This window comes from Fructobacillus evanidus, from assembly GCF_963580165.1.
Taxonomy (GTDB): Bacteria; Bacillota; Bacilli; order Lactobacillales; family Lactobacillaceae; genus Fructobacillus; species Fructobacillus evanidus.
On record NZ_CAUZLM010000003.1, the window covers coordinates 115,343 to 173,013 of the forward strand.

The window sequence follows — 57,671 nt, forward strand, 5'->3', positions numbered from 1 at the left end:
CATCAATGATAGCAGAAACATTGGATTTTTCTTTCGATTTTTAAACAAGTAATTTTCTCCTTAATTTGTACTTCTCTTGAATCCAGGTACGATTTTAACACGATTGCTCAACAAAATGCAAAGTTAATCAAATAACAATTGTAATAGCACTAAATAAGAGGAAGGGTATGGAGACTTTGATATCAAGATGCCTTCAGTAGGTGGTTTAGCGGCAATCAATCTACCATGTTTTCATGAGGAATCGATGAAAGCACGATTACAGCTGTCAAAAAAAGAATTAAAAATTAATGTTGCTATTTTGACAAAGCGTTGTATAATTCAATTAAGGAAATGGCCGGCCGTTTCCTAAAGGAATAAATTCTTGGAGGTACTGTCTATGAAGAACAAGTTTTCTCTGAACACAAAGATGATGTTGGGCAAAAACTCAGCAATCGTAAACAATTCCTTGGCAAACGCCAAATCCTTGCAAGCGTTCTCCTTTATGAAACGCGAGGCTAACACGGTTAGTCCGGGTTAGGATGGAAGCGAAGTCACAAAAAATTCATCCTACAACAACAAGTTAAACTCTTGCAGTCGTATGGACTGTGCCCCGAAAGCTCTACGCTTTTGGGGTTTTTTAGTGCTTAAAAATCAGCTGGACCATGGTGATTTTTGATTAAAGGGGCGGCGGTCGAGTTGGATTGACGGTTAGATTTCGGGTCTAGGGGCATGATTGAACCTGATTTCTTTTAAAAGATGTTTTTTTGAGCAAAAGTACCAATTTCTTGGCAAATATGATAGCATGGTGATGTTTTATTAGTCTTGATGAAGAAAAAATGAGAAGGAGTCTTTGAGACGATGAAGAAAGATGGTCACACGCATACGCGGTTTTCCCACCACGGTAGTCAAGAGCCCCTTGACTTATATCTTGAGCGAGCAATCGAACTTGGTTTTACCGATTATGTGGTGACGGAGCATGCACCTTTACCAGATGCCTTTTTAGCTGCTTATACCGGGCCAAGAAGTCAGGATGATGACTCGGCCATGCTAGCCAGCGAATTGACTGCTTATAAAGCAGAAGTCGCTCGGGTGAAAGAGAAATATGGGAATCAAATTCGGATTCATCAGGGCTTTGAGGTTGATTATTTACCGGGCTATGAGGCTGAAACGAAAGCATTTTTGCAAGAAAATGCTAATTGGATCGATGAAATCGTCTTGTCAGTGCATTTTTTAAGAAATAGTAGTGGCTTGATTGGCCCGATTGATTACGACACTGACCAACTGAAGCAATTTTTTCCAGTGGAATTACAGAATCCACAGGTCCTATTTAACAAATACGTGACTGCGGTTCAGCAAAGTATTGAATTCGACACGGGTTTGTCAACACCGGTTCGGATTGGCCACATCACGCTGATTCGTAAATTTCAGAAATATTTTGGCTTTCCTGATTTTGACCAAGAGAATCAACGGAAGATTACAGCTATTTTGACAAGCATTCTAGCAAAGGGTTATGAATTAGACGTGAATGCCGCGGGATTGCGCAAGGAATTTTGTGGTGAAAGCTACCCTGATGCAAAGATTTTACGTCAGGCTGTCGAGTTACAGGTACCAATGACTTATGGATCGGATGCCCACGCGGTCGCGGATTTGGGCCTGGCCTATAATGAGCTGTCGACGATTATTAATGAAAAATAATGAGTATTTTATCTGATTAGATTAAAAAATAATGATAAAAAGTGTTGACAAAGAAAAATAAAGTTATAGAATGAGAATAACTTAATAGTAACACGCAGAAGTTAGACAAGTAGTTATTGGTCAACTGTACAGGGAGTGCTCAAGCTAACGCATTGAGATGAGCGCCAGCACCAAGATGAAAACACACTAACGAGCAGATTAGTCCAAAAACTAACCCGGTGGTTTCCGATATCAAACAGACCTTTGTTAGAAGGTTACTGAGCACTTTTTGCGTAAGCAAAAAGTGGAATGTAGGTGGGAACACGTGAAAACGTCCTTACAAACTCGATTCGAGTTTGTTTGGGCGTTTTTTTAGTTGGTTGAACAAATCAGAAAGGGTACAAACGATGAACAAAAAGATGTTAGCTGCTGGATCGCGCGATGAATATGGTGAAACGCTGAAAGAAAAGCAGGCGATTGAACAGACAATTATCAGTGTTTTGAACAATCAAGGCTACATCCCCGTCAGCACACCGCTGATTGAGCAGGAGAGTGTCTTTGACCAGTATCAGGAGAAAAAGGTTTTCCATCTGTTTGACCACATGGGTGAAAAATTAGTTCTACGGCCTGATTTGACCTTACCAATTGCCCGCTTTCTCGCGGCTAACCAAACAACGTCAACCGTGACCCGCTTGTACTACCTCGGCGATGTCTTCCACCAAATCGTTAATCTATCGGGTGATTACAACCAGGAAACACAGGCCGGGATCGAAATTATTGGTGAGCAAAGCTTCGAGGCAGAAATTGAAGCCTTAGAAACGATGTTAGCCTTTGCCCAGCGCTTTGGCATTCTGGATGTACAAGTTGTCCTCAGTGATGCCCGGTTGATTGACTTGATTTTAGAGCAATTTGATTTGGACGACCGAATCCGCAGCGAAATGAAGCAGGCGATTGAGGAAAAGAATATTTCTCAATTCGAGAAATTAAAGGCGCTGATTCCTGATTTTCCAGCCGAATTAGCCGACTGGCCACTGGCATTTGGCGAGAATGGTGAATCGGCCATGGAAAAGCTCCGACGAATTCCGGCTGTGAAAGAAATCATGGACGATTGGGTCCGGTTGGCGAATTACACACACCGCCACTATCCGGATGTGGCAGTGACGGTCGACCTGGCCGCCGTTTCACCGCAACCGTATTACACCGGCACCATTATTCGTGGTTTTGTCCCAAGTCTAGGTGACTATCTCTTTTCTGGGGGACGCTACGACCGATTGCTTTCAAAAGCCGACCAAGAAACGGTTCCGGCCATGGGCATGGCTCTGAAGGTTGAAACGGTCTTAGCAGATCGACAACGCGATTTGTCTTCCTTATCAGCTCAAGATCCGATTGTTGTCGTTTTGGCCAAGGGACGGGTTGAGCAGGATGTGCGCCCATTACTGAAAAAGGCCGGTGTTGATACGAGTCAATTGGACAATCCGGCGCGTAAATTAGTCTTCGACACAGTCGATAACCGTTACCGTTTTATCCTAGTAAAGGCGAACGACGTGGTGAAGTACTTGGACCAAGGGATTGGCGACGTCGGCATTGTTGGTTCGGACACGATTGCCGAACAGGGACAAAATCATTATGACGTGTTGGATTTGCAAACCGGGAAGGCAGAGTTCGTCTTGGCCGCCTGCGAGGATTTTGAACCAGAAAAAATCAGCCGGCTCCGCATCGCCACAAAATATCCCAAGTTAGCCAGTCAATACTTCCACGATCAAGGCGAGGATGTTGAATTAATCAAGCTCGAAGGGTCTGTTGAATTAGGACCGATTACCGGACTGGCTGATGCCATTATTGATATCACCCAAACCGGTCGAACATTGGTTGAGAACCACTTACAAATTTTTGATCGAGTTGGTCCGGTAGCGACTCACTTCTTGGTTCGTAAGGGCTCCTTACTTCAGTACCAAGATGAGTTGACGACCGTTATTAAACGCTTAGCAAACTTAGTTGCACCGAAAGAAGAGGTAAAAGAATGAAAATTATTGAAAAAATGACACCAGCAGCCTTAGCCGAATTGAGACAGCGGTCAGATACGAATCGACAGGATGAAGTTTTGACGCAGCAAGTTCAAGATATCATTGCCACGGTCCAAAAAAAGGGCGATCAAGCGTTAAAGGAGTATAGCCAAGCCTTTGACCGGGTTCAACTAAACGACCTCCGGGTGCCAGCGGCTGAGATTCAAGCCGCCTTTGATCAAGTTGACGAAAAGGTCGTCACGGCGTTGAAAGAAGCCGCCGAAAATATTCGGTCCTTTCATCAGTTGGAACGGGCTCGGTCCTTTGAAGACAAAAGTCGTCCGGGTGTGATTCGGGGTACCAAGGTGACACCACTAGCTGCCGTTGGAATTTATGTTCCAGGTGGGACGGCTGCCTATCCATCTTCTGTTTTGATGAATGCCATTCCAGCTAAGATTGCCGGCGTCAACCAAATTGTAATGGTGACGCCACCACAAGCGAAGGGAATTAATCCGGCGGTCCTCGTGGCTGCCTCGATTGCTGGTGTTGATGAAATTTACCAAATCGGTGGTGCCCAGGCCATTGCAGCGTTGGCATTTGGAACTGAAACGATTCCGCAAGTCGATAAAATTACGGGACCTGGTAATGCCTATGTCGCCGAGGCAAAACGCCAGGTCTATGGGACAGTGGCGATCGACATGATTGCTGGCCCTTCAGAAATCGGAATATTGGCCGATGAGACGGCGAATGCCAAGAATGTGGCCGCTGATTTATTATCACAGGCTGAGCACGATGTGCGGGCACAAGCCATGCTCGTGACCAATTCGGCCGACCTGGCACAAGGGGTGATGAAAGAGGTCGATGCACAATTGGCCAAACTACCTCGGCGCGAGATTGCCAGCCAATCAATTGCCAACAATGGTGTGATTTACCTGGTAGAAACGGTCCAAGAAATGCTGGATATGATGAATAAGCTGGCCCCTGAGCACTTGGAAATTCAATTGAAGAATCCAAGTTCGTATCTCGATCAAATTCAAAATGCTGGTTCCGTCTTTTTAGGACCTTTAGCCTCTGAACCGCTCGGAGATTACCTCGCTGGACCGAACCACATCTTGCCAACCGGAGGAACAGCTCGTTTTTCTTCGGCCTTAGGGGTTTGGGATTTTCAAAAGAAAATTCAATACTTAGAATACAGCCAAGAAGCACTGGTAAAAGATGCCCCATTTGTAACCGCCTTAGCACGGGAAGAGGGACTAGAAGGACACGCACGAGCAATTGAAAGTCGGGTGAATGCAGATGACTAAACGACAAGCAACGATTATTCGCAACACAAAGGAAACGCAAATTAGCCTGAAATTGGACCTGGACGACCAAAGACCGGCAAAAATTTCCAGTGGGATTGGCTACCTAGACCACATGCTTAACTTGTTTGCCAAGCATGGCCGCTTTGGTCTTGAAATTAAGGCCACGGGTGATCTGGAAGTCGATAGCCACCACACGACAGAAGATATCGGTATTGCTTTGGGCCAGGCCTTTGCAGAAGCGTTGGGGGACAAGGTTGGCATTGAACGTTATGGTGCCCAATTTGTGCCGATGGATGAAACGTTGACCCGAGCGGTGGTTGACTTATCTGGCCGTTCATACCTCGTCTTCCAAGCTGATTTAACAGCTCAACGACTTGGAACCTTTGAAACGGAAGTCGTGGAGGACTTTTGGCAGGGCTTTAGCGACCAGTTACGAGCCAATGTCCACATTGAAGTGCTATACGGTCGTAACACTCACCACAAAATTGAAAGCATGTTTAAAGCCATGGGGCGGGCGATGCGCCAAGCCGTGACGATTAATCCGGAAATCAAGGGTGTCAATTCGACCAAAGGGACGATTTGAGAAAGAAGAGGATCAGATGACGATTGTGATTGTTGATTATGGAGCTGGTAACGTGTTGAATGTGGCCAAGGCCATTGAATACACGGGTATGTCGGTCAAGATTTCAAAGGATCCGGCAGACATTGCCAACGCAGATGGCTTGGTGGTGCCGGGCGTGGGAGCTTTTGCCAAGGCAATGGACCAACTCAAAGCAGCTGGATTAGTAGAACCAATTAAGGACTATGCAAAATCAGGCCGCCCATTGTTGGGCATTTGCTTGGGCATGCAGCTTTTGTTTGATTCATCGACAGAGTTTGGTGAAACGGAAGGCTTGGGTTTGATTCCAGGTCAGGTGGTTGCCTTACCCCAGCAAAAAAATTATAAGGTGCCACAAATGGGCTGGAATAAAAACGAGGTTCGGTTGGAAAATCCGTTGGCAAAGACGATTGACGATAAGTATACGTATTTCGTGCACAGCTATTATGTGGTAACTGACAAAAAATATATTGCGGCAACGGTGCCTTACGGTCAGGTTGCAGTACCAAGCATTGTGGTGAATAAAAATGTGATTGGCGTCCAGTTCCACCCTGAAAAATCAGGATTGGATGGGCTGTCACTTTGGCAAAGTTTCCAAGAAATGGTGGTGGGCGTATGATTTTTCCAGCGATTGACCTGCTCGGCGGTGAATCAGTTCGTCTCTACCAAGGCGATTACCAAAAAAAGATGGTAGTAGAAAAGGACCCGCTTACCCAACTGCAGGCCATTGAAGCTGCAGGCCTGCGGCAGGTTCACTTGGTTGACTTGGATGGCGCCAAGAAGGGGTTGTCGGTTAACGCTGATTTGATTCGACGCTTACGAGAAAATAGCGATATTTTCCTTGAATTAGGTGGTGGGATTCGCACCCTGCAGCAAATTGATGATTACCTGCAATTAGGGATTAATCGGGTGATTCTCGGATCGATTGCGGTGACAAATCCTGAATTGGTGCAGGAAGCGGTCACTCGCTTTGGCCCGGAAAAAATTGTGGTCGGTGTTGATGGCCAAGACGGTCAGGTGAAGACGGCAGGCTGGATTGAGGCCAGTCAACAAAGTTTTGCGGAAGTTGTTTCAGCCATGACCAACTTGGGAGTGACAAACTTTATCGTGACCGATATTAGCCGTGACGGAACGCTTTCGGGTCCTAATGTGGCCTTACTAAAGCAATTACAGAAAGATTTTCCAGCAAGTCGTTTTGTTGTCAGTGGTGGTGTCAGCACGTTGGCTGATATTGCAACGCTACAGGAAAATGGGTTGGTCGATATGATTGTCGGTCGCGCGCTATATGACGGCGATTTGACGTTGGCTGATTTAAAGGAGGCAGAAGATGGGCTTAGCGAAACGAATTATTCCAGCCTTGGATATTAAAAACGGCCAAGTCGTCAAGGGGATTTCCTTTGATCAGATTCGTGCTGTTGGCGATCCCGTTGCGCTGGCCAAGCGTTACCAAGAAATGGGTGCCGATGAACTGGTCTTCTTAGATATCACGGCCACGATTGAAGGCCGGGCCACGATGAAATCAGTTGTCGATCAGGTTTCAAAAGAGATTTTTATTCCGTTGACGGTTGGCGGGGGAATTCGCTCAGTGGATGAGATGACGAGTTTGATTCAGGCGGGTGCCGACAAAATTTTTCTGAATTCGGCTGCCGTCAAGGATCCAGGTCTAGTGACGGCCGGGGCACAAGTCTTTGGTGCCCAAGCAATGGTCGGGGCGATCGATGCGAAGTGGGATTCCGCCAAGGGATTTTACCGAGTTTACGTCGCGGGTGGCACTAAGCCAACGGAACTCGACGCCATCAAATGGGCCCAAGAGTTGGTTCAGGCTGGTGCTGGGGAATTATTGGTGACAAGTATTGATGCTGATGGGCAAAAAAAGGGCTATGATTTGCGACTCTATCAGCAATTAGCCGCAGCTGTCGATGTTCCGATTATTGCCTCTGGCGGGGCTGGCACAACCAAGGATTTTGTCGATGTCTTTGCGGACGGTTCCGTTGACGCAGCCTTGGCTGCTTCGGTTTTTCACTATAACCAGATTGCCATTCCTGATTTGAAGCGAGATTTGAAAGAAAAGCAAGTGGAGGTTCGCCTATGACCCAGGTAACAGCTGATTTTAATAAGGCAAATCAGAACGGCTTAATTCCAGCAATTGTCGTTGATGCCAAGACCAAGGCCGTGCTGATGCTCGCCTATATGAACCAGGAAAGCTATGAAAAGACGATTGCGACGCGCCAAACCTGGTTTTGGTCGCGCGAATGGCAAGAACTTTGGCACAAGGGCGCAACTTCGGGCAATACCCAAAAAGTGATTTCGATGACCTTGGATTGTGATCAAGATACGGTTTTAATTGAAGTTGAACCGGCAGGGCCAGCCTGCCACACTAATGCTTATTCCTGTTTCTTCAATCCAGTCGAATCACTAGAAAATCAGTTTAGCCAAGGCACAGTTGGCAGTCAGTCGTGAAACTAGCTCGTCAAAGTCGTTTATCGCTACTCGTTTGAAAGGAAAACAAAATGGAACAAACAATACAAGAACTCTATGACCAAGTTTTGGAAAGAAAAGAAAATCCAGTAGAGGGGTCTTATACCGCTTACCTCTACGATAAAGGACTAGACAAAATTCTGAAGAAGGTTGGCGAAGAAAGCACCGAGGTGATTGTTGGTGCCAAAAACAGCCAAGCAGAACTAACGTATGAGACCGCTGACCTGTTTTTCCACTTGATGGTCCTATTGGTTGATCAGGGGATTAGCTTAGCAGACATTCAAGCAGAACTGGGCTCGCGGGTCGGCCAAAAATCCAAGTTACACGAACGATCAGATTGGCGGTGAACTTATGAAAAAATCAGTTGCAGCATTAAAAGCCTATCAGGCAGAACAACCCCTGGAAGCCATTAAAGACCAGTACCAATTGAAAACGTTGGCCCGCTTGTCGGCCAACGAATCGGTGTATGGCCCAACACCAAAAGTCAAAGAAGCGTTAGCGGCGGTCACCTTTGACCGGTTGAACTATTATCCAGATGGTTCCGCGCAAAAATTACGGCAAGCGGTGGCAAAATTAAACCAAGTCAATCCCGCAATGTTGGTTTTCGGTGTGGGTGCCGATGAATTGATTCAATTGTTAACTCGGCTAGCGCTAGAACCGGGACAAAACATCATTGTCCCTGCGCCCACCTTTGGTGAATATGCCATTCATGCCCAAATTGAGCAATCAGAAACAAAGTCGATTGCCATTGATGCCAGCACTGGTCATGTGGACTTTGAGGGTATTTTGGCGGCCGTTGATGACCAGACAGCGATGGTCTGGTTGGCGAATCCCAACAATCCGACAGGCGTTTTGGAATCCGTCACAGACATTCAAGGACTCTTGCAGCAGCTACCAGAGTCCGTCTATTTAGTCGTTGATGAGGCTTACATCGATTTTGCTGATACAAGCGACAATACCGTCGTGCCACTTCTGTCGGATTATCCCAATCTCATCATCTTACGCACCTTATCGAAGGCCTATGGCCTGGCCAACCTGCGGATTGGTTACGGCATGATGGACGCAGCATTAGCCCAAAAATTGAATGCTGTTCGTTTGCCCTATAACTTGTCTGATTTTCAAATTGAGGCCGGCACCGCTGGCGTTTTGGATCAGGATTACCTGCAAAAAACGGTTGCCAAGGTTCAGGATGAACGCAACAAGTTTGAAGCTTTTCTGCGAGAAAATCAGTTTGAATTTTATCCTTCACAAACAAACTTTTTATGGGTTCAAGTGGGTGATTCAAAGCTTTATGGACAGGCTTTCTTAAAAGAGGGATTGCAAATCAGTCAGCGCTTAAGCCCAAGTTGGGTCCGAATTACCCTGGGGCAGCCAGCCGATAATGAACGAATGCGACAATTGTTGGTTAAAATTAGAGAAGAAAATAAAGAAGAAAAGCCGGTTTAATATCGGTTTTTTTAGAACAAATATGAGAAAAATAGCGCTAAAGTGGTTCTAATCTGTGTCATGAAAGCTAACCAAATAACGAAAAATCAATTTTTAAAATCTAATATGTTAAATAACAATGAGACTATTATGAGATTGATGAGGAAAACAATGAACAATACAGACATTAATTCATTTGTTAGTTTGTTAATTGAGAACAATCTAACCCATCTTCACTTTAAAAATAAGGATTATGAAATTGAACTCAGCAAAGAACCAGGGCAACAGGTGACCGTTAGTCAGCCAACAAAGGGTGCCGAAACGACTGCATCAGCCGAGCAGTTTATTTCTTCTTCTCTTGTTGGGACTTTTTATTCAGCACCATCACCAGAATCAAACAAGTTTGTCCATGTTGGTGATCGGGTCACGCCAGAAACAGTCGTTGCCATTATCGAGAGCATGAAAATGATGACTGAAATCACAGCCGGGGTCAATGGTCGAATCGATGCGGTTCTTGTGGCTGACGGTGACGCCATTGAATATGGCCAAAATTTGTTTAGGATTGTACCGTGATGGAAAATCAAAAAAGAAAGAATAAAATCTTGATCGCCAATCGTGGTGAAATCGCTGTTCGCATTATTCGAGCAGCGCGATTACTGGGGATACAAACGGTGGCTGTTTATGCCGAACCTGATCATGATGCCTTACATGTCGCAATGGCCGATGAGGCCGTTAAAGTTGGCCCTGCCAGTCTTTCTCAAAGTTATTTGAACCAGGATGCCATCTTAGCAGCGGCTGAAATTACGGGTTGTACGGCCATTCACCCGGGATATGGTTTGTTATCAGAGAATGCTGATTTTGCGCAGCTTGTCGAAGAAAAAGGTTTTATTTTTATCGGACCAACCGCCAAAACGATTCGCATGATGGGGAATAAATCAGCTGCAAGACAGGAAATGACCAGGATTGGCGTCCCTATCGTGGCAGGGAGCCATCAATCATTTACCGAGGCACCCCGGGGTCTGAAGCAAGCAGAAGAAATTGGTTATCCGGTCATGCTCAAAGCGGTCGGTGGTGGCGGTGGCAAAGGTATGCGGGTTGTTGAGAATGAAGAAAGTTTTGCCAGTGAATTTCAACTGGCCCAGCAAGAGGTGCTGGCCGTCGCCAATGATAAACGCATGTATTTGGAAAAATTTGTTGACCGGCCTCGTCATATTGAGATTCAAGTTTTAGGTGATGGCAATGGTCACGGATTGGTGCTTGGTGATCGCGATTGTACCATTCAGCACCGTCATCAAAAGATGATTGAAGAAGCACCAAGCGTTTATTTGGATGAAAGCACGCGTCAAGAAATGTTTGCATTAGCATTAAAAGCCACAGAAAAAATGAACTACCGCGGTGCGGGGACTTTCGAGTTTCTTTATCAGGGCCCTGGTCGCTATTATTTTATGGAAATGAACACTCGAATCCAAGTGGAACATGCCGTGACCGAGGAAAGGGAAGGAATTGACCTGATTGGTGCACAACTAGCATTGGCTTTTGGGACGGACCTTCAAACTATTGCGCACCATGAACAGCCGGTAGTCGCAATCGAGGCCAGAGTGCTTGCTAAAAGCGCTGGAGAAATTACCGGCTTGCATCTACCAGCCGGTCTCGGTATTCGCATTGAAACGGCTATCTATCAGGGCTATCGAGTGCCATCGAATTATGATGCCATGATTTTAAAAATCATTGCTACTGATTTTTCAAGAGAAGGTGCGTTGAAGCGTTTACGAGTGGCCATTGATGAGACCGTTATCCTGGGTATTGAAACGAATTTGGATCTGTTAAGCAAAATCTTATATCATCCTGATTTTATTGCTGAGAATAGTCGAACGGATATCAATTGGCTTGACCGGCAGCTGGAAGGAGAAAAGTAAATGACACCAGCAGAATTTCGTCACTTGGTCCGCAATCAGGAATATGTCAATCCAACGGCTGGCATCTGTCCGGGCTTTTCGCAGGCAAATTTGATTATTTTACCAAAAGAAGATGCCTATGATTTCTTATTGTTAGCACAACGTAATCCAAAGCCGATTCCAATCTTGGAAGTGAGCGAATTGGGGCAACGTGGGTTAAAAAGGTTAGGCCATGACCTGGATATCGCAACAGATATCCCAAAGTATCGGGTTTACCAAGATGGCGTTTTAGTCGAGGAGCCCCTATCAATTGAAAAGTATTGGTCAGATGACTTTGTCAGTTTTTTGATTGGTTGCAGCTTTTCATTCGAAGACCTATTACTGGAAGCTGGGATTGAAATTCGGCATATTGAAGAAAAAGTGAATGTGCCAATGTATCAAACCAATATTCCATTAGAAGGTGCCGGTCAGTTTTCCGGCAACATGGTGGTCAGTATGCGGCCGATTCCTGCTAGCCAGGTAACCAAGGCGGTTCAGGTAACTAGCCGGGTTCCAAGCGTGCATGGGGCTCCGATTCAAATCGGCCATCCAGAAGAAATTGGGATTACTCACTTAGACAGTCCGGATTTTGGTGATACCGTCACGATTAAAGAGGGTGAAATCCCTGTCTTCTGGGCTTGTGGTGTGACTCCTCAAGCAGTGGTCATGAACACGAAACCACACCTGGCCATCACTCATGCTCCGGGTCACATGCTGGTCACTGATTTAGCAAACCGTGAATTAATCATTTAAGGAGAAAGCGATGCAAATTGATTTAAATTCGGACTTAGGCGAAAGTTTTGGAAAGTATAAGTTAGGCCTTGACGAAGAAGTACTAGAACAGGTTACGTCAGCCAATATCGCCTGTGGTTTCCATGCCGGTGACCCAACGGTGATGAAAACCACGGTAGCCTTGGCACTCAAAAATCAGACGGCCATTGGAGCTCATCCAGGTTTTCATGATTTGCAGGGATTTGGCCGCCGAAAAATTGAGATGGCACCAGCAGAAATCGAGGCGTTAGTTCAATATCAGGTTGGCGCTTTAGCTGCTTTTGTGCCAGGACACCGACTTCACCACGTCAAAGCGCATGGCGCACTCTATAATTTGGCCGCCAAGGACCGCCAAGTCGCGGATGCCGTTGTTGCTGGCATCAAAGCCGCTGATGAACAAACGGTTATTTATGGTTTAGCTAACAGCGAATTAATCAAATCAGCCAAAGCCGCTGGGATGAAATTTGCGCAAGAAGCCTTTGCCGACCGGAATTATGAAGCAGATGGGTCGCTCGTTTCGCGTAGCCAAGCAAATGCGGTGATTACTGATCCGGCTGTTGCTGCCAAACGGGCAGTCAAAATGATTCAAGACCAAGCAATTACCGCCGTGAACGGTGACGTCATCCCCACAGCCATCGATTCGATTTGCGTGCATGGCGATAACCAGGCGGCCATTTCCTTGGTCAAACAGATTCGAGAAGCATTAACCAAAGAGGGAATTTCGATTACTAGTCAACTATAAAGATAAAACGGAGCATTGATATGGAAAGTAAAGCGATTGTAAATGAAACAGCGCCACAAAAGCGCAGCGCCCGTTCAGTAGCAATGGGAGCGGCCTTCGTGATGGCCATGGCTGCTGTTGGGCCAGGATTTTTAACTCAAACAGCTACCTTTACTAGTAAGCTGGGACCAAATTTTGGTTTTGCGATTTTAGCAACGATTGTCATTGATGTTATCGTTCAATTGAATATTTGGCGAATTATCACTGTTTCTGGCAAACATGCCCAGCAAATTGCCAACGAGATTTTCCCAGGGCTTGGCTACTTTTTAACCTTTTTAATTGTTGTCGGTGGCTTTTTCTTTAATATCGGTAATGTTGCCGGAGCCGGATTAGGACTAAATGTACTGTTTGGCATTTCGCCCGAAAATGGGGCTGTGTTGGCCGCCATTTTTGCCATCGTTATTTTTTTGGTCCGCAACGCCCTTGTGGTGATGGACCACACGGTTCAAGTTTTAGCAGTCGTTAAAATTGCCATTTTGATTTACATTCTTTCGGTCACGACCGTGCCCGTTAGCAGTGCCTTAACGCACACTTTTGCACCAACGAGTATCGATTTTTATTCAATCGTGACAATTGTTGGTGGAACAGTTGGGGGCTACATTTCATTTTCTGGTGGTCACCGCTTATTAGAGGGTGGTGTTCGCGGAAAAGAAGGGTTGAAGTACGTCAATGAAGGCGCCTTGACGGGCATTGGTATCGCATCCGTTATCCGGATTATGCTCTTTCTCGCTGGCTTAGCAGTGGTGATGGCTGGCCATAAGTTGAACGCTCTGAACCCCGCAGCCGATATCTTTAAAATCGCTGCCGGTAATTTTGGTTTTAAGTTCTTTGGCTTATTGTTGTTTGCAGCCGGCATGACGTCAATTCTGGGGTCGACCTTTACTTCTGTTTCTTTCTTGAACTATTCAAATGATGCCGCTGGTAATCAAAAGTTTGAAAAGGCACGCCCAATCCTAGTGCTCACCTTTATTATTCTTTCAACGTTGTTCTTCTACTTGATTGGTAAGCCAGCCCAAATTCTCGTGATTGTGGGGGCTGTTAATGGGCTAATTTTGCCAGTCGCCTTAGGCATTCTTTTGATTGGTGCAAACAAAACGAAAATTATGGGTGCGGCATATAAGCATCCAGTTTTGCTCAGTGTTCTTGGTTGGATTGTCGTTGCTTTCATGACCTTTTCTGGTGTTGAAACGCTGATAACAACATTTTAAAGGGAGGCTGTATGGAACCCAAAATAAAAATGGCCGGCGATACCTGTATTAATCTGGAATTTCCTAATATCATGTCTGAAGAAGTAAGTGAACGTATCTTAAGCATTGCTAGAAGGATTGAAGCGCTGCATATTCCAGGTATTTTGGATATCGTACCGGCTTATCGTGAAGTCAGCTTTATGTTCGATCCCTTGGTTATCGACTTAGCTAATTTCAAAGAAATTTTAGCGCATGAACTGATATTAAAAACGCAAAATCAGTCGGTTCGCACGACAGCGGTGTTTGAAATTCCCGTGCTTTACAACGAAAAAGTTGGTCTTGATTTAAAGGAAGTGGCTGACATTCACGGCCTTTCAATGGATGAGGTGATTAGCCTGCATGCTAATCGTGAATATCGGATTTATATGCTTGGCTTCTTACCTGGATTTTCATTTTTGGGTGGCCTTGATCCTCGATTACACACGGCTCGTAAAGCAACACCCAGGTTAGAAATTCCTGCCGGATCGATTGCCATTGGCGGCGAACAGACTGGTTATTACCCGGTCACTTCACCGGGTGGCTGGCAAATCATTGGGCAAACGCCCTTAAAAATGTTCGATTCACAGCAGCCAACGGTTATCTTTCATGCAGGCGATGCCATTAAGTTTTTATCAATCGATGAGCAAAAATTTCGCCAACTAAAAAACGTGAGTGTAAACGATTATTTTTCAAAGGAGAAGACCGATGAATAAAATGATCATGGTTGATCCCGGTATCTTAGCAACTGTCCAAGATAAAGGGCGGATTGGTCACCAGGGTGAAGGTTTTTTAAACTCGGGTGCGATGGACGCCTATGCTTATGAATATGGGAATGCCCTTGTTGGCAACCATCCGAGTGAAAATAAGGCCAGTGTGGAGTTTGCGATAACTGGTGGCGTGGTTGAATTCACGGCCCCAACGGTAGTGGCAGTTACTGGTGCTCGAGTACAACTAACGCTAAATGGTGAGGAGATAATGCAAGACCGTCCTGTCTACGTTCAAAAAGGAGACGTTTTAAACTTTCGTCACTTATTGGAGGGGCGGTTTGTCTATCTAGCAGTCGCTGGTGGTGTTCAGGTACCAAGCATTTTAGGTTCACAATCGACAAGTATTTCCGTCAATTTAGGTGGTTTTCATGGTCGTCAGTTAGCCAAGGGTGACCGAATTTGTATTGCCGATTATGAACAAATCGATCAGGTTGATAGTCGGTTAACCAAAACAAAAATTGACATTCCCTCTAGTTTTCTTCAGCAAGACAGTATTGACGTTGTTCCTGGACCAGAGCAGGAGTGGTTTGATTCAAAAGAATGGCACAAGTTTGTGACGGCGCCCTATCAGCTTGGGCAGCATATTAATCGAATGGGCTACCGAATTGAGGGCCCAGAGCTCTCGTTTAAATCAGAAAATTTGCTTTCAGGAGCAAATTTGAACGGTGGTATCCAAGTTTCTAGAGATGGAAAATTAATTATTTTACTGGCGGACCGGGCAACCCACGGAGGCTATCCAGTGATTGCCAAGGTGATTGCTGCTGATTTAGGCGTGTTAGCCCAGTGGCCCGTTAAAAAAGCCTTGCAGTTTCGACAAGTTTCACTGGAGGCAGCTTGGGAACAATTGCGAATCCAGGCGAATGCTATCCAAGAAATCTATGACGCACACTTATGGCATTTAGTGACCCCAAGTCGAATGATGGCCGAAAGAATTAAGTTGCTATACCAGCAGCAGTAAGAAGGAGAAAAAATGTTAGCCAACCGTGTCAATGAAATTGCAGCGTCACCAAGATTAGCGATGGGAAAAACCGCTAAGGAAATGCTGGCAGCTGGAGAAGATGTCGTCAACCTTAGTCAGGGGGAGCCGGATTTCCAAACACCCGATAATATCAGTGAAGCAGCCATTCAAGCAATTAACAACCACCAAACTGATTTTTATACGGCCACTAGTGGCTTAAGCGAATTAAAACAAGCAATCGCAAAGCGAGCAAAAGCAGACTACGGTGTCACCGTTGATTCGGATCAAATTGCCGTGACAACGGGCGCAAAATTAGCACTATTTACTTTGATGCAAGTTTTAGTCAACCCTGGTGATTCCGTTGTGACTCCGGCACCGTTCTGGGTTAGTTATTCGGAGCAGGTAAAACTGGCCGGTGGCACTATGCAAGTGGTGCAAACAGAAGACTCTGATTTTAAAATTACAATCGAGCAATTAAATCAGTTGGAACAAACACCCAAGCTATTAATTTTAAATACACCAAATAATCCAAGTGGGGCGGTTTACACCGTTGATGAACTGCAGGCAATCGTTAATTGGACGAAAGAACATGACGTCTACCTGCTGGTGGATGAAATCTATGGGAAACTTGTTTATGGTCAAACACAATTTCATTCAGTTCTCGAACTAACAGAACTCAAAAATAGCCAAGTGATTGTGATTAACGGCGTTTCCAAGGCCTATGCTATGACCGGCTGGCGGATTGGTTGGGCCCTGGCAGATAGTCAGATTATTCAAGCGATGAATAAAATTTTGGGCCATCTGACCTCAAATCCGACTGCCGCTGCTCAGTATGCAGCCATCGAGGCCTTGAATGGTCCTCAAGATAGCGTCTCAAAGATGCAGGCGACATTTGAAAATCGCTTGAATTATATGTACACGGCGATGCAAAATATTCCAAATATCAGTATTCCCTTTAAACCTGAAGGCTCTTTTTATATCTTCTTTAAAATTGACCCTGATTTTATGAAAAAGCATGGTTACCAGAATACCAATGAGGTTTCTATGGCATTGTTGAAAGAGCAGCTCGTAGCCGTACCGTCCGGGGAAGGCTTTGGGATGCCCGGGTACTTGCGTTTGTCTTATGCCAAATCAGAAAAAGACCTGACAAAAGCAATTCAACGCTTCAAAAGCTTTTTTACTAACTAAAGATTAGACTCACGTAAATGTTGTGCAATCTAAAAAAGAGACTCACTTAATGATTGTTAAGGGAGCCTCTTTTTTAATAAGTAAACTTATAGTTTTTCATCTTTTTGTTGTTTACGGACCTCTGTTAGCTGGTTATTAATCGAAGCAAGCATCTCCATTTGCATTTTTTGGATCTGCATATTATTCGGTTGGTCTTGCTGGATAAGGTGGTCAATCTTTGAGTGGAGAATTCTGATTTCTTCTTCGGATTTTAAATTGACGTGGTAATCGTTTTTTGATTCCATTCGGTCATAGGTACTTGACCGGTTCTGGCTCATCATGATTAAGGGTGCCTGGATGGCAGCAATAATACTCAAGAAGAGGTTTAAAAGAATGAATGGGAATGGATCGAAGTGGAGGCCAAAGAGGTGAACGGAGTTAATGAAAATCCAGACAATGATGATGCCAATAAAGGTGATTACAAAGGGCCACGAACCACCAAAGCGGGCAACGGCATCGGCTACTTTTTGGCCAAATGTTAACGTGGTTTCCAATTGCTTTTCAACATCAATCACACGATAACTGTCTTTGGACATTAACCGCGTCATTCGTTCATTAATTTGCCGATTTTTGTGTGAATCCTCGTTAATCATTTTATCCATTTTTTGTAGCCGGTAACGCACGAGGTGCTCACTACAAATAAAGCTATTGTTAGCAGCCTTTGGGTAGTCTTTTTGAATCAGGCTTGCGATATATGGGTCCAGCTCATGGATAAAGTTACCATCAATCAAGTCGTATTCGCGATGATCGACCAGGCACCAGAGTGCATCATTTACCTGTACTTTTTCGTTTTTTTTCATGATTCAGCCTTTCTAATATGTATTAAGTCACTAAACGATGTCAGAACGTCGCTCTTTAATACGTGCTCATTGGTATTATTTTAACATAGTAACAATTTGACAGGCTGAACAAGCAGCTAATTTAAGAAAATTTAAACAACAGAATTTAAGCCCATGAGCAGTTGATTAGCAGAAAAATGCTATAATCTAGTTAAGAACTCCGCTTTCGGATGAGGCGAGAATTTGAGGAAAATTGATGTTTATTAAGCGTAGCTTTCAAATTGCTTTTTCTGCTTTTATTGTATTGTTACTGTTAAATCAGGCATTAAACCAACACCTTGAAAATCTGATTGCGATTTTGCTGTTGATTCCGGCTCTGATGGCCGGCTATTCGGCAATTACGCATCTTAATTTTGTAAAAAAACCAGCATTTTTGCTGGGTATTACGGTGCTTTGTACCGTCCTCAATCTTTTACTTTTACTCTACGTTGCCCTTCATTTTCAAATTAACGATGTTTCAGATCCACTGAACGTCCAAATTAAGGCAACCGAACTCCTGCATGGCAATCAGAATTGGCACAGCAATTTTGATGGAGGTCAGGAATACTTTTATGTGTATCCCAACCTCGTTTTCTTTACTGTTTTAATTAGTAAAGTGATGGCCTTTGCCCAGTCAGTTGGTCTCTCTATTCAACTGGCGTTGCGACTGATGAACTTTTTCTTGTTAGCTATGGTGACAATTTTCACCTTGCTGACGAGTTGGCGCTTAAGTAAAAATATCAAGGCGATTGCTTTGACGGCTGTCATCTTACTTTTTTACCCAGTGATGTACCTTTACCCCAATATGGTGACCTATACGGACACCTGGGCGATTTCTTGTACCACGGTTGTTTTTTATTTAGTGGCGATTGTCCTCACAAGTCAACGACGATTGGTAGTAGTGGGGGCAAATCTGGCCATGATTATCGTTTATGGTTTGCTGTACGCTATTAAGCCTAATATGGTGATTTTGCTGCCGGCGGTAGCAGTCCTGATTTTCATGACTTTTTTCTTGAAGATGTCTGAAAAGTGGCGGGTGGTGGCCATTGCCGGTTCCCTCGCTTTAGGAGTCATCACGGCAACAGTGACGACAAAGTCAATTGCTAGCTCAAATGGCTACAGCCAAAGTGCACAGAAAAAGATTGCCTTACCAGCAACTCATTGGATTAACATGGGGCTCAACCCACTTGGTTCGAGTGGCAAGGGGGCTTATGATTTCAATGATGAGAGCCTTGATATTGAGCGCAAGTTCGAAAATAAGACCTATTTAACTACAGATTCAATCAAGGATCGGCTAGAAATGCTTGGTCTTGGCGGCTGGTTCAAATTAGCATTAGACAAATCGCAGACTTTGCTCGGAACGCCGCTCTTTGGTTTTGGCCGCTATGCCAGTGGTTATGCTAAGGCACCAGGATTTTACCTTCACCATCAGATGATGCTGATTACCTTCTTTTCTATTGTTGCCACGACAACTGTTTTATTGGCGGGCAGCCAACTATTGATTAAAGTTTGGCAGCCTTATGGAGACCAGCCAATCACAACAGTTCAGACCGTCTTTTCTTATTTAGTTGGTATCGCAGCCATCGGTTTGACGCTCTTTCACACTTTTATCTGGGAAGTTGAACCACGCTACTTTTTGCCAATGCTCTACCCAGTAGTAACCTTGATTGGCATGGTGGGGGGCGTCCAGCGCTTGCCCGCTTTACAAATTGTTCGGCCAAAAGCAAATGTTAATTGGACAAAACTCCTGATTTTGCCCGTCACGAGCATTCTTTTCTTAGGGTTGACACTTTCCTCAGCAAAAAGCATTCCCGGTATGGCCTATGGAAACATGGAATATCCAATCCGCTTAACCATCTTGCAGCCTGTAAAGGCACCAGCGGCATTACGTTTTTCACTGCCAGTGCCAGAGGCGGTTAATGTCTTAAAAGTCGATATCCGTCCCGAATCTGGTCAAAGTGTTTCACTTAGTACCGGTCAGCAATTGACACCGATGAACGGTCACTATGTTTTAGTGAGACACTTTGCGGCTAACCAGAAGATTGAGGTTATTATTCAACGCGATGAGACCAAAGCTAGGCGACCACTGATTTTGTATCGGCAACCGACACTTTACAAGCAGCTTTTTCATGGCTCGAGCGTGACTATTGATGGCAAACGTTATTATCTGCCGTATGAAATGGATATTTATGATCGGAAGCCGTTTGAGCTTCTGGATGTGAATAATCAACCAGTGCTCCGGTAATTTGACCGTTGTTAAGTCAGCCACTCCCCAAATTTCAAGGGGAGTGTTTTTTTTGCTGTATTTGACGGCGTCAAGTATCCATGCTATTCTAATTCTACATAATGCTTTCAAATAGGTTTTATTATGATAAGTTAACTTATTTTATTATCAAAAACAAAGGAGAAAACATGCAATTTATCCCGCTAAATCAGACTAATCATGATTATTGGCAAACAATCTATCGTGAGGCATTTCCTGCAAGCGAACAAATTGATTTTCAAGAGTTAAAGCAAAAAGAAGCCGATCATGATCAGATTAAAATGGTAGTGCTTGTTAATGGCGAACAAAATGTTGGGATTGCTTATTTCGTTGACTTAAAGGAGAAAGCCTTTGTCCTTTATTTAGCTGTTGATCAATCAATTCGTGGCCAGGGGATTGGTGGCAAAATACTATCAGCTTTGAAAGAACGTTATCCAAAGGGGATTATTCTGGAATCTGAAAGTACGCTGGAGGATGCCGATAACCAGCAGCAACGTGAGGCCCGTTATCATTTTTATTTGAAAAATGGTTTTATTGACACTAAAAAAATTGCTCACAATATGGAAAGGGACTTTCATCTGTTGACGAGTAATTCGGATTGTTCCGTTGCCGATTATTTAGGTTCGATGAAAATACTGGGGCAGGAAACCTCAGTCATTTAATTTTAATATTTATTCGATAGTCAACGCTTTTATGCTGAAAAAACGGCATAAAAGCGTTTTAAAATTATAAATTAATTTAAATATATGAATTTTTTTCTGTTTGATTGTTCTAAATAACCATGATACTCTAGAAAGGTAGTTGGGGATTATCAACTAGCTGTGTCAGCCAAGAAGCAGCCAGTTGATAGTTCATCAATTTCAAAAAATAAAAACGTAAATGTTACGACGCACTACTTCGACTGTAGGTTTTAAACGCGCCTTTTTTGCGTGCAAAAAGTTTTAGGCTGAGAACAAAATATTTTAAAATCAATACTCGATTATATGCTGACTAGCATTAGGAGAGCAAAAGATTATGATCAAAGTCCGCGATATGACGGTCGCTTACGATAGCGCTCCCGTCTTCACGAACCTGTCAATTCAATTTGAACCTGGAAAAATCACCGGGATTATCGGTCCTAATGGCGCTGGTAAGTCAACGATGATTAAAGGGCTTTTAGGGTTGACCAGCAAGCAGTCCGGAACGGCTACTTTAGCAGACCAACCGATTGCAAAACAACTCAAGCATATTGCTTACGTTGAACAACGAGCTGCCCTCGATTTGACATTTCCAATTAACGTTTTGGACACGGTTTTAACTGGGACCTATCCGAACCTCGGTCTCTTTAAAGTGCCTGGAAAAAAAGAGGAAAAGGCCGCTCTAGCAGCCTTAACCGACGTTAAGCTAGCTGAATTTAGTCAGCGACAAATCAGCGAATTATCCGGTGGTCAGCTGCAACGAGTCTTTGTGGCTCGAGCAATTGTCCAAGATGCCGATGTCATTATTTTGGATGAACCATTTGTTGGGATTGACATGAAATCAGAAGCCGACATCATGGCCATTTTGAAAAAATGGCGGGCTGCCGGCAAAACAATTATCGTCGTTAACCATGATTTGAACAAGGTGACGACTTACTTTGATGACCTTGTCATCATTAACCACGGGATTGTGGCCCAAGGTCAAACACAGGCCGTGTTTACGAAAAAGAATATTGCTACCGCTTTTAGCGGCGACCTGTCGAGCATTCTTTTTGATGAAGAGGAGGCTGCCCATGAATAGTATTACGCTCTTTCTTGATGGTTTAATGAAGTATAACTTCTTGCAAACAGCCCTGATTACCGCCGTACTCGTCGGTATCATGTCTGGAATTGTTGGCTCCTTTATTATTTTGCGTGGGATGTCTCTCATGGGCGATGCCATTTCGCACGCGGTGTTGCCAGGGGTAGCAGTTGCCTACATGCTTGGGATCAATCTGTTGATTGGAGCCTCAATTTTTGGTCTCTTGGCCGCCATGTTGATTGGCTTTGTGACGATGAAGTCGAATTTAAAAAATGATACCGCAATTGGGATTGTTTTCTCTTCCTTTTTCGCACTCGGCTTTATCCTGATTTCAATGGCGGAATCAACTACGAATTTGCACCACATCTTATTTGGAAATGTTTTGGCCGTTTCTGACCAAGACCTGATTACTACAGCCATTGTGTTAGTGGTGGTTGTCTTATTCGTCGTGCTTTTCTACAAGGAATTGTTGATTACGTCCTTTGATAATACCTTTGCTAGAGCCTATGGCTTGCAAACGCAAGTTTTGCATTATGGCTTGATGCTGATTTTAACGTTAGTAACCGTGACCGCACTGCAAACGGTTGGAATTATTTTGATTGTGGCGATGCTGATTACACCGGCCGCAACAGCTTACTTATTAACAAATAAGATGTCATCCATGATTATGATTGCAGCGACCTTTTCGGTTTTTGCATCCGTCATTGGACTGTACTTTAGCTTTACCTTTAACTGGGCTTCCGGTCCGGCAATTGTCTTGACTGCCGCCGTGTTCTTCTTATTGGCCTTTCTCTTTTCGCCAAAGCAGGGCATTCTAATTAAAAAGCGAGTAGTGAACTAAAATTTGTAGTGAAAGAAGATGATAAAAGCGATATAAGCGCATTCAGAATTGAGGAAAATTGAATATGATTAAGCGATTAACAATTGTTGGGCTGGCAGCGCTGGCGTTGTTAGCGGGTGTCTTTTACTTTGTCAATGAGAGTCAGACAGGTAAAACTAGTCGAAGCGGTAAATTACAGGTTATTGCGACAAACTCAATTATTGGAAACATGGTTGAAGAAGTTGCTGGCAACAAGGTTAAGTTACACACGATTGTTCCCCGCGGAACTGACCCTCATGAGTACGAACCACGGCCACAAGACGTGAAGGCAACACAGGAAGCCGATGTTTTGTTCCACAATGGTTTTAATCTGGAAACCGGTGGGTCTGGTTGGTTTAAAAAGATGTACCAAAATGCTGGTAAGAAGGCCAATGAACAAGTCTTTGCTGTCTCGGATGGTGTTGCCGCTAAGCATTTGACGGACGCCGGTAAAGAAAATGAAATGGATCCCCATGCTTGGTTAGATATACAAAACGGGATTAAGTATGTCCAAAACATTGAAAAGGTTTTGATTGAAAAGGATCCAAAGAATAAGAGTACTTACCAAAAGAATGCTGCTGCATACATTGAAAAGCTGACGAAGTTAGACCAAAGTGCCAAGACCAAGTTTAACAATATCCCAGCTGATAAGAAGCTTTTGGTGACTTCCGAAGGTGCCTTTAAGTACTTCTCGGCAGCCTATGGCATCACACCAGCCTTTATTTGGGAAATTAACACCGAGTCACAAGGTACACCAGAACAGATGAAGACTGTTTTGGAAAAGATTCGCGCAACCAAGGTACCTGTTCTCTTTGTTGAAAGTTCTGTATCACCAAAGTCAATGGACAAGGTTTCTAAGGAAACTGGTTTGCCAATTTACGCTAAGATTTATACAGATTCACTAGCCAAAGAAGGTAAGCCCGGCGATACTTACTATGGCATGATGAAGTGGAACTTGGACAAGATTTCAGAAGGTCTGTCAAAGTAAAATCAGTGGCTTGATAGGCTTGGGAAGCCAATTGTACGAACAGCCTGTTAGAGCTGATAAAAATAAAATAGTTCTAATCAGTTGACAAATTAAAATTCAATGCTATTATTAAAGCAATATTAGAAAAAAGGGCGGAAAAATAACGATGATGATGCAAATGTGCTGTTCTCGAATGTTGAAACAATAAATGAGTACTTAATCTGGTGTTTGGTTCTCATTTATTGTCGAACGTTATGTTCCATATTTGAGAACCATCATTGGATTCGCACAACATTGTTATCGTAACAATTTTAGTTCTTTATGTCGGGGACTAGTGTCTATCAGAAATGGTGGATACTAGTCCTTTTTTCTTTGTTTTGAGAAGGGAGCATCAATGAAATTAACTACTGCAACTGAAACAATTACTGATTTGAGTGCCATACGACACTACTTTCATCAGCATCCAGAACTCTCGAGCCAAGAATATCAGACAACGGCATTAATTAAGGCTTACTTAGCTGATTTGGGCTATACAATTATCACCCCAAAAGCCTTACAAACTGGCGTTATTGCTGAAATTGGCCCAGAAAACGCGCAACACACAGTCGCTTTGCGAGCCGATATTGATGCGCTACCAATTCAAGAACAAACGAACCTCGATTTTGCTTCTGAAAATGCCGGTACCATGCATGCCTGTGGTCATGATTTTCATCTTACTTCTTTACTAGGAGCCGCTGAAAAGATTAAAGAAAATGCAGACAAATTGACTGTAAAGGTACGATTAATTTTTCAGCCAGCAGAGGAAACGCATGTTGGCGCAGAGCAAGTAATCGCAAGTGGCGGTTTAGAAGGCGTGGACGTGATTGTCGGTTATCACAATCACCCGAACTTACCCGTTGGCCAAATCAGTGTGGGGAATGGTGGCCGCAACGCGGCTGTTGACCAATTCTCTGTTAAGTTAACGGGCGTTGGTGGTCATGCTGCCAAGCCGCATGAAAACATTGACCCCATTTTAGCATTGGCTAGTACCGTCACGGCTTTACAAAGTATCGTTAGCCGCTCGCTCAATCCTTACCGGCAAAGTGTTTTATCGGTTACCCATATTGAAGGGGGGCAGACATGGAACGTTATTCCTGATAGTACCTGGTTTGAAGGAACAATTCGTACCTTTGGAGACCATGACCGTGCTAGAGCCAAAGAGCAGTTCTACCAAATTATTAATGGTCAAGCGGCGGCGTATGGCATTTCAGCAGAAATTGAGTGGATTCCTGGTCCGCCAGTGCTCGAAAATGACCCAATCTTGACGGATATTCTAGCCGAAAATATCCAATACCATGCTGATTTGGTAAACTTCCCGCCATCAGCTGGTGGTGAGGACTTTGCTTTTTATACGAGTAAAGTTCCCAGTGTGTTTGCAGAAATTGGCAGTGGTGGTAACTCAGGCTTGCACCATTCTGATTTAATCTTAGATGATGCGGGGTTAGAAACCGCCATCACCTGGTACTATCAGTCAGTTTTGCGGTTACAAGATTACTTTGCTGAAAAGGGAGAAGAAGCATGAAAAAAAGATATTGGTTGACCGGTTTGATTCTAGTTTTGATTGTGATTGCTGGAATTTGGTCCTTTTATCCGCACCAGTCAAATAATAAAAAAGGGACGATTACATTAGCAAGTTCACCCGGTCCTTACAGCGAACTCTTTTTAAAGGGCGTGAAACCTATTTTGGAAAAAGAGGGTTACACGGTTGAAAACAAGTCCTTTACTAACCTATTAAATGCCGACATTGCCCTGAATGAGGGCCAAGTTAATTTAAATGTTGATCAACACACCGCTTATTTGAATAATTTTAATAAGGAAAAGAATGGCAAATTGACGGCATTGACAAAGATTCCAACAGTTCCGATGGGACTGTATCCTGCACAAAAGCACTCTTTGAAATCCGTTAGTGATGGCGATACGATTGCGGTTCCAAATGATCCATCCAATACGGCACGGGCTTATCAATTACTGGAAAAAGCGGGTTGGATTAAGCTGCGTTCCGGCGTGAACCCAATTACGGCGACCAAAAATGATATTGTTGAAAATAAGTACAATTTGAACTTTAAGGAAATCGATTCGTCAACAATTCCTCGGGTAACCAATGACTTTAGTTATGTGATTCTTCCTGGTTCTGTTGCCTATAATGCCAAGGTCTCTTCAAAGAAGATGTTGGTAGCAGAAAAAATTCAAAGCGATTACTATTTGGTAGCGACAACGACGAAAAAGGATGCAGACACCAAGTGGGCAAAGGCTGTACAAAAGGCCTACGAATCAAAGGAGTTTGCCAATTATGTGAAGAAGCATAATGATGACAACTATTGGGTCATCCCACAATAACTAGGTTCGATTCCCTAAAATCAAGGGATCCGTTTTAATAGAAGTCAACCTCGTCACGAGTTTTGACTTCTTTTTATTTGAGTCATCCTTGGTTTAACCGCTATAATAGGTTTATGTAAGATTTCTGTTTGCTAGTTAATTGGCAACACGATTCATGACTGGAGAAATGTAAATGGCCCAAAAAAGACAAGTAAGCACAACCGGACGTCTGATGAAGTACATTTTGCAAGGTCTTCATGTCCTACCTGATTTAACAAACGAGAGGGCCTATCAACGGGCGGTTATTGCCAGCCAAAAACCATATCGATTGGCCTTTTTGAACCGGTTACTGTTTGGTGCGACAGAATATAATGGTCGTAATAATGTTTTAGAAATCAGTCCGAAGTACGTAGACGACCGGCAACTCATTTTTTACCTCCACGGTGGAGGCTATTGGGACCAACCTTCAATCATGCACTACCGTTTGCTGAAAAAGTTGGCCGACCAAACACAACATCGAATTATCATGCCAATTTATCCAAAGGCGCCTCAGCACCAGGCACAAGAAAGCATTCAATGGACCAAGGATGCTTTCCTGGAAACGCTAGAAAAGGAACAGATTGATGTCAATCAAATTGTGCTAATGGGTGATTCAGCTGGTGCCGGTCTGGCGTTGTCTCTTTTGCAACAGTTACGTGATGCAAAACTTGCCTTGCCAAAACAGCTGATCTTGATTTCACCGTGGTTTGATATCAGCGATACCAACCATGAGATGAAGGTAGTGCAACCCTTCGACCCGATGTTAGAAGTCGCTGTCTTAGACATCATGGCTGCCGGTTACCAGGGTGAGCTTGATTTGGATGATCCATTAATTAGCCCGCTCTATGCTGATTTTGCCAACATGCCAGCCATTAACGTGATTACGGGTACTTATGATGTCTTGCATCCTGATGCCGTGAAGTTTCAGGAGATTGCTGATGATGGCGGTTGGGACGTGCACACGACCATTTACCCAGAAATGTACCATGATTTTCCTGAAATTCCGATTCCAGAAGGAAAGGCCGCCATTCAACAAATGGTCCAATTAATCAAAGAAAGATAAATGAATGCCCAAAGTAATTCTTGTCACCGGTGCCACTAGCGGTATCGGTCATCAAACCAGCCAATTATTAGCAGAACAAGGACACATCGTTTATGGTGCTGGCCGTCGAGTCGAGAAACTCGCCGACTTAGAAAAAGTTGGGGTTCAGCCCCTCAAACTCGATTTGACCGATGAAGAATCCTGCCGACAAGCGGTCGAGACCATTTTGGCTGACCAAGGACGCATTGACGTATTGATTAACAATGCGGGCTACGGTTCGTATGGTGCTGTTGAGGATGTGGCTCTCGAGGAGGCCAAACGTCAGTTCAATGTTAATTTATTTGGCTTGGCCCAATTAATCAAATTAGTTTTGCCAACAATGCGAAAACAACAGTCCGGACGGATTATCAACGTCTCGTCGATGGCCGGACGAATGGCCAGCTACTTTGGTGCGTGGTACCATGCCACCAAGTTTGCTTTAGAGGGCTTTAGTGATTCATTGCGAATGGAGCTAAAGCCATTTGGCATTGACGTCGTCTTGGTCGAGCCCGGCCTAATTAAAACGGATTGGGGACTGATTGCCGCTGATCATCTGGCCTCTTCAGCGGCTGGTGGTCCATACGAGAGGGCTGCCCGGCAAACAGCCGGTGGCATGAAAAAGCAGTACCAGGGCCGATTATTGTCCCAGCCAATCTTGATTGCAAAAACCTTGGTGAAAATTGTTAACCAGAAACAGCCTCGAGCTCGTTACTTGCTTGGTTTTGCAGCCAAGCCATTGGTCTTCTTGCGCACCATCCTGCCAGCACGATGGTTTGATGCATTGATGCGCCACGTTGTGAGAGGCTAAATCAGAACTGATTGAATCAAAAATCACCGTAAATATACTAAAAGGGCCTCAACGTACATACACGCTGAGGCCCTTTATAAATTCTGATGGACAACTTTTAACACATATCCATGCCCATCTTTTTGTATGAATCCAGACTCTTAATCTGTAAATCTTCGACGGCGCAACCGCGTTCTTCTGCCAAGGCATTCATTAGGGTATCCATGGCCATTAAATCGTACTTCTTTTCTGGCTCTTCTGGCGTGTAAACCTGCATCTGCGCCATCATGCCACCATCCTCGTGCTCGATAATATGGCAGTGGTACATAAAGACACCGGCGAAGTTGAACTTCATCTTAATCCGAACGGTTTCCCCGGGATTGACGGCAACAGTATCCTTGTAACCGAGTTCGTTTGGGTAGGGAGCTTGACCGTTGCGGGAAACAATCTGGAAGGAGCCACCATGCATGTGGTAGGGGTGAAGCATCCCACCGCAGCAATCATTGGTATTGGTAATGTCCCAGTATTCCGTCTTACCGATTTCTTGGCGGTCATCGATGCGCATCATCCCAAACTTTAAACCGTTAATGGTGATTTCCTCATCCGTTCCGGCCAAGACAACCTGGTGAACGAGTGCATCCGGATCAACATCTGGGTAGCTGATTTCCGCTAATTTGTCCGGTAAGGTTGTTTCGTCAGTCACAAAATCCTTGATGTTAAAAATCAGAATTGGCGTGTCATCCGAGTACAGCGTTACCTGGTCGCCGGCCTTGTAACCACTAAAGTCGATGATAAACTCTGCTCGCTCAGCACAAGTTAGCATACACTTGGTCATCTGAACCGGCTCTGGTAAGAGACCGCCATCGGAAGCGATTTGCGTCATCATCAAATCATCTGAAAGGTGCAGGCGCCACTCTCGTCGGTTCGAACCATCCAAAAATCGTAGGCGCAACTTTTGGGTTGTCACGTCAAAGTTTGGGTTAACCGTCCCATTGATGAGGGCCGTTGGGCCAGCGGTTCCATCGGGATCATAGTCGGCATCATAGTCCCACTGGTTGTCTTCGTGAAAACGGCGGTCTTGAAGGACGATTGGCAAATCATCAACGCCATAGTTGTGTGGCAAGGCCAAGCTGTCTTCATGGTCATCTTCAACGTAGACCATTGCGGCCAAGCCATGCCAGACGTCCCAACCGGTTAATGGGCAAGGATGGGCGTGCAACCAAGTGGTTGCGGCCGGTTGGTTGACGGTAAAAGTAATCTCTTTTTCCTCACCGGGATAAATTGGTGCGTGACAACCACCATCGATAAAGGGACCGGGCACATCCAAGCCATGCCAGTGGAAAGTTGTTAACTCAGGTAAACTATTCTTTAGCGTAACGTGATAGGTTTTACCGCTACGAAAAACAATAGTTTGCCCCAATAAACTCTGATTGTAACCCCAGGTTTTGGTTTTAGCACCGGGTAAAATCTGTGTTTCGCCTGGTTGGGCATGAACTGTCAGCCAGACCTCCGTATCCGTTTCCCGATCGGGCTTCAAGATACTAGGAATTGTTAGTGGTACGCGGGGTGCATCGTAAACCTCTAAAGGGACGTAGCCGCCATCATGATAGTCATAAGCTGTTTCGTTAAAAAAGTAATCCTGGTAAACAGGCTTTTCTTCTGTCGACATGATACTTCCTCCTTCTATTTGTCTCTTAGTATACAAGACCCGGGTCGTTTTTTCTAACAATTGTGCTAAGCTTAATTTAGGCGGTCAATCAGTAGCCGCTAAAGGAGGAGGAAGTAACAATGACGCGTAATCGTATTTTTCACTTTGTCATGGCTTGTGTTTGGATTTACACTTTTTATCTACTCATGCACATGCAGGATATGTTGGCTATGTATGTCATGGCCGGTGGGATGTTTGTTCAATCGCTCTATAGCATTATCTTTGATCAAAAAGGGTGCTAAACGGGAACACGTTGAACATTTGCTAAAAAGCCCAAAGAATTCTGAGTCATGTCCGCTTTCATAATCGTCGCATGGTTGAAAATCCTGTGGGCTTTTTATTAATTAAAGGGGGAAATCAGTATGGAACATTACCACCGTGCCTTTGGCGTCTATGGCATTCTTTATGAAGAACACCATGGCTTAGTTGTTATTAAGAAGAATGCTGGTCCCTATTTAAACCGCTATGATTTACCAGGTGGTAGCCTTGAATCAGGTGAGCCACTTGAGCATGCACTAGTCCGTGAAGTCAAGGAGGAGACTGATTTGACGGTTGAAAAGGCCAGACAAATTGGAACGACTAGTTTTATTTACCCATGGCAGTATTTAGATTTCAACATGAACCAGCATATTGCAGTCTTTTATGAGGTTGAAAGAGTCAGTGGTGGATTAACGGAAACGCCACTGCAATTTCTCGGTCAAGATTCCCTTGGGTCCTTGTTTGTCCCCCTTGATTTGTTAACAGAACAAAATAGTTCCCCCTTAGTATTGAAAGCAAAGGAATACCTGCTACACAACAAACATTTCGATACTGCTGATTGCCGTTTTTCACAGTGGAAAGTTTTGACGAAACCTGTTTTTTAGGTGGTTTGATGACCGTCCAACCAATACGTCTCGTAAAGGACTAATTACTCCTAATCACGGCATGTTCAATCATCAATCAGATGAAGCTAGCAAGAGCGTTAACCGGTTCGAACCAGTACTCATGCTATAATATTGGTTAGGAAAACAAAGTACGATAGTCACTATGCGAGTGACTTTTGACTAAAAAAACGGTGTAGCAACAACTACATCGTTTTTCTCATCAGTAAAGATTTACAACGTTAGACGTAATACAAAGGAGGTTGACGCTTGACAAAGTATTTAATTATCACCGAGAAGCCGAGCGCTCGCCGCAATTTTGAAAAGGCACTGGGCGGGTCAACGGGTCATGTTGCCCACTATGATTATGAGTTAACAAACCTACGTGGCCATGTCATGACTTTAAGGGAACCGGAAGACCAGGTTCCAGCTGATTTAAAAGCAAAATACAAATCATGGAAACTGGCTGATTTGCCATGGGACTTGCAGGATTTGTCTTGGAAAAGAACTTACATTCGTTCCTGGAACCCCCGCAGTAAAAAATCAGAAAGCACTAAGAGCTTGATTGATGACCTCAAAACCAAGGCCAAAAATGTCGATGGGCTCATCATTGCGACCGATACTGATCCGTCAGGAGAGGGGGACCTGCTAGCCTGGGAGGCCATTGATGCCATCAAATGGCAGGGACAAGTTTTCCGAGCTAATTTTGCAGATGAAAGTCCAAAAAGTTTGATCAAGGCACTCACTCAATTGACCGCCATTGAAAGTAAGGACCGACACGGGGCCTATCAAAAGGGGCTAACCCGCAACAAGTGGGATTTTGCCTCGATGCAGCTAACCCGGGCGGCAACGACATTGACCAAAAAGCAGGGCTACTCACTTGTATCACGGCAAGGCCGGTTAAAATCAGCGATGCTGTTGAAAATCTATCAACAACTCCAAGCCATTAAAAACTACCAAAAGGTCCCTTATTTTGAGTACCGCTTTCGAGATGACCAGGGAAATGTCTATGCTCGAGTAGTTGACCCAAAACAGGAAGTGGTTTCTTTCCGCTATCCCAGCCCTGAGGCCCTTCAAGCCGCCGAATCCTTTGCAAAATCAGGACAGGTCCAGCAAGATTCAGTGACTAAAAAAAGTACTAAGCCACCAAAGTTGCTCGACTTGTCCTCACTCTCGGCCATTTTAGCTAAAGAGGGCTATAAGGCCAAGGAGGTTCTGGCCACCTACCAAAAACTATACGAAGCGCAAATCGTGTCTTATCCACGAACGGAAGATAAGACAATTACCCCCGAGCAATTCCAAGATATGCTGCCGCTAGTCGACAAAATTGCGCAAATAGTGGGCACCGACGTAAGTTTACTTACTCATAGGGACCCTCGTAAAACACATGTCAAGGAAGAGGGTGCCCACGGGGCTAACCGACCTGGCCCAAAGGTTCCCGCAAGTCTAGAAGCACTGCAATCATACGGCCCATCTGCTAAGCGGATCTATCAAACGTTAGCGAAAAACTTTTTAGCGATGTTTGCCGAGGATTATCATTACCAGCAGATTAAAGGTTCTATCGTTGAGTACCCTGATTTTAAAACGATCTTAAACAATCCACTTTCATTAGGATGGAAAGCCGTCTACCAGGATCAAAATCAAGACCAAGACGAGGAAGACTCTAAGTCGAAAGCCCTGGGGCAAACAGCAGACCTCTTTGTTCATGAGGGGCAGAATCCAAAGCCAACAACGCCAACCTGGCAGTGGCTCAAGACCTTCTTGGAAAAGAATGAGATTGGCACGGGAGCCACACGGACAAGTACCTACGGTGAACTATCGAGTGGTAAAAATGCCTATATTATTGATAAAAAGGGCAAAATTGACCTCACAACAGACGGTCAAGCCGTTGCCATTCTGGCTCAAAACACTTGGTTAGCCAACCCCAAGACTACCAAGCGGGTTTTTGATATTTTTGATCAAGTTGGCAAATTTGAAATGACCGCTGACCAGGCACTGGACTCAATCGTTAAAACCGTGAATCATGACATTCCCGTGATGATGAACAATGCTAACCAGCTGGAAGCAGTCTTAGGAAAGCCACAAGCTAAGGCCAAAAAAAGCGTTCCAAAAAAGGAGAAGGCAACCGGCATTTGGCAGGGGAGCGAGGTCTCCTTTAGCAATGAATTCTCAGGTCACCGCTTTACAGAGCAGGAAACTGCTGATTTATTAGCTGGCAAGACCATTCACTTTCAAGCTAAAAGTCGGTATGGCCGACCATACGAAGTTTCTGGTAAATTAGCAAAACAAGTTTACCGTAAACATCAATACATTGGCTTTAAGCCAGAATTTGAACCGAGAAAAAAGAAGAAATAAAGAGTAGCAAAAAGCCCCGGATTTCAAAAAATCCGAGGTTTTCTTTTTAATCAATTTTTGAGCAAATCGAATTTCTGCAAGTGTGACCGTAAATACTGAAGAGTTAACGAAGTGCCGGTTTTAGCCAAGGCCAATGGCTGACCCATCGCCATAATCTGTCCACCTTGGTCACCACCCTTGGGACCAAGATCAATCAAGTAATCCGCATTGGCCATCAGATTTAGGTCATGGGTAATCAGGACAATCGTGGCGCCAGTTTCCTTAAGCTTGTTCAAGACACCCAACAAAGTTTGAATATCAATAGGATGCAGCCCAATGGAAGGTTCATCAAAAACAAATAAAGTCTTGGCTTGGCTTTTATTCAAGTGAGTCACTAACTTTAATCGCTGCGCTTCACCGCCCGAAAGCGCTGGGGTAGCTTCCCCCAAGTGCAGGTAGTCGAGGCCGATTTCGACGAGCAAGTCTAATTGCTGCTTGATTTTCGGTTGGTCAGCAAACACCGGCAATGCATCTCGGACTGATAGAGCGAGCACATCAACAATTGAATACCCATGCCAGGTTATTTTACGAACTGCTTCATTAAAACGACCGCCATGACAGTTAGGACAGGTTTCGATAATGTCGGGCAAAAACTGAATGTCTTCCGTAATCACACCTAGACCAGTACACGTTGGGCAAGCACCTTCCTTGTTGTTATAAGAAAAATATTTGGCAGTCATTTTCTGTTCTTTGGCAGCTGGTTGACTAGCAAAAAGGGTTCGAAGGTCATTCATGATGGTCGTGTAGGTGGCTAAAGTAGAGCGAGTGTTGCGTCCAATCGGTTTAGCGTCAATTGTAATTGCTTTTTTTAGAGGAGTTTTAAGTGCACTTACTTGTTTGGGGCTATTTTCATCGTTACCCTTAGCATTAATCGCCGGTACTAAACTTTTTAAAATCAGCGAGGTTTTTCCAGCTCCGGAAAATCCCGTGACGGCGGTAATGGCTTGGTTAGGTAGGTGAATTTGGTCATTTTTCAAGTTATAGTAGTCAGCTACAGTCATGCTTGTCTGACCGGCTTCTTCTCCAGCCGGGGATTGAACCTTATCATGCAAAATATTAACGGTACCAGTCAAGTAAGGGCCAATCAAAGAATGACGATTTTGGGCTAACTGGTCAGGTCGACCAGCTCCAATTACCTGACCGCCGTTTTCTCCGGCGCCAGGCCCGATTTCAATAATCCAGTCTGCCGCCGCAATTAAATCAACCTGGTGATCAACGACTACTAAGGAATTTCCTTGATCAACCAGGGTCTGAAAAATCTTGATGAGCCCCTTAATATTATCGGGATGAAGTCCGATGGATGGCTCATCTAAAACATAGAGAACACCAGTGGTGTGTGCCCGGATTGTCTTCGCTAACTGTAACCGCTGCAGTTCACCGGTTGAAAGCGATGCACCGGGTCGATCTAGGGATAGGTAGCCGAGGCCAAGGTCCAATACTGGTTGCAAAATCTGATTAAGGTTTTTAAAAAGTTCCTGACCAAGCTTTTTCAGCCCAGAGGGCAGGGTAGTGAGCGTCTGTTGACCCCAATCTTTTAGATTTTCCAAGGGTAAGTGATTAATAGCAACAATGTCCTGGTCATTGATTGTCTGCTTTAACAGATCCGGATTGAGACGCGAACCATGGCAAGTTGGGCAAGTTGAAAAATGAAAGAACTTATTTAGCTTCTTGAGCGTTGCTAGGCTTTTGACAGAATCAAGAGAATCTAGCACCGCATCATAGGCGTTTTCATAGAGGCTCCCGTCAGAATGATAAACACGACCAGTCGAAGTATGAAAGTCAACTGGGTACAGCTTTTTCTCACCGTGTAACACAATTTGCCGCTCTTTTTCACTCAGGTTTTGGTAAGGAACATTGAGTCGCACACCTAAACTTTGAGCAATTGATGGCATAAAGTTGCGACCGGGCAAGTGCCACGAAGCAACGGCACCTTCTTGAATCGTCAGGCGAGGGTCCTTGATGATTTTACTTTCATCAAGTTGGCGGACTTCACCAGATCCATGACAAGTTGGGCAAGCACCAGTACTATTTGCCGAAAAATCCTCAGCAGAAAACGGGCGAAAAGTGACACCACACACGGGACAGGTTAATTGATCTGAGTTATCTTGTAAATTAGCTTTTTCACTGGCGTTCATCGCCTGAGCAATTGCTGCAGAAGGGGCCAACCGATGGCCATTTGGACAAACCGGGGAAGCTAACCGTGAAAAAATTAGGCGAACCAGATTTTCCAGCTCACTAATCGAACCAACGGTGGATCGCTCACCAGGAATAGCAGGGCGCTGTCTCAGAGCGACGGCTGCCGGAATAAATTCAACTGAATCAACGTCAGCAACTTGACTTTGACTCATCCGGTTACGGGTATAAGTTGATAGAGATTCCAAGTAACGACGAGATCCCTCAGAAAAAAGAATGCCCATGGCGAGTGATGATTTCCCCGAACCAGATAGGCCCGAAATGGCCACAAACTGGTTCAAAGGAATATCCACATTAATATTCTTTAAATTATGAACCCGACCTCCGCGAACTTTAATCTGTATCGGTGTCAGTTTGTTTTCCGCCATGGATGACCTCCTGATTGATAACTAAAATATTGATCGTTAACTTCTTTACTGTCAGTAATAGCATAAAGGAGGGCAAAGGTACAATGACCAAGGGTCGACAGACTTGCCCAGTTTAAATCATGGTTTAATTCATAGCCATCTAACACAACAATTTTTGTCACGGATATTATCCTCAAAATTTATAATTATTTTTTATTTAAAATTTTAATATTAAAGTCGCTAACAATGTCTTTAATAAATTGTTCCACTTTGTTTTTATACACAACAGAATTATTTTTATCATCTATTATCGCGAATGGGAAAATAATAGCTTCTGTAGTGTACTTATTCAATTCGTGATATATATATTCACTGTCTAATTTTTCTGCTTGATATTTATCTAATAATTCCTGTACCACCTGATTTACTATCATTTTCATGGTTCCCGTTAAGCGGTATTCCTTAAATAGATCACCCTGAATAGTTGCGTTTTCAGCAAAACTGGTTCTTCCAATAACTGTAATAATAGGGTCAATATTCGTTGAATGAATACCAATCCATACATAATTGTATTTGTTATTGTTAGATAATAAATTTCCAAAATGATTTAAAAGTTCCTCTTTGTTAAATGTTGTTAAATCATTAAACATTGTGGAATTCTTTTTTAATTCGGTAACCGATTTTCCATTTTCAGGCTGTAATTGCTTTATAAAAGATTGTCCAAATTTTATCCCATCCTTAAGTTCGGGAATTAAATTATTTTTAAGGTCAGTGTCAACTTTCTCTTTGAGTTCGTAAATTTTTTCCATGATTACAAAAGTCTCCTTTTTGCTATTTTTTAGGTCATTCATGTTCAAAAATGTATTTGTGCGATAAAAAATATATTTTTCTACTTATCGTAGCACTCTATTCTATTCAAATAATAACTATATTTCGACTATTATGACAACTTGCGTTTAGTTTATAGATTTCAATCACAAAGTAAATTTAAAAATCTTATACAATACTTTACGATTATATAAGAGTCTCAACTAAATTATAACCAAAATTAGCCGTTCACTTTGATACAATAGAGCTGAACAAATTCATAATATGAAAGTGCGCATAGGGAGAGAAAAAATGACGTTAGATTCAACCGTATTGATTAAAAAAATAGCTTCACTTCTTGCTGGTGCTACCGTAGTGGCCTTATTCACTGGACTAGGAGCTCAGGCAGCTGATAGGCAATTGACGGGGTATGTATATTCACCGGAAGTGTCGCAGGCAAACGGAGGCTGGAACTGGTTGGAAAATGGTCAACCTTATACAGGTTTCCGCTACTACATGGGTACTTATTACTGGTTCGTGAATGGTGTACGTCAAAATGAAGGTTGGCGACAAGCTTGGGGGCTGACGTATTATACTGATCAAGATGGCCGTGCCGTTCAGGGAACTCGTGTGATTGATGGTACGGTTTATAATTTTGGTGAAGATGGCACTTATTATGAGCGCCCAGTACAAGGCTATGTTTATGATGGTTCCGCACAAAATGGGGGCTATCGCTGGTATCAAAATGGCCAACTATTCACAGGATTCCGTTATTATATGGGAACCTACTATTGGTTTGTAGATGGTGTACGCCAAAATGAAGGCTGGCATCAAGCTTGGGGGCTTATGTATTATACTGATCAAGATGGCCGAGCCGTTCAAGGTCAAGTACCGATGTACGGTACTACTTATGATTTTGGAAATGATGGCACTTATTATCTTCGGATTCCTGGTACAAAGACTGCTACCACGCCAGGATTTGGAGGTGCACCAGACGTTGATCGTAGTGAGGCAACAATAACTCCAACTCAAACTGGGCAAGCTATTCAACCAGTTGTAAGTTGACCATCTTCTTCGTCGCAAACTGCAACACAGCAATAATTGGCAGCACAATATCAACGCACATGTTTAATGGCTCAGAAAGTGTGAAACTACATATTTGGGATGGTCAAGGTAGTTTCTATTGGGAGGGCAATAATTCGTCAACACCAAATCACTTTACACTCGATGAGATGCATCAGGTTCTAGACGGGACGAAACCAGTTAATGGTCATTACCTGACAGAAGATTGGCAAATACCATCGTTAATCGGTTGGTCAACCTCATTAGAAAGTCAAACGATTGCTAATCACATTTAATTAAACTCGTTAGTAAATTTAAAGTTCTTACTTGAATCAAGTAAGAACTTTTTTATTAACGTTGAATACGTATTGTATTAATTAAATCATAAGTTTTATTGGCGTCCCTAATGGCCAGTCGACAGACAGCGACAAATTGATGCTACTATTATAGACACCAACATCAATTTGTATTAATGTGTGGCCACACGAAGAAATCGTTAGAAAAATCAATTAAGTAAAGCAAAAAAAATAAAAAATCCTTGTTTAAAGCAGTATACAAGTAAAAAATTAACCGTTAATTTTGTCCAAATGACCCAAAAACAACAAAAATAGAAAACACAGGGGGGTTATTTCAGTCATTTTGGATGGATAATAAAGAATCGTAACTTGTAAAATAAAAGTCAACAAAGGTCTTTAAATTATTATTATACCAACGGTTTTCATAACCTTTTGGTAGATGAAAAAATAAGCCCTTTGTTGGCTTATTTTTTTTGCACTTTTTTAAGCAGATGTACATATATTGTATCGAGGTAAACAGAATGAAACAGAATATTGGCACATTCATTAAGGAACAGCGAACTAGTCGTCGGCTATCTCAAACCGAATTTGCAAGGCGCGCAGGTGTATCGCAATCAATCATTTCTAATCTTGAACGGGGGCGAGTTAAGTCTGTAACCGCTGTTCACGCAGAAGGGATTGCTCGAGCAGTCGGTATGTCACTGAATGAGCTAGCCGGGAAGGTGGATTTTTAACAATGCAGCGAATTTCATTAGAGCAAGTTAAAACATTTGAACAGTTTTATCGTCTTCCAAAAATATTTTTCACTTCTGAAAAGTACAAGGATATGAAACTTGAATCCAAAACAGCTTACGCCATACTTCGAGATAGATTTGAACTGTCGTTAAAGAACGGCTGGATTGATGAAAAGCAAAATGTCTATTTTGTTTTCACGATTGCGGCTCTCCAGGAAATTTTGGGGTGTGGCAATAAAAAAGTGATTGCAATTAAACGAGATCTCGCTGAGTTTGATCTACTAGAGGAGGTTCGTCAAGGTCTAAGTAAGCCAAATCGGTTGTATCTTGGTGTTGCTGATGATGATAATTCTCTCATAAATAGCTCAGAACCATTGGTAGAGGCTGAAGTGTCAAAACGACACTTCAAGAAATGTCAAAATGACACTTCAAGAAATGTCAAAACCACACTTCAAGAAGTGTCAAAACGACACCCTAATGATACTGAGTATAGTGATACTGACTTTAATCATACTGAAAATAATTCTGTTGATGATGAAGATGATGACTATGTATATACCCAAACGAAATCGGACATGGATTTACTCGTTGATCAATACATCCAAGAAACTGAATCGAAGATGTCGCCAGTTAAAAAGCGCACACTTGAACAGTTAAAAAATCAGTATGGTTCTCTTCTTGTTAGTGAGGCAATTACCAAGGCCGCTAATAATGACTCGGGAAACATGGTCTATATACAGCGTTGTTGTGAAACACTAGACCTTGATCTTAAGAAGCAGTTACCGGACTTTCAGTCGCCAAAATAAAGCGGTATTCCAATTAAGCAACTGATTGGAAGCACGCTCGCTCCTCTGTCCTTGGCAAGACGTTAAAAGGCCTCGCACATTGACAATTGATGAAAAGCCACGTCCTGATTAGCAGACTAGGGATATACGAATAGGGGAGTGGCTATACTTGTGTACAACAAGGCCCGTCTACACTGGTTTCAGACCATAAGTGAAGGTGATTTAGGACTGAAACACTTGCATAAAAAACGCTGTCGCTCTTCGCCACTACATGATGGCAAGAAGTAAGCACAACGCCATAAATGGCCGTACAAACCTCAGGAGGAAATATGTATGTATGAATTAACAATGAACGACCTACGTCGGTTAGGGAAAAAAGGAAACGCAACCGTCCTATTAGTGAATGGGAAGCTCGGTGAATTACGTCCCGATGGCTTATATTACACTCGGCATAATGCCATCATTGGTGGTGTTTATACTGATGCAAAGTTCCGCATGGACTTCCAACGAGCAATCTCGAAAATCAAAAATGTTCGAGTTGGCGATCAACTGGTTGCCAAGCGCTATTCTCAAAAATTAGTCGCAACCAGTTTGTATGAGTTTTCAAAAGTCCCTGACATGGCTGACAAAGGAGTTCAACATGAAAATCATAACGATTAATGTCAATAAAGGTGGTGCTGGTAAGACAACACTGGCTTATAATTTAGCAGAATTTTTGAAACAAGATCATCGAGTCTTATTGATGGATTTTGATGACTCAGCCAATCTAACACATCGTTATGGGCACTTTACGAACTTAAATCAAACCGTTATTAATTTATTTGAGAACGGTGATGTTAAACCGATTGCTTTGAAAAACAATCTCGATTTAATTGCAGGTCATAGCACTGTTGAGCAATTAAAAGAACGATTAAATACTCGTCGCCAGCGCGAGATTATTTTTGGTAAGTGGTTGGCTCAAAATGAACAAGAGCTTACTGACAAGTACGATTATTTGATTATTGATACTGAAAACGATGAAGGTATCTTGACGCAAAACGCATTAATCGTATCTGATTTAGTGATTGGCGTAGCAGAAGCCTCGAAGGACTCCTTTGTTGCTTTACTTGATTTAAAGCAATTTGTCTCAGAGTTGAATCAAGATTTTGATGTTCAAGCAAAGCTGACCTTTGTGGCCAATAAGATTAACTTGTCGGAAAATGCTTCCAAAGAACTTCTCGAAGAATTGCATCATTACCAAGAGTATCGTGGCTATTTACCACGTCGAACAAAGTTGGCAGATGACGCACCAATCATTGAGTGTCATGATCAAGGGTTGATAAATCAACTAACTCGCGTCTTTGAGGAGGTATTGTCATGAGCCGATTTAGTCGTTATAGTAATGAAGAAGAAAAATCTTACCAGCGACGAATAATGCCAAAAGTAGGACACAGTATTGATCGTCCTCAGTTGGAAAAATCAATCAAAGTTGATTCGGAAACTTATCAGCAATTGACTGATTTAAAACAGCTGACAGGTCGATCCATGAAATATCTCTTGCATCAATCTGTCGCTGGCTACTATGAACAGGAGACTGCACATGACCGATGATATGACTGTTGGGTTAAAAGATTTACGTCGTTTTGCAACCGTCAGTAATCAAATTGCGACGGCTAAGATGAAAAATCACGAAATCTTAGAGTTGCATCCGCGCGCCTTATTAGGGCCTGAAAAAAAGGCTTTAATTGATGGACAGAACTATGTTGTACGTCGTAAATATGACTTACAAAAAGGACTGTATGATATTCAAACTATCCGAGCAGGTGACCAGCTATTGGCAGAGCGTGTGAATGGCCAATTGGTCATGAGTGATCAGAAGTTTTTGAATCGAAGTTTGCCTTTGTCTGAAAAGGCCTTTCAATTACTTCGGGAATATGCGGATGCTCACGGCGTGACGCTGGATCAAGCACTTGACCAAGCGATTGCTTCTTATACGCAGGAGCAGCGTTATGAATAAGATAAAACGTATTCGTTATCGGAGCTTAAGTGATTTTGTTAAAGAAAGCCCCCAAACACCGACTGCTATCTTAAAAGATGGCCGTTTGTTTGAAGTTTGGGCTAATGGGCTGATAGGTGAGCCCAAGACAATTGATGTGGAAGGCAAACCACGAGAATTTCGCGAAAAGCTGTCCTTAACGCAAGGAATGCAGCAAATTAAGACAATGAAAGTTGGTCGGGTTTTGGTTGCAGAACGAGTCAATGATGTGCTGTGCTTTACGAGTAAGGCCTTACGAGGAAAACATTTACGCTCTTGAAAAATTGTGTGTCAATTGGTACCATTATAGTAACAAGTCACACTAATTGGACACAAGAAGGAGTAAATTATGGCGACACAACAAGTACATTTTCGGATGGAAGAAGAAGATAAGAAGGCAGTTGAAGAACTGTATCAACAAATGGGCATGACCGCTTCGGACGCATTTCGCCTTTTTGCGAAGAAGTCATTAGAGGTTAAAGGACTACCCTTTGAACTTTATCAACCCAACGAAAGGTTACAAGAGGCCATTCGGAGTGATGATTATGTTACTTTCGATTCCAGCCAAGATGCTTGGGAGTATTTAAGTTCTGATGACTGAATATAAGGTAAGAGTGCAAAGTAAATTTAAAAAGAATCTTAAAAGAATTGTGAAAGGTGGTCGATACCATCAAGAGGACTTTAAGATTGTATTAGATCAGTTGGTCCATAATCAGCCACTTCCTGCACATTATAATGATCATGCTTTAGTTAATCGCTTTCCAGAACGTGAATTGCACATTAAGCCTGATTGGCTGTTGATTTATCGTTATCATGGCCAGTATCTAGAATTGATTGATACAGGTAGCCATTCGGATTTATTTAGCTGAAGCATGAATACTTAGTGAAGGGAATCTGAAAATGCTCGATAACAAGTTAGGCTTGACAAGTTCAATGGCATTAGCCGAAGCAGAAGAACGATTAACGAAAAAAAGAGCTCAGCAGTTATATGATTCGGGCAAAATTAAGCGTATTGAAATTGGGAGTTTTGAAGGCCTAAGACAAATTCATTATTTTCTCTTTCAAGATGTTTACGATTTTGCCGGGGAAATACGCCAGGTCAATCTATCAAAAGGTAATTTTCGTTTTGCACCTGTTATTTACTTACGCGAGGCATTAACCATGATTGATGCTTTGCCACAGAATCACTTTCAAGAAATTGTAACGAAGTACGTTGAAATGAATGTGGCTCATCCTTTTCGAGAAGGCAATGGTCGCGCCACAAGAATTTGGCTTGATTTAATCTTGAAGCAGTCATTAGGGAAAGTGGTGGATTGGTCACAGGTTAATCCAGAAGACTATCTTTTCGCTATGGAACGGAGCCCCATACGCACAACAGAACTAAGTCAGTTGCTGGAAAAGTCATTAACTTCTGAAGTGAATAACCGTGAGGTTTACATGAAGGGCGTTGATCAATCATATGCCTATGAAGGTTATCAGGTATTCAAAACGAAAGATTTATAAAATAGTGTTTTAATATATAAGTCAACTTATAAAATGAGCCTTTTTTTTCAAACAATAGTAAACAAGGGTTTACGAAAGGGAATATCGATGTCAAATGAGTTCGTTAATTACTACGATGAACTAGAGCTATCTCAAAATGCTAGTCCAGAAATGGTTAAACAAGCGTATCGAACACTATCGAAGCGTTTTCATCCAGATCATAATCACGAAGAAGGCGCTGAAGCCAAATACCTTGCCGTGCAAGCGGCTTATGAAGTATTATCGGATCCATCAACGAGAAGTCGTTATGATCAACAGCTGAATCAGTATCGTGATTTGTCGAATTTAACGAATGCGTTAAATCAACAAGAGCCTTCGACCGGTTATCAAGAGGAGACAATCACATCAGAGCCGTATCAATATACGTTTAAAGATTATTGTTACTTGGCGATGCGCGCTTTGTTTTGGCCAATTAAAATTATTGGTCTATTGATTTATTGGGCATTCTTGGCAGTTTGCTGGCTTATTGCAATTTTGGCTATGATACCGGGCCTTATTATTAGCGCATTTGCCTTTATTGTTATGGCATCTATTGGCCTTTTGATAATTTTATTGATTTTTAATTGGATTATGACCGGTGTTGCGCCTTCACTATGAAGATTGTGTCCAATATTTGTTATAATAACTGTGTAAAATGAATTTGGTCTAGAAATGAGAACCCTAAGGAGGGGAAAATGACGTTAAATTCCACTGTATTGATTAAAAAAGCATCTGTTATGATTGCTAGTGCAACGATGCTGGCTCTGTTCGCCGGATCAGGAGCACACGCTGCAGACAAGCCAGCAAATGGCTATGTCTATTCGCCAGAAGTTTCGCAAGCTAATGGTGGCTGGAACTGGTTAGAAAATGGTCATCCTTATACAGGATTCCGTTACTACATGGGCACCTACTATTGGTTTGTCAATGGTGTCCGCCAAAATGAAGGCTGGCGTCAAGCTTGGGGGCTGACGTATTACACTGACCAAGATGGTCGTGCTGTTCAAGGTAATCGTGTCATTGATGGCCAAGTTTATAACTTTGGGAATGATGGGACGTATTATTCACGTCCAGTCCAAGGCTATGTTTGGGATGGTTCGCCTGCTAATGGTGGCTATCGCTGGTATGAAAATGGTCAATTATTTACAGGATTCCGTTATTACATGGGTACCTATTATTGGTTTGTTAATGGTGTCCGGCAAAATGAAGGCTGGCGTCAAGCTTGGGGGTTGACGTATTACACGGACCAAGATGGTCGTGCTGTACAAGGTCAAGTACCGATGTACGGTACTACCTATGACTTTGGCAATGATGGTACTTATTACCTTCGGATTCCTGGTACAAAGACCCCCACGACACCAGGATTTGGAGGTGCACCAGACGCTGATCGTAGTGAGGCAACCATTTCATCACCGGTGCAATCAAATCAAAGTGCTCAATCCGGAATGGCTGCACCAGCCCAACAACCTGCAAGTCAGCCTGCGACAAGCACGCCAGCTGCATCAACCGCATCCCGTACTTTTACGGCTTGGGTGAAAAATGAGAAAGGTGATGTGATTTGGCAACAAAGTGGTTTTAAATCAAATGATGATGCATTTAATGCTGCCGGGAAGTATGGTGACAGTCATGCATGGGATGCCGGAGACATGCAGCCGGCTAGTTATGGTGCATATTAAGAATTAATTTATTAGTTAAGGACACTTTTATAAGTGTCCTTTTTTATTTGAAAGGATTTATCAATGGAGAAACAACATTACAAGTTATATAAGTCTGGAAAATTTTGGGTTACCGCGATGGTATCCACTCTTTTCTTAGCAACGATGGGTGCAACGAACGGACATCATGCCCACGCTGATGACTTACCCAATGATGGACGAATTTCATTTCCTAGTCCAGATCCAATTAAAGGACATGTGACTTTTTCAAATGGCCGCGTGGATCCTGTTTTAAACATTCGAGTCAATGATCAGGTGGTCTTCTGTATTAACCCCTTCGCTCACTTAAGAGGAGGGGAGTATGCTTCTTCGGCTCAGGGACAACAAGGGTTAACGGCAGACTATTGGCACAAAATGACAACACAGCAGCAGAATCTGATCAATAATGCAGCTTATTTAGCACAAGCCCAAGGAGCCGCTAATGATTCTGAGACTTATTTTGCTGGACAGTTGGTAGTGTGGTCATTAGTCGCTGGACAGAACGGTATTCCGGGCGTGATGAACGGTTCTGATAAAATTGATAGCACCCAACTCAATAACATGATTGGTGCTCAAATTACTGGTTGGGACTCGAATGTCGTGAGTTCCGGGGTAATTGCCAAAGCTGAACAGATTTTGCAAAATGCCGCAGCGATGGGACAAAGGCCAAACTTTTCACCGGCTCCATTAAATGTTACAGCTGGTAAATCTGCGACTGTAACAGATAGCAATGGGGTATTACAGAACTTTAAAAATGTTAGCGCTTCTAAAGGGCTTTCGGTTAGCACAAATGGTAATCAATTAACGGTTACAGCAGACCCAAACGTTTCTGCCGGTGATGGTTATGTGTCAATGAGAACTATTAGCAGGACAGGAAATGAACAGCCTTATTATATTTATGGTACCTTTACGGATCCAAGTGATGTTTCTAATCCCTTACAACCTGTCTTTGCTGCAAAAGATCCTAACTTCATACAATCAGATTTAAAGGTGAATATTCAAAAAGCTAATCTCAAGATTGACAAAAATGTCTTGAATGAAGCGGGTATTGATACCAAACAGGTCACTAATAGTAATTACTCCTTAGCGGGTAATGTCTTTGAGGTGCATAAGGACACCGCTGATGGTCCTGTGGTGAAGGAGTTGACCACAGATGCCAATGGAAATGCTGAAACCGGTTCTGTCATGGACTATGGTGATTATGTCGTCACTGAAAAGCAAGCAAGTCAAGGGCTGGCCAATACTTTTACGCCGATTACTGTTCATCTAAACGCCGATGGACAGAACGTACAAACAGTTACTGCCACTAATAAGGAAGTAACGGGTGGCATTACCATTCAAAAGACCGGTGCCGAGACTGGCACAAAGCAATGGAACGCTAACTACTCACTGGCTGGTAACGTCTTTAAGATCCACAAGGATAATATCAATGGTGAAGTGGTTGATGAAGTCACAACGGATGCCAATGGGTATGCTAAGACCAAGACGGATTTGCCGCTCGGACATTATGTGGTGGAAGAGGTCCAAGCGTCAAAGGGCTTCTTGAAGACTTTCAAGCCACAAGACGTTGATATTACTTATCAAGGCCAAAATGTACCGATTGTTATTTCTGCTACTGGTGGGTCCAACCAAGAAGTGAAGGGCCAAATCATCGTTGATAAGTCTGGTGCGCAATCAGGCAAGAACATGATCAATGGCAACTACACGTTGGCTGGTAATGAGTTTGATATTTTTGATGAACAGAACCATTTGGTTGACCATGTGACAACTGATGCTTCTGGTAAGGCTTACTCGAAGACGGACTTGCCATTGGGTAAGTACACTGTTATCGAAACTAAGGCCAGTCAAGGCTTTGTCAAATCAGCTACGCCACAAAAGGTCGATTTGTCTTATGTAGGTCAAGAAGTTCCCGTTGTCTTTGATACGGCTTATGAAACCAACCAAGAAGTAACGGGTGGCATTTCTATTCAAAAGACTGGTGCCGAAACAGGCACAAAGCAATGGAACGCCAACTACTCACTGGCCGGTAACGTCTTTAAGATCCACAAGGATTCCATCAATGGTGAAGTGGTTGACGAAGTCACAACGGATGCCAATGGGTATGCTAAGACCAAGACGGATTTGCCGCTCGGACATTATGTGGTGGAAGAGGTCCAAGCGTCAAAGGGCTTCTTGAAGACCTTCAAGCCCCAAGATGTTGATATTACTTATCAAGGTCAGAATGTGCCGATCGTATTATCTTTGACAGGTGGTACGAATCAAGAGGTCAAGGGAAAGATTGTCATTGACAAGTCTGGTTCTGAAAGTAAAAAGACTCCTTGGAATGGCAACTACTCACTGGCAGGCAATGTCTTTGATATTCACCAAGACAATGCGCTAGGTAAGGTAGTTGCTCAAATCACGACTGATGCGAATGGTCATGCTGAAACCGATGCCAACTTACCATTAGGCGACTATTATGTAACCGAATCAAAGGCAAGCCAAGGCTATGTCAAGAGCTTTACGCCGCAAAAGGTTACCTTGAAATATGCCGGACAAGAGGTCGCTTTGGTGGCCGATATGGCAGCTGGTACTAATCAAGAAGTGACTGGGTCTACTTCGGTCATTAAGCAGGACAAGCAAACGGGTGACAACAGTCAAGGCCGTGCAACATTGTCTGGGGCGGAATATACGCTCTACCACGCAGATGGAACTCCTGTGAAGTGGTCAGAAACTGGTCAACCAACACCTGAAATTACTTCCGGTAAACAGGTTAGTCGTGATCAAGTGACTTTGCGAATTGACGACGATTTGCATGAAGCAGGTGTTAAGCATCTCGCATTAGGCGACTATTATTGGCAAGAAACCAAGGCACCTGAAGGGTATCAAATCGACTCAAAGAAGTATGATGTATCCATCAAATACCAGGATCAAGACACACCGGTTGTGACACAAAATGAAACTTCATTGGACAAGGTGATTACCTTCTCGTTTGATGGCTTTAAGTACGTAAAATCAGCGAATGGTAGTGCTGAATCAGGTTATAACGGCATCCAATTGAAGTTGATTCCGATTAATGGCACGAAGGGTGATCCACAGGTTGTCACAACTCAAACGGATGCCAACGGTTATGATGGTTACTATAAGTTTAGTAACATCGCTTATGGCGATTATGAATTGTGGGAAGTCAATGCACCGGAAGGGTTTAAGCATATTGAGCCTCTTTATGTACACATTCAATTGAATGCAGATAAGTCCGCTTATGTCTTCACTGTCAATGAGAAGGGGCAAGATGCACCAATCAAGACCTTGACAGTACCGGTCAGTCAAATTAACCAAGGCACTGGGGACGTTTACTTGTCGAAGCTATTCTTATTTGATGACTCGGATAAGACCGCCAATAATAACAATGGCGGCCAACCGGTTATTAACATCAATAACACGAATACGAATACCAACTCACCAGTCATTAACAATAATCCTGTCGTGAATACTAATTCAACTTCTAATGGTGGTCAACAGCATCAAGAAGAGAATCAGCATCAAACAGGTGGAGCAACAACCCAAACTGGTGGTAATCAAGAGCAAAAGCAAGCGACAACGACTAGTCCCAATGTAACGGGCGGTGACCAGTCACAAACAGGCGGAAAGCAAGAGCAGGCACAAGATAGTAAGTCAAATGTGACAGCTAATCCTACCACGAACGGTGGCACACAGTCGCAAGACAGCAAGTCAAATGCGACGGCGAACCCAACGGTAACCGGTGGTGCAACCACTCAAAATGGTGGTACGCAGTCACAAGACAGCCAATCGAATGCAACGGCTAATCCAACGACCATTTCGGCTCAGCCTAACCAAGCGACGGTTTCATCGTCTGGCAAGGCCGCAACTGTCTTGCCACAAACCGGCATGAAGACCGCGGACAATCCAACAAAACTTTATGTTGCTGGTTTGGCAGTATTAGCTGGAGTTGGACTTGGCTCTTGGCAGAAGGTTCAAAGTAATAACCGTAAGCGGAAGCGATTGGCCAAAATATCAGACGATTTGAAGCAAAATGCGGTTTAGTCATCAAAGTAGAGAAAAGTAGAGATTTCTCTACTTTTTTTATTGTCTAAAAATCAAGAAGAAATGAGAAAGAAGGAATTATGGATATTTTAACTAAGTTGGTCGGTGTTGTAGTATCAGTAATCGTCGTTATTGGTCTATTTAGTATTTTGTTTGGCTTTAATAAGTTTACCAAGGGGCGTAAATCTGAAGATACCCGCATGACCGATGAGGGGATTGAAGGCATGATTTGGGGTGCAGCCACCGCTGCCATCGTCGGTGGCGTTGGTGCTGGGATTATTGCGGCCTTGTCGAAAATTTCGTTTTAAATTTTCGATTTGAATCGACGTTGGCGTAACCAACCGAATGGGGTGAAAAGCCCATTAGAAAGGATTGACTATGAATGGTGTTGTTTTAGATAAAGACAAACTCAATCAATTAACACAATCGCTTAGTTCTTGGAATCCTACGGCCAGTAGCTGGGTCAATGATATTACCCATGCTTTGATGTTTATCGGCTTTGCCATCTTAGGCATCATGTTTTTACTGGAGTGGGCCAAAACAGCCCAGCGATTTCGGGAAACCCAAGGAACACCACTGACATCAGAGGTCATGATCAATTTAGGATTACGTTATTTTATCGCCACCATAGTGATTGGTTTGGCACCGCAAATTATTGATGGCATGTTATACCTCGCCAATGCTATTGGTCATACCATTGCCACCACTGGCGGACTACATAATCAAAGTAATGGCTCGAATGCCGGTCTTTGGGATATGTCACGTGTGGATTTGTCCTGGTATCAAAAAGGGATCTTTGGGGTGATTTCTTTTCTCAACTCAATCGGGACGACGATTATCTCCATGCTTGTGACCGTCATTGTCTTTATGCGTTTTTTGACTTTATGCGTTTATAAGATTTTGTCACCGATTATGTTAGCAGCCTCACTACATGAAGACTATCGCTCCGTTTCGATTAATTATTGGAAACAAGTAGCGATTGTTTTGTTGCAATCAGTGGTTTTAATTATTATTTTGAAGCTCATCCCAGCTTGGCAAACCGACTCACAGTTCCCATTAACTGGAAAAGTATCCTATGGTACTTGGCAAGCCGCAGCAGCGTTGGCGCTGGTCAAGTTGTTTGTGGTCGGCTGGGCAGTGATGGGCTCGCAGAGTATGATACGTCGTTTGATTGGAGGTTAAAAAATGGCTAGTAGTGAATTTTATACAGATTTATCAAAGTGGGAACCAACGATTGGTCGGGGGTTGTTCACTCGCAAACAGGGTGGACTCATTTTAAAAATGGTACCAGGTGCTTTACTGTCAACCGGGGCTTTTATCTTGATTCCTGGCTGGTATGGCTGGGTGCTCACAATCGTTTTAGTGTGCACAACCCTGATCCCGTTCTTACTACGTTTTTTTGACTACGATCGCACGCTGAAACGCTCCATGACCTTTTATTTAACGGAGAAGAAACGAACGTATCAAAAAATTGGAAAGGAGTAGGGCATGTTTAAGAAAAGGAAGTCCTTATCGGTCGCCGAACAACGCAAGCAAGAGCGTTTAGCACGTTTGGGTTGCAGTACACAAGATACCTTGCAGTTTGAAGATTTAAGTCAAGAAGGTCTAATGAAAATTGATGCGGACCACTATTCACGGGCTTATGAGTTAAGTGATGTGCCTTTTGAGGCATTGGGTGTGGCCGCCCAACAAGATGTCATTGTTTCATATGGTGAAGCTTTGAATACCCTAAACGATAAGAGTCATTATCAGCTATTAGTAGTCAACGAGCACGTGGGCGAAAATGCCATTGAAAACTTATTAATGCCGATGGCTGGCACCCCCGATGATGTCTATCGACAAGAAATTAATGACATGATGAAACAACGTTTTTCATCGGAAGAAAATGAGTATCAAGTTAAACGTTACGCGATCATTACGACGAAACAAAACCGAGCCGCAGCGGCCGAAATTGCTTTATCAAAAGCAGCATTAGCTTTTCAAGAACCTTTTCGAAAGGGCGGGGTCCCTTTAACACTGCGTGCTTTAGATGGTGAACAACGCGTTCGGTTGATCAATCAACTGACCAATCCGGGTATGCTCATGAAGAAAGCCGATTTTAACCAGCTTCATGCCAAGGATTTAGTAGCCCCCAGCTTAATTGAACTAGATAACAATCAATTCCAGCTCAATGAACAGTATGCACGGGTGCTCTACGCGAAGTATTACCCGGAGATGTTAGAAGATGATTTCTTGAAAAATTTAACCGAAATCAAGCATGAAATCGCCATTTCTCTCCATGCGCAACCGTATAATATGCGCGATTTGCAAAGAAGACTACAAACTATCTCGCAAGTCAATAAAATGGATCAGCGTCGCCAACAAAAAGACAATGCTAAAGAGGGGGTGGATTCCGAATTTGTCTCGGGACTGGCCAAAGGTATTGGCAAGACAACGGAAGCCTTGAAAGAGGACTTTTCTAAATACGGTCAAAAGTTATTTACGGGGACTTTGACAGTGATGGTGGTGGCCCAAAATCGACGTGAGTTGAAGACCATCTCTGATGAAGTGAAAGCAGTAGGGGAAGCCAAAGGAGTTTTCTTTGAGAGTGCCTACAATTACCAAGAAGAGGCGTTTAACACAACGTTACCCATTGGGCGGTCTTTCTTACTGGAAAATCCTGAAACTTATCGAGATATGACCACGCTAAATGTCGCCACGCAACGTCCCTTTACGTCAGTTGAATTGCAAAACCCACACGGTGAATTTTTTGGGCAAAATCAAATTACCGGAAATGTCATTACAATTGATCGTAAGGATAAGCAGGACTTGTTAACGCCATCTGGGCTGGTTTTGGGTTCGAGTGGTTCGGGTAAGTCTGTGGCGGTCAAGTATCAATTGCTTAATACGTTGTTAAATCATCCCAAAGACCGCATTATCATTGTGGATCCGGAAAGTGAGTATTTAGAGATTGGTCAACAATTAGGGGCCCAAATCCTTGATATTTCGACCGGGACTGATAATCACCTCAATCTGATGGACTTAGCGGATCGTACCAAGCTACGTGAAGAAGATAAGAAACTCGACTTCATTAAAGAAAAGTCAAACCTGTTAACGACGATGTTTGATAAAGTGTTGACCTTGTCCGACGCACAAAAAGGTGTGATTGACTTAATCACGCATGAGACGTATGAAAAATATGAAAAGCCCACTTTAGTGGACTGGCAAACCGTATTGAAAAACCGTCCTGAAAAAGTAGCGCAAGATTTGGCATTATCAACGAGCCCTTACACAATCGGGTCACAAGATGTGTTCTCATACGAGACCAATATCGATTTAAGCGGTCGATTTTTGATTTTTAATACCAAGCAGTTGGATGACAACATGAAGCCGTTTGCCATGCAGGTGATTTTGGATCAGATTTGGAAACAAGTGGTTGCCTCTCAAAATATCGTGTCCACTTGGCTATTCTTTGATGAAATTCAAGTCAATTTTCAAGACAAAAACAGTGCCAATTGGTTTGCCAATTTGTGGGCCCGTGTGCGAAAGTACGGGGCGATTCCGACCGGTATTACACAGAATATCAGTAATATCACGCAATTCCAAGGTGGCCGAAACTTGACTTCCAATACCGAATTTATGATGCTACTTCGGCAAAAGGCGCCGGACCTCAAAATTTTAAAAGAAGAATTGCATTTCGATGAAAATGTTTTAGATCAGTTCGTTAATGAACGGGCTGAAGTGGGAACGGGCTTAATTCGCGTGAATGGGATTATGGTTCCCTTTAAAAATCCAATTCCAAAACACACAAAACTGTATGAATTACTCAACACGGATGTTGATACTGATAAGGAGTAGCCATGTTTAACTTGAAAAAATTGAAGATTAAAAAGCGACTATCCATTGCGGGTTTGCTTATCTTAGGGATTATGTTGGGCATTGGGGTGAAGAGTATTTCGGTGCCCAAAGTCAATCAAACGATACAGTCAACCAGTTCATTAACCAATAGCCAACCCACGATTAAGCAAAGCGATGTGCAAAAGTTTTTAATTGCTTATTACACCAAGAAGGATTTGGGTGAAAATCAAAACCGATACCAAGGTTTCATGACCCAGGCAGCCTTCCAAGCCGAAACAGCCAAGGAAGCCAAGCCTGAGAACCAGGCCTATAAAGGATATGTCGTTAATCAGGTGTTTGACGATGCCAAGATTTATATTGACCAAGCGGACCAACAAGCGCTAGTAACGGTTGACTATCATAATACACAACTGGTTAATAAAACAGATAACCCGAATCAGGTTGCTAGTACGAGTAAATCCGAAACGTTACTGTTAACTTACGCAACGGAAAAGGGTCAGGCACTGGTCAATAATATTCAACGCAAAACATTGTCAGATGCTTCTAGCAACGACCAACCACAAGATTTAAACCAAGTAAGGAGTGCTCACGATGACCAAAACTGAACGTTTACAGCAAAAGAAAAAGCGTCTTCAAACTGAGTTGAAGGCGCTCAATCAAAAAATAGCGGAGAAGAAACAAGTATTGGCACGAGTTGACCAAGAGTTGTTGGAGGCAACAATGAAAGATAATGGTATGAGCCTATCAGACTTGGTGGCTTTAGTGCAGAAGGAAAGTGACCGTGATTGACGGTGATAACGATTGCCGTTTATTAAATTGAATGATCCAAAATCAAAAGGAGTATAACGATGCGAAAACTTTTAAAACATTTATTCCCATCACACAAGACTGAAAGCCATTACGGTTATGAGGTGCGTGCTGGGAAGTACGTGCCCACTGAGGTCTTTCATGAAACAGAAGACTTCTTGAACTATGTGGAACAACAGAGTCAAGACCTTGAAAGGCGTGGTCTAACAGACCAAGTTGGGCTATTGAAGAGCGCACCGTCTGGTGAATATCTCTTTGCCCTGATTTTTGATTTACCTGCTCGTGGTGATATTGATAGCCAGTTGGCTGATTTTTATACCAAGAAGAAGTTGCCTTATGACTCATCCATTTTCAATCGCTTTTCACAATCAGCGGAACCGGTTCAACCAACCCATTTGGAACAAGTATCAAATGCAGATGATGTCACAGCAGAAAATGCGGATTTAAAGGTCGCTACTGAAAATGCAGATTTGGTCGTTGCCGCTGATGAAACAACCGATGCCGCTACCACTGAGTCGCAACCGGTCCCCGGTGAACAACCATCATCTGCAACGCCTGTTCCAGTGTCAGAAGCGGTCACAGCTGATGCTGAAGTGGAAACCGAAACACTTGAACAAAAAGACCTCAAAATTCAACACTTAACCGCACTCTTAGCTCAGCAACAAGCTGCCTCTAGTTCCCAGCAACCAGCAGAAACTGTGCCACCCGTAAATACGGAGTTAGCTTCTTTGCAAGAAGATGTTTCATCAGCGGTGGTTAAGGTCTTAGAAGAAAAACAAGCGAAATTGTCGGCCTTGTTAAACCAATCTGATCAGTCGGGAACCATTCGACGGGAAACGCAACAGGAATACGAAGAAAAGCGCATCAAGCTGTTAGATCAAGTCAAGAAAACCGCGGCCCGCGATTTAGAAGAAGCCAAGCGCCGCGAAAAGGAACGCTATGAACAGGCCCTTCGGGATTTGGATGATCAGTTTGATAAGACTCAGGCCCACTTGGTTGTCGAAGTTGATCAGTCCATTCAACATGACCATGATCAAATGCTGGAAAAACGATTAGATGAAAACCAAAAACAATTGGAACGCTTGTTAAGTGCCCGCGAAGAGTTAACCACTAAAATTCACGAAGCCAAGAAGCTCTTTTCATAAGCAGTCAGAAATCTGGCTGCTTTTTTTGAGCAGTCAAGAGGAGACAAAAAATGCGGATTGATCCAGAGAAGTTACATGAACATGATGGTATGGGGCACCGAGCAGCCCGAAAACATACCAAAAAGGCGTATAAGAAAGCTCGAAAAAGTTATAAGCAAGCTTTTAAGCAAAAGCAAAAAAGCAATGGCTTAGACACGGCGAACCGGACATTAGCCGATGAAAAAGCGGAGGTGTTGACTTTAAAAAAGCAGTTTAAGCATCATCGGAAACTAGACAACACGAGTTTACGTAATCGAACCGGCCGCACCATTAAGGCTGGTGTGAAAGGAACTGTTAAAGGCCGAGCACGAGGAGGCTTATACCAAAAGCTTCAAGAAGATGATTTACTAGCACAACATGTTCAAGCTAGCAATACAATCAATCAAGCCCGTACCTATGGGCGGACTGTGAAAACAGGTAGCCGATTGCTTGGCAAGACAGCGGGCAATGTTGGTATTGGCACTTATCACGTACTCAATCGTAGTAAGAATGCTGTCATGGGACGCGGCTTTTACAAAACACCCTATGAGCAACAATGGTTTGGTAGTCGAAAACGCTTGGGCGACTTTGGCCGCTCCGTGAAAAAGAAAAGTCAACGGCAGATTCGACGTTTTGCTGGTCGATTTAAAAAAACAACCCGTGTTAGTCGCTTTTTAGGCAAAGGCGTCAAAAAGGGTGTGAAGTGGTTAAATCCGTTTTCATTGAAATTTAAAATTTTAGTCGGTATTCTAGTTTGTTTGCCGTTATTGTTGGCCTTTATGGTAGGGGCTATCAACCAACCAGGTCTGAAGCAAGACAATCATGAAATCAACGATACTTGGTTATACATGACACAGCTCGATGCGCAAAAATCCGATGACCAGCACCAGTACTATACGGATTGGGCGCCGTTTATGTTTTATGACAATGAACTGTTTGATGACTTTAATGTCCATGACCAAAAGCAAGGGCTTCAATTACCTTTTGGGGTCATCAAGTATCAAGACGTACTGGCAAAACAATGGGAGGCGGTGCACGTCAAAGACACTGAAAAAACAGTTGATGAGCTGATGAGTGGGAACAAAGTTGCGACCGAAGATGACTTGCATAACCCCTGGATTTTAAAAGACAGTGAACAACAGGACGTGAAACTCAGTCGTGATGAAATCGGCTTTGATGTTTTAGGCAATCAATTGGAAAATTTGACGGATGATGGCAATGTTGTGATTAGTCGGCGACTCGGATATGAGAAGCAAAATGGTCGGGTCGTTAAAAACGATTGGACCACTATTGATGTTGCCAAAGGAACGATGTTGAAAGTCCCATTAGCAGGGAGCGTTCATTTTGTCAATGACCATACCGTGCAAATCACACAAGACCAAGCCGTATTGACCATTGATGGTGTTGATTTGAGCCGTTTGCATCAGGGGGCTGATTTGAACGTAGGCGACTTGCTTGGCAACACGTTAGACGATCATATTCATTTACAGTATCGTCTATTTGATGATTTAGAAAAACAGTGGTTCGATGCCAACCCTGGATTTTACTTTAAGAGGGTACGTTATACGCAGTTTACGACAACGACGGATGACAACTTCGATCCATCGAAGGATAAAGCGCAAAATGCGCAAAAAGTTTATGACCAACTGACCAAGATGGGCTATAAGAAGGCTGGCATTGCCGCGCTGCTCGGAAATTTTGACGTTGAAAGTTCGATCAACCCAAAGCGAGCAGAGGGTGATTATCTAAAAGCGCCCGTTGGCAAATATGACGGTTCTTACGATCGAGATGATTGGTTGAATATTGGTGGTCCTCAAATTTATGATGGCCGTTTTGCGAATATCATTCACCGAGGTTTAGGGCTGGGACAATGGACAGATGTCGCGCCAGGGCCAGGAGGACGTCATACTGCCCTAGTTGATTATGCAAAAACACAAAATAAGAAGTGGTATGACTTGGATTTGCAAATTGATTTCTTAGTGAACCATGATGGCGGTCATTCAGATATTGCCAAAGCGATTTTGTCATCTGATAGTCAGGATGTGAAGGATTTAACCGAGCAATTCTTGGCACAGTGGGAAGGAAATCCTGGTAATAAAGTACAAGAACGAGCGAATGCGGCGTTAAATTGGTATCAATATCTGGGTAAGACGAAAGCGCAAGAAAAGCAAGACGCTGATGAAAAGCGAGGTAATGACATTGCCAAGGAGTACGGTGGTAATCAATCAACTTAAAGAAGTTCACTTGGCAATAGCCGTTTCAGCGGCCATACTTGCAAAAGTAGAGAAAAGTAGAGAAAAGTAGAGAAAAGTAGAGAAAAGTAGAATTTTCTCTACTTCTTTATAAACGTCTTATCAATGAAACTTGGACGCAGTTAAAGTAAAAGCAATTTTAAATAAACAAATAAAAAGAGGAGCCCATCAAGATGAAAATAGTTCTTGAAAAAATTAATTCATTTGTTGATAAGCGTACTGATAGTTTAGTTAAGAAAACACGGTTGATGGTTGATGGAAAGATGTTCCGTTATCCGTACCCCAAAAAGGTCATATCCGACTCACAAATGGTGAAGAAGTTAGACAAAATCGATAGCCAATATAAAAAGACGTATATCAGAACATTGCTCGTCAGATTTTTTGGGTATGTTGGAGTTGGGCTTTCTCTGATGGGGTTGTTTGTATCTTGGCCTAGATTTTATTGGGTAACCGTTATGATTATCTTTGCCATTGCTGGTCTAATATCATTATCTAATTTTATATTACTGACAAAGGTGCTACGAAAGGATGGGTTTAATCATTCCTCGGACTCTGAAAGTTCTACTGATTGGTCTCGTGTAGTATCGTTAGGTGTGAACCATCAAGTGGTAGAGGAAGCTGAAGATCAGGATCAGAACCGGTTAGATAAGGACCAGAATCTGAATGTCAATGTTGTGGGTAAGGAAATAATAAACAGACTATCAACCTTTGTCTTTATTGAGTTACTAGCTGTTATATTGTTTGTGTATGGCATGATTTGTTATTATAATGACTATTCTGCTTATGTTGCTTACTTAGCTATTCCTTCAGCTTTTTTTATGATAAATTGTCTTTTTTGGGTGGAATCCTTCCGATATTATTCTAGTCAGCTTTTATCGTTCTTGGTAAGCATTTTCTCACTTCTTTCGAGATAGGCCTCTAATTGACGACGTTTAGCACGTCTATAGTGTATTGGAGCAAAAATTACATCTGAAATGGTTAACAAGGAGAAAAAGTATACTAAATAATAGTTGGGACTTAACCAGTGCCAACCCATTGAGAAAGATTGTGAAATATAAAAGTTGCCAAAAACGATAGTACGAATAATAAAATAGTATAACCAAA

At 43.1% G+C, this 57,671-nt stretch carries 61 protein-coding genes (1 of these 61 cut by a window edge); 55 read left to right on the forward strand and 6 right to left on the reverse strand.

Annotated features, from left to right (window positions below):
• Positions 1-48, reverse strand: the beginning of a protein-coding gene (locus AABI08_RS02905; RefSeq protein WP_338343826.1) for a hypothetical protein. The gene continues 330 nt to the left of window position 1, outside the view; the window shows 48 of its 378 coding nt (coding positions 1-48); the start codon lies at positions 46-48; the stop codon falls past the left edge of the window.
• A gap of 328 nt (positions 49-376) precedes the next feature.
• Between AABI08_RS02905 and AABI08_RS02910 the strand changes: the two genes are divergently transcribed.
• The 19 genes from AABI08_RS02910 to AABI08_RS03000 all read left to right on the forward strand — a co-directional run bounded on the left by AABI08_RS02910 (position 377) and on the right by AABI08_RS03000 (position 17,086).
• Positions 377-517: a hypothetical protein gene (locus AABI08_RS02910; protein ID WP_338343825.1), complete on the forward strand. Its 141-nt coding sequence runs from the start codon at positions 377-379 to the stop codon at positions 515-517.
• A gap of 320 nt (positions 518-837) precedes the next feature.
• Positions 838-1,674 carry a histidinol-phosphatase HisJ gene (gene hisJ / locus AABI08_RS02915; RefSeq protein WP_338343824.1) on the forward strand — a complete coding sequence of 279 codons (837 nt, stop codon included), beginning with the start codon at positions 838-840 and terminating at the stop codon, positions 1,672-1,674.
• A gap of 386 nt (positions 1,675-2,060) precedes the next feature.
• The gene (gene hisG, locus AABI08_RS02920) at positions 2,061-3,677 is read left to right on the forward strand and encodes an ATP phosphoribosyltransferase (RefSeq protein ID WP_338343823.1); all 1,617 of its coding nucleotides are present in this window, start codon (positions 2,061-2,063) and stop codon (positions 3,675-3,677) included.
• Positions 3,674-4,960, forward strand: a complete 1,287-nt coding sequence (gene hisD / locus AABI08_RS02925; RefSeq protein ID WP_338343822.1) for a histidinol dehydrogenase — start codon at positions 3,674-3,676, stop codon at positions 4,958-4,960. Before hisG ends, hisD begins: the two co-directional genes overlap by 4 nt.
• Positions 4,953-5,543, forward strand: a complete 591-nt coding sequence (hisB, locus tag AABI08_RS02930; protein WP_338343821.1) for an imidazoleglycerol-phosphate dehydratase HisB — start codon at positions 4,953-4,955, stop codon at positions 5,541-5,543. The genes hisD and hisB overlap by 8 nt, the downstream gene beginning before the upstream one ends.
• A gap of 16 nt (positions 5,544-5,559) precedes the next feature.
• On the forward strand, positions 5,560-6,177 hold the full coding sequence (gene hisH, locus AABI08_RS02935) for an imidazole glycerol phosphate synthase subunit HisH (RefSeq protein ID WP_338343820.1): 618 nt from the start codon (positions 5,560-5,562) through the stop codon (positions 6,175-6,177).
• Positions 6,174-6,926, forward strand: coding sequence for a 1-(5-phosphoribosyl)-5-[(5-phosphoribosylamino)methylideneamino]imidazole-4-carboxamide isomerase (gene hisA / locus AABI08_RS02940; RefSeq protein ID WP_338343819.1), 753 nt, complete (start codon positions 6,174-6,176; stop codon positions 6,924-6,926). The genes hisH and hisA overlap by 4 nt, the downstream gene beginning before the upstream one ends.
• A complete protein-coding gene (gene hisF, locus AABI08_RS02945; RefSeq protein ID WP_338343818.1) occupies positions 6,886-7,650 on the forward strand; it encodes an imidazole glycerol phosphate synthase subunit HisF in 765 nt (254 codons plus the stop codon). The genes hisA and hisF overlap by 41 nt, the downstream gene beginning before the upstream one ends.
• A complete protein-coding gene (gene hisI, locus AABI08_RS02950) occupies positions 7,647-8,018 on the forward strand; it encodes a phosphoribosyl-AMP cyclohydrolase (protein WP_338343817.1) in 372 nt (123 codons plus the stop codon). Before hisF ends, hisI begins: the two co-directional genes overlap by 4 nt.
• A gap of 50 nt (positions 8,019-8,068) precedes the next feature.
• Complete coding sequence (gene hisE / locus AABI08_RS02955) at positions 8,069-8,383, forward strand: phosphoribosyl-ATP diphosphatase (RefSeq protein WP_338343816.1); 315 nt, start codon at positions 8,069-8,071, stop codon at positions 8,381-8,383.
• Positions 8,384-8,387: 4 nt separating this feature from the next.
• Complete coding sequence (hisC, locus tag AABI08_RS02960) at positions 8,388-9,482, forward strand: histidinol-phosphate transaminase (RefSeq protein WP_338343815.1); 1,095 nt, start codon at positions 8,388-8,390, stop codon at positions 9,480-9,482.
• Positions 9,483-9,632: 150 nt separating this feature from the next.
• A complete protein-coding gene (locus tag AABI08_RS02965) occupies positions 9,633-10,034 on the forward strand; it encodes an acetyl-CoA carboxylase biotin carboxyl carrier protein (RefSeq protein WP_338343814.1) in 402 nt (133 codons plus the stop codon).
• Entirely contained in the window at positions 10,034-11,377 is a 1,344-nt protein-coding gene (locus AABI08_RS02970; protein WP_338343813.1) for an acetyl-CoA carboxylase biotin carboxylase subunit, read from the forward strand. The genes AABI08_RS02965 and AABI08_RS02970 overlap by 1 nt, the downstream gene beginning before the upstream one ends.
• Positions 11,378-12,148, forward strand: a complete 771-nt coding sequence (locus tag AABI08_RS02975; RefSeq protein WP_338343812.1) for a putative hydro-lyase — start codon at positions 11,378-11,380, stop codon at positions 12,146-12,148. It abuts the gene before it with no gap.
• A 10-nt stretch (positions 12,149-12,158) separates the two neighbouring features.
• Complete coding sequence (locus AABI08_RS02980; RefSeq protein ID WP_338343811.1) at positions 12,159-12,908, forward strand: LamB/YcsF family protein; 750 nt, start codon at positions 12,159-12,161, stop codon at positions 12,906-12,908.
• A gap of 20 nt (positions 12,909-12,928) precedes the next feature.
• Complete coding sequence (locus AABI08_RS02985; protein ID WP_338343810.1) at positions 12,929-14,155, forward strand: NRAMP family divalent metal transporter; 1,227 nt, start codon at positions 12,929-12,931, stop codon at positions 14,153-14,155.
• Between the two features lie 11 nt (positions 14,156-14,166).
• Positions 14,167-14,886, forward strand: coding sequence for a 5-oxoprolinase subunit PxpB (gene pxpB / locus AABI08_RS02990; RefSeq protein WP_338343809.1), 720 nt, complete (start codon positions 14,167-14,169; stop codon positions 14,884-14,886).
• The gene (locus tag AABI08_RS02995; RefSeq protein ID WP_338343808.1) at positions 14,879-15,898 is read left to right on the forward strand and encodes a 5-oxoprolinase subunit C family protein; all 1,020 of its coding nucleotides are present in this window, start codon (positions 14,879-14,881) and stop codon (positions 15,896-15,898) included. The genes pxpB and AABI08_RS02995 overlap by 8 nt, the downstream gene beginning before the upstream one ends.
• Positions 15,899-15,910: 12 nt before the next feature.
• Entirely contained in the window at positions 15,911-17,086 is a 1,176-nt protein-coding gene (locus tag AABI08_RS03000; protein ID WP_338343807.1) for a pyridoxal phosphate-dependent aminotransferase, read from the forward strand.
• Between the two features lie 86 nt (positions 17,087-17,172).
• Here the strand turns inward: AABI08_RS03000 and AABI08_RS03005 are convergent, their stop codons facing one another.
• Complete coding sequence (locus AABI08_RS03005; protein WP_338343806.1) at positions 17,173-17,925, reverse strand: DUF1003 domain-containing protein; 753 nt, start codon at positions 17,923-17,925, stop codon at positions 17,173-17,175.
• 235 nt (positions 17,926-18,160) lie between these two features.
• Between AABI08_RS03005 and AABI08_RS03010 the strand changes: the two genes are divergently transcribed.
• The 9 genes from AABI08_RS03010 (at position 18,161) to AABI08_RS03050 (ending at position 28,073) form a co-directional block, all read left to right on the forward strand.
• Positions 18,161-20,188, forward strand: coding sequence for a glycosyltransferase family protein (locus AABI08_RS03010; RefSeq protein WP_338343805.1), 2,028 nt, complete (start codon positions 18,161-18,163; stop codon positions 20,186-20,188).
• A gap of 167 nt (positions 20,189-20,355) precedes the next feature.
• On the forward strand, positions 20,356-20,868 hold the full coding sequence (locus tag AABI08_RS03015; protein ID WP_338343804.1) for a GNAT family N-acetyltransferase: 513 nt from the start codon (positions 20,356-20,358) through the stop codon (positions 20,866-20,868).
• 352 nt (positions 20,869-21,220) lie between these two features.
• A complete protein-coding gene (locus AABI08_RS03020; protein ID WP_338343803.1) occupies positions 21,221-21,964 on the forward strand; it encodes a metal ABC transporter ATP-binding protein in 744 nt (247 codons plus the stop codon).
• Complete coding sequence (locus AABI08_RS03025) at positions 21,957-22,805, forward strand: metal ABC transporter permease (protein WP_338344202.1); 849 nt, start codon at positions 21,957-21,959, stop codon at positions 22,803-22,805. Before AABI08_RS03020 ends, AABI08_RS03025 begins: the two co-directional genes overlap by 8 nt.
• A 64-nt stretch (positions 22,806-22,869) precedes the next feature.
• Positions 22,870-23,811, forward strand: coding sequence for a metal ABC transporter substrate-binding protein (locus tag AABI08_RS03030; RefSeq protein ID WP_338343801.1), 942 nt, complete (start codon positions 22,870-22,872; stop codon positions 23,809-23,811).
• Positions 23,812-24,184: 373 nt separating this feature from the next.
• Complete coding sequence (locus AABI08_RS03035) at positions 24,185-25,351, forward strand: amidohydrolase (protein ID WP_338343800.1); 1,167 nt, start codon at positions 24,185-24,187, stop codon at positions 25,349-25,351.
• Positions 25,348-26,166 carry a MetQ/NlpA family ABC transporter substrate-binding protein gene (locus AABI08_RS03040; protein WP_338343799.1) on the forward strand — a complete coding sequence of 273 codons (819 nt, stop codon included), beginning with the start codon at positions 25,348-25,350 and terminating at the stop codon, positions 26,164-26,166. The genes AABI08_RS03035 and AABI08_RS03040 overlap by 4 nt, the downstream gene beginning before the upstream one ends.
• Before the next feature lie 172 nt (positions 26,167-26,338).
• Positions 26,339-27,247 (forward strand): alpha/beta hydrolase, encoded by a 909-nt coding sequence (locus AABI08_RS03045; RefSeq protein WP_338343798.1) that lies wholly within the window; start codon positions 26,339-26,341, stop codon positions 27,245-27,247.
• Positions 27,248-27,251: 4 nt separating this feature from the next.
• Positions 27,252-28,073 (forward strand): oxidoreductase, encoded by an 822-nt coding sequence (locus tag AABI08_RS03050; protein ID WP_338343797.1) that lies wholly within the window; start codon positions 27,252-27,254, stop codon positions 28,071-28,073.
• Positions 28,074-28,170: 97 nt separating this feature from the next.
• Here AABI08_RS03050 and AABI08_RS03055 read toward each other — a convergent pair whose 3' ends face one another.
• Positions 28,171-29,721, reverse strand: coding sequence for a multicopper oxidase family protein (locus tag AABI08_RS03055; RefSeq protein WP_338343796.1), 1,551 nt, complete (start codon positions 29,719-29,721; stop codon positions 28,171-28,173).
• Positions 29,722-29,840: 119 nt separating this feature from the next.
• Between AABI08_RS03055 and AABI08_RS03060 the strand changes: the two genes are divergently transcribed.
• The 3 genes from AABI08_RS03060 (at position 29,841) to AABI08_RS03070 (ending at position 32,975) form a co-directional block, all read left to right on the forward strand.
• The gene (locus AABI08_RS03060) at positions 29,841-30,002 is read left to right on the forward strand and encodes a hypothetical protein (protein WP_203617951.1); all 162 of its coding nucleotides are present in this window, start codon (positions 29,841-29,843) and stop codon (positions 30,000-30,002) included.
• A 120-nt stretch (positions 30,003-30,122) separates the two neighbouring features.
• Positions 30,123-30,623, forward strand: coding sequence for an NUDIX hydrolase (locus AABI08_RS03065; RefSeq protein WP_338343795.1), 501 nt, complete (start codon positions 30,123-30,125; stop codon positions 30,621-30,623).
• Between the two features lie 267 nt (positions 30,624-30,890).
• Positions 30,891-32,975: a DNA topoisomerase gene (locus AABI08_RS03070; protein ID WP_338343794.1), complete on the forward strand. Its 2,085-nt coding sequence runs from the start codon at positions 30,891-30,893 to the stop codon at positions 32,973-32,975.
• Positions 32,976-33,025: 50 nt separating this feature from the next.
• Here the strand turns inward: AABI08_RS03070 and AABI08_RS03075 are convergent, their stop codons facing one another.
• Genes AABI08_RS03075 through AABI08_RS03085 form a run of 3 tightly spaced genes read right to left on the reverse strand, consistent with a single transcriptional unit; the run spans position 33,026 to position 36,363 of the window.
• Positions 33,026-35,575, reverse strand: a complete 2,550-nt coding sequence (locus AABI08_RS03075) for an AAA family ATPase (protein ID WP_338343793.1) — start codon at positions 35,573-35,575, stop codon at positions 33,026-33,028.
• Positions 35,557-35,736, reverse strand: a complete 180-nt coding sequence (locus AABI08_RS03080) for a hypothetical protein (RefSeq protein WP_338343895.1) — start codon at positions 35,734-35,736, stop codon at positions 35,557-35,559. Before AABI08_RS03080 ends, AABI08_RS03075 begins: the two co-directional genes overlap by 19 nt.
• A 24-nt stretch (positions 35,737-35,760) precedes the next feature.
• Positions 35,761-36,363: a hypothetical protein gene (locus AABI08_RS03085; RefSeq protein WP_338343792.1), complete on the reverse strand. Its 603-nt coding sequence runs from the start codon at positions 36,361-36,363 to the stop codon at positions 35,761-35,763.
• Between the two features lie 310 nt (positions 36,364-36,673).
• Between AABI08_RS03085 and AABI08_RS03090 the strand changes: the two genes are divergently transcribed.
• The 24 genes from AABI08_RS03090 to AABI08_RS03205 all read left to right on the forward strand — a co-directional run bounded on the left by AABI08_RS03090 (position 36,674) and on the right by AABI08_RS03205 (position 57,481).
• Entirely contained in the window at positions 36,674-37,426 is a 753-nt protein-coding gene (locus tag AABI08_RS03090; protein WP_338343791.1) for a 1,4-beta-N-acetylmuramidase, read from the forward strand.
• Between the two features lie 80 nt (positions 37,427-37,506).
• A complete protein-coding gene (locus tag AABI08_RS03095; RefSeq protein ID WP_338343790.1) occupies positions 37,507-37,719 on the forward strand; it encodes a hypothetical protein in 213 nt (70 codons plus the stop codon).
• A 521-nt stretch (positions 37,720-38,240) separates the two neighbouring features.
• Positions 38,241-38,453, forward strand: a complete 213-nt coding sequence (locus AABI08_RS03100; protein ID WP_338344206.1) for a helix-turn-helix domain-containing protein — start codon at positions 38,241-38,243, stop codon at positions 38,451-38,453.
• Positions 38,454-38,455: 2 nt separating this feature from the next.
• A complete protein-coding gene (locus AABI08_RS03105) occupies positions 38,456-39,259 on the forward strand; it encodes a replication initiator protein A (protein ID WP_338343789.1) in 804 nt (267 codons plus the stop codon).
• Positions 39,260-39,571: 312 nt separating this feature from the next.
• Complete coding sequence (locus AABI08_RS03110) at positions 39,572-39,898, forward strand: hypothetical protein (protein WP_338343788.1); 327 nt, start codon at positions 39,572-39,574, stop codon at positions 39,896-39,898.
• Positions 39,879-40,598 (forward strand): ParA family protein, encoded by a 720-nt coding sequence (locus tag AABI08_RS03115; protein ID WP_338343787.1) that lies wholly within the window; start codon positions 39,879-39,881, stop codon positions 40,596-40,598. Before AABI08_RS03110 ends, AABI08_RS03115 begins: the two co-directional genes overlap by 20 nt.
• Entirely contained in the window at positions 40,595-40,828 is a 234-nt protein-coding gene (locus AABI08_RS03120; RefSeq protein ID WP_338343786.1) for a hypothetical protein, read from the forward strand. Before AABI08_RS03115 ends, AABI08_RS03120 begins: the two co-directional genes overlap by 4 nt.
• Entirely contained in the window at positions 40,818-41,234 is a 417-nt protein-coding gene (locus AABI08_RS03125) for a hypothetical protein (RefSeq protein WP_338343785.1), read from the forward strand. Before AABI08_RS03120 ends, AABI08_RS03125 begins: the two co-directional genes overlap by 11 nt.
• Entirely contained in the window at positions 41,227-41,532 is a 306-nt protein-coding gene (locus AABI08_RS03130; protein ID WP_338343784.1) for a hypothetical protein, read from the forward strand. Before AABI08_RS03125 ends, AABI08_RS03130 begins: the two co-directional genes overlap by 8 nt.
• 69 nt (positions 41,533-41,601) lie before the next feature.
• Positions 41,602-41,853, forward strand: a complete 252-nt coding sequence (locus AABI08_RS03135) for a type II toxin-antitoxin system RelB/DinJ family antitoxin (protein WP_338343783.1) — start codon at positions 41,602-41,604, stop codon at positions 41,851-41,853.
• Entirely contained in the window at positions 41,846-42,121 is a 276-nt protein-coding gene (locus AABI08_RS03140; protein ID WP_338343782.1) for a type II toxin-antitoxin system YafQ family toxin, read from the forward strand. The genes AABI08_RS03135 and AABI08_RS03140 overlap by 8 nt, the downstream gene beginning before the upstream one ends.
• A gap of 31 nt (positions 42,122-42,152) precedes the next feature.
• Positions 42,153-42,755 (forward strand): protein adenylyltransferase Fic, encoded by a 603-nt coding sequence (fic, locus tag AABI08_RS03145; RefSeq protein ID WP_338343781.1) that lies wholly within the window; start codon positions 42,153-42,155, stop codon positions 42,753-42,755.
• Positions 42,756-42,842: 87 nt separating this feature from the next.
• Positions 42,843-43,391, forward strand: coding sequence for a DnaJ domain-containing protein (locus AABI08_RS03150; protein WP_338343780.1), 549 nt, complete (start codon positions 42,843-42,845; stop codon positions 43,389-43,391).
• Between the two features lie 77 nt (positions 43,392-43,468).
• Positions 43,469-44,446, forward strand: coding sequence for a hypothetical protein (locus AABI08_RS03155; RefSeq protein ID WP_338343779.1), 978 nt, complete (start codon positions 43,469-43,471; stop codon positions 44,444-44,446).
• Positions 44,447-44,509: 63 nt separating this feature from the next.
• Entirely contained in the window at positions 44,510-48,508 is a 3,999-nt protein-coding gene (locus AABI08_RS03160) for a SpaA isopeptide-forming pilin-related protein (RefSeq protein WP_338344210.1), read from the forward strand.
• An 80-nt stretch (positions 48,509-48,588) separates the two neighbouring features.
• A complete protein-coding gene (locus tag AABI08_RS03165; protein WP_338343777.1) occupies positions 48,589-48,816 on the forward strand; it encodes a hypothetical protein in 228 nt (75 codons plus the stop codon).
• 70 nt (positions 48,817-48,886) lie between these two features.
• Positions 48,887-49,690 carry a hypothetical protein gene (locus tag AABI08_RS03170; protein ID WP_338344213.1) on the forward strand — a complete coding sequence of 268 codons (804 nt, stop codon included), beginning with the start codon at positions 48,887-48,889 and terminating at the stop codon, positions 49,688-49,690.
• A gap of 3 nt (positions 49,691-49,693) precedes the next feature.
• Positions 49,694-49,993 carry a hypothetical protein gene (locus AABI08_RS03175; RefSeq protein ID WP_338343775.1) on the forward strand — a complete coding sequence of 100 codons (300 nt, stop codon included), beginning with the start codon at positions 49,694-49,696 and terminating at the stop codon, positions 49,991-49,993.
• 3 nt (positions 49,994-49,996) lie between these two features.
• On the forward strand, positions 49,997-52,345 hold the full coding sequence (locus AABI08_RS03180; RefSeq protein ID WP_338344214.1) for a VirB4-like conjugal transfer ATPase, CD1110 family: 2,349 nt from the start codon (positions 49,997-49,999) through the stop codon (positions 52,343-52,345).
• 2 nt (positions 52,346-52,347) lie between these two features.
• The gene (locus AABI08_RS03185; RefSeq protein ID WP_338343773.1) at positions 52,348-52,950 is read left to right on the forward strand and encodes a hypothetical protein; all 603 of its coding nucleotides are present in this window, start codon (positions 52,348-52,350) and stop codon (positions 52,948-52,950) included.
• Complete coding sequence (locus AABI08_RS03190) at positions 52,937-53,134, forward strand: hypothetical protein (protein ID WP_338343772.1); 198 nt, start codon at positions 52,937-52,939, stop codon at positions 53,132-53,134. Before AABI08_RS03185 ends, AABI08_RS03190 begins: the two co-directional genes overlap by 14 nt.
• Positions 53,135-53,193: 59 nt before the next feature.
• Complete coding sequence (locus AABI08_RS03195) at positions 53,194-54,297, forward strand: hypothetical protein (protein WP_338344216.1); 1,104 nt, start codon at positions 53,194-53,196, stop codon at positions 54,295-54,297.
• 50 nt (positions 54,298-54,347) lie between these two features.
• Positions 54,348-56,549 carry a phage tail tip lysozyme gene (locus AABI08_RS03200; protein ID WP_338343770.1) on the forward strand — a complete coding sequence of 734 codons (2,202 nt, stop codon included), beginning with the start codon at positions 54,348-54,350 and terminating at the stop codon, positions 56,547-56,549.
• 191 nt (positions 56,550-56,740) lie between these two features.
• Positions 56,741-57,481, forward strand: a complete 741-nt coding sequence (locus tag AABI08_RS03205; RefSeq protein WP_338343769.1) for a hypothetical protein — start codon at positions 56,741-56,743, stop codon at positions 57,479-57,481.
• Positions 57,482-57,671: the final 190 nt, after the last annotated feature.

Coding starts and splice junctions, on each gene's coding strand:
- AABI08_RS02910 (WP_338343825.1), top strand. CDS start 377: ATGAAGAACAAGTTTTCTCTGAACACAAAGATGATGTTGGGCAAAAAC.
- hisJ (WP_338343824.1), top strand. CDS start 838: ATGAAGAAAGATGGTCACACGCATACGCGGTTTTCCCACCACGGTAGT.
- hisG (WP_338343823.1), top strand. CDS start 2,061: ATGAACAAAAAGATGTTAGCTGCTGGATCGCGCGATGAATATGGTGAA.
- hisD (WP_338343822.1), top strand. CDS start 3,674: ATGAAAATTATTGAAAAAATGACACCAGCAGCCTTAGCCGAATTGAGA.
- hisB (WP_338343821.1), top strand. CDS start 4,953: ATGACTAAACGACAAGCAACGATTATTCGCAACACAAAGGAAACGCAA.
- hisH (WP_338343820.1), top strand. CDS start 5,560: ATGACGATTGTGATTGTTGATTATGGAGCTGGTAACGTGTTGAATGTG.
- hisA (WP_338343819.1), top strand. CDS start 6,174: ATGATTTTTCCAGCGATTGACCTGCTCGGCGGTGAATCAGTTCGTCTC.
- hisF (WP_338343818.1), top strand. CDS start 6,886: ATGGGCTTAGCGAAACGAATTATTCCAGCCTTGGATATTAAAAACGGC.
- hisI (WP_338343817.1), top strand. CDS start 7,647: ATGACCCAGGTAACAGCTGATTTTAATAAGGCAAATCAGAACGGCTTA.
- hisE (WP_338343816.1), top strand. CDS start 8,069: ATGGAACAAACAATACAAGAACTCTATGACCAAGTTTTGGAAAGAAAA.
- hisC (WP_338343815.1), top strand. CDS start 8,388: ATGAAAAAATCAGTTGCAGCATTAAAAGCCTATCAGGCAGAACAACCC.
- AABI08_RS02965 (WP_338343814.1), top strand. CDS start 9,633: ATGAACAATACAGACATTAATTCATTTGTTAGTTTGTTAATTGAGAAC.
- AABI08_RS02970 (WP_338343813.1), top strand. CDS start 10,034: ATGGAAAATCAAAAAAGAAAGAATAAAATCTTGATCGCCAATCGTGGT.
- AABI08_RS02975 (WP_338343812.1), top strand. CDS start 11,378: ATGACACCAGCAGAATTTCGTCACTTGGTCCGCAATCAGGAATATGTC.
- AABI08_RS02980 (WP_338343811.1), top strand. CDS start 12,159: ATGCAAATTGATTTAAATTCGGACTTAGGCGAAAGTTTTGGAAAGTAT.
- AABI08_RS02985 (WP_338343810.1), top strand. CDS start 12,929: ATGGAAAGTAAAGCGATTGTAAATGAAACAGCGCCACAAAAGCGCAGC.
- pxpB (WP_338343809.1), top strand. CDS start 14,167: ATGGAACCCAAAATAAAAATGGCCGGCGATACCTGTATTAATCTGGAA.
- AABI08_RS02995 (WP_338343808.1), top strand. CDS start 14,879: ATGAATAAAATGATCATGGTTGATCCCGGTATCTTAGCAACTGTCCAA.
- AABI08_RS03000 (WP_338343807.1), top strand. CDS start 15,911: ATGTTAGCCAACCGTGTCAATGAAATTGCAGCGTCACCAAGATTAGCG.
- AABI08_RS03005 (WP_338343806.1), bottom strand. CDS start 17,925: ATGAAAAAAAACGAAAAAGTACAGGTAAATGATGCACTCTGGTGCCTG.
- AABI08_RS03010 (WP_338343805.1), top strand. CDS start 18,161: ATGTTTATTAAGCGTAGCTTTCAAATTGCTTTTTCTGCTTTTATTGTA.
- AABI08_RS03015 (WP_338343804.1), top strand. CDS start 20,356: ATGCAATTTATCCCGCTAAATCAGACTAATCATGATTATTGGCAAACA.
- AABI08_RS03020 (WP_338343803.1), top strand. CDS start 21,221: ATGATCAAAGTCCGCGATATGACGGTCGCTTACGATAGCGCTCCCGTC.
- AABI08_RS03025 (WP_338344202.1), top strand. CDS start 21,957: ATGAATAGTATTACGCTCTTTCTTGATGGTTTAATGAAGTATAACTTC.
- AABI08_RS03030 (WP_338343801.1), top strand. CDS start 22,870: ATGATTAAGCGATTAACAATTGTTGGGCTGGCAGCGCTGGCGTTGTTA.
- AABI08_RS03035 (WP_338343800.1), top strand. CDS start 24,185: ATGAAATTAACTACTGCAACTGAAACAATTACTGATTTGAGTGCCATA.
- AABI08_RS03040 (WP_338343799.1), top strand. CDS start 25,348: ATGAAAAAAAGATATTGGTTGACCGGTTTGATTCTAGTTTTGATTGTG.
- AABI08_RS03045 (WP_338343798.1), top strand. CDS start 26,339: ATGGCCCAAAAAAGACAAGTAAGCACAACCGGACGTCTGATGAAGTAC.
- AABI08_RS03050 (WP_338343797.1), top strand. CDS start 27,252: ATGCCCAAAGTAATTCTTGTCACCGGTGCCACTAGCGGTATCGGTCAT.
- AABI08_RS03055 (WP_338343796.1), bottom strand. CDS start 29,721: ATGTCGACAGAAGAAAAGCCTGTTTACCAGGATTACTTTTTTAACGAA.
- AABI08_RS03060 (WP_203617951.1), top strand. CDS start 29,841: ATGACGCGTAATCGTATTTTTCACTTTGTCATGGCTTGTGTTTGGATT.
- AABI08_RS03065 (WP_338343795.1), top strand. CDS start 30,123: ATGGAACATTACCACCGTGCCTTTGGCGTCTATGGCATTCTTTATGAA.
- AABI08_RS03075 (WP_338343793.1), bottom strand. CDS start 35,575: ATGGCGGAAAACAAACTGACACCGATACAGATTAAAGTTCGCGGAGGT.
- AABI08_RS03085 (WP_338343792.1), bottom strand. CDS start 36,363: ATGGAAAAAATTTACGAACTCAAAGAGAAAGTTGACACTGACCTTAAA.
- AABI08_RS03090 (WP_338343791.1), top strand. CDS start 36,674: ATGACGTTAGATTCAACCGTATTGATTAAAAAAATAGCTTCACTTCTT.
- AABI08_RS03100 (WP_338344206.1), top strand. CDS start 38,241: ATGAAACAGAATATTGGCACATTCATTAAGGAACAGCGAACTAGTCGT.
- AABI08_RS03105 (WP_338343789.1), top strand. CDS start 38,456: ATGCAGCGAATTTCATTAGAGCAAGTTAAAACATTTGAACAGTTTTAT.
- AABI08_RS03110 (WP_338343788.1), top strand. CDS start 39,572: ATGTATGAATTAACAATGAACGACCTACGTCGGTTAGGGAAAAAAGGA.
- AABI08_RS03115 (WP_338343787.1), top strand. CDS start 39,879: ATGAAAATCATAACGATTAATGTCAATAAAGGTGGTGCTGGTAAGACA.
- AABI08_RS03120 (WP_338343786.1), top strand. CDS start 40,595: ATGAGCCGATTTAGTCGTTATAGTAATGAAGAAGAAAAATCTTACCAG.
- AABI08_RS03125 (WP_338343785.1), top strand. CDS start 40,818: ATGACCGATGATATGACTGTTGGGTTAAAAGATTTACGTCGTTTTGCA.
- AABI08_RS03130 (WP_338343784.1), top strand. CDS start 41,227: ATGAATAAGATAAAACGTATTCGTTATCGGAGCTTAAGTGATTTTGTT.
- AABI08_RS03135 (WP_338343783.1), top strand. CDS start 41,602: ATGGCGACACAACAAGTACATTTTCGGATGGAAGAAGAAGATAAGAAG.
- AABI08_RS03140 (WP_338343782.1), top strand. CDS start 41,846: ATGACTGAATATAAGGTAAGAGTGCAAAGTAAATTTAAAAAGAATCTT.
- fic (WP_338343781.1), top strand. CDS start 42,153: ATGCTCGATAACAAGTTAGGCTTGACAAGTTCAATGGCATTAGCCGAA.
- AABI08_RS03150 (WP_338343780.1), top strand. CDS start 42,843: ATGTCAAATGAGTTCGTTAATTACTACGATGAACTAGAGCTATCTCAA.
- AABI08_RS03155 (WP_338343779.1), top strand. CDS start 43,469: ATGACGTTAAATTCCACTGTATTGATTAAAAAAGCATCTGTTATGATT.
- AABI08_RS03160 (WP_338344210.1), top strand. CDS start 44,510: ATGGAGAAACAACATTACAAGTTATATAAGTCTGGAAAATTTTGGGTT.
- AABI08_RS03165 (WP_338343777.1), top strand. CDS start 48,589: ATGGATATTTTAACTAAGTTGGTCGGTGTTGTAGTATCAGTAATCGTC.
- AABI08_RS03170 (WP_338344213.1), top strand. CDS start 48,887: ATGAATGGTGTTGTTTTAGATAAAGACAAACTCAATCAATTAACACAA.
- AABI08_RS03175 (WP_338343775.1), top strand. CDS start 49,694: ATGGCTAGTAGTGAATTTTATACAGATTTATCAAAGTGGGAACCAACG.
- AABI08_RS03180 (WP_338344214.1), top strand. CDS start 49,997: ATGTTTAAGAAAAGGAAGTCCTTATCGGTCGCCGAACAACGCAAGCAA.
- AABI08_RS03185 (WP_338343773.1), top strand. CDS start 52,348: ATGTTTAACTTGAAAAAATTGAAGATTAAAAAGCGACTATCCATTGCG.
- AABI08_RS03190 (WP_338343772.1), top strand. CDS start 52,937: ATGACCAAAACTGAACGTTTACAGCAAAAGAAAAAGCGTCTTCAAACT.
- AABI08_RS03195 (WP_338344216.1), top strand. CDS start 53,194: ATGCGAAAACTTTTAAAACATTTATTCCCATCACACAAGACTGAAAGC.
- AABI08_RS03200 (WP_338343770.1), top strand. CDS start 54,348: ATGCGGATTGATCCAGAGAAGTTACATGAACATGATGGTATGGGGCAC.
- AABI08_RS03205 (WP_338343769.1), top strand. CDS start 56,741: ATGAAAATAGTTCTTGAAAAAATTAATTCATTTGTTGATAAGCGTACT.